Origin of the sequence: Pseudomonas libanensis (genome assembly GCF_001439685.1) — a bacterium.
GTDB lineage: Bacteria > Pseudomonadota > Gammaproteobacteria > Pseudomonadales > Pseudomonadaceae > Aquipseudomonas > Aquipseudomonas libanensis.
The window spans coordinates 114,401-172,071 of sequence record NZ_JYLH01000001.1; the positions used below are offsets into that span (position 1 = coordinate 114,401).

The 57,671-nt window shown below is 61.0% G+C and carries 50 protein-coding genes (2 of these 50 running past the window's edge); 24 read left to right on the top strand and 26 right to left on the bottom strand.

Annotated features, from left to right (window positions below; translation table 11 throughout):
* Positions 1-397: the 5' portion of a GlcG/HbpS family heme-binding protein gene (locus TU73_RS00455; protein WP_057010504.1), read on the bottom strand. It extends 77 nt beyond the left edge of the window; only the first 397 of its 474 coding nucleotides appear in the window; it begins with the start codon at positions 395-397; its stop codon lies off the left edge, out of view.
* A 100-nt stretch (positions 398-497) separates the two neighbouring features.
* Between TU73_RS00455 and TU73_RS00460 the strand changes: the two genes are divergently transcribed.
* Positions 498-863: a response regulator transcription factor gene (locus tag TU73_RS00460; protein WP_057010505.1), complete on the top strand. Its 366-nt coding sequence runs from the start codon at positions 498-500 to the stop codon at positions 861-863.
* A 115-nt stretch (positions 864-978) separates the two neighbouring features.
* On the opposite strand, the gene TU73_RS00465 is transcribed toward TU73_RS00460, so the two are convergent.
* Positions 979-1,983 carry an AraC family transcriptional regulator gene (locus tag TU73_RS00465; protein WP_057010506.1) on the bottom strand — a complete coding sequence of 335 codons (1,005 nt, stop codon included), beginning with the start codon at positions 1,981-1,983 and terminating at the stop codon, positions 979-981.
* Between the two features lie 101 nt (positions 1,984-2,084).
* Between TU73_RS00465 and TU73_RS00470 the strand changes: the two genes are divergently transcribed.
* Positions 2,085-3,155 (top strand): fatty acid desaturase, encoded by a 1,071-nt coding sequence (locus TU73_RS00470; RefSeq protein WP_057010507.1) that lies wholly within the window; start codon positions 2,085-2,087, stop codon positions 3,153-3,155.
* Here TU73_RS00470 and TU73_RS00475 read toward each other — a convergent pair.
* Positions 3,142-3,957 (bottom strand): ABC transporter ATP-binding protein, encoded by an 816-nt coding sequence (locus TU73_RS00475; RefSeq protein ID WP_057010508.1) that lies wholly within the window; start codon positions 3,955-3,957, stop codon positions 3,142-3,144. The two genes, TU73_RS00470 and TU73_RS00475, sit on opposite strands and share 14 nt — an antisense overlap.
* Positions 3,954-5,552: an ABC transporter permease gene (locus TU73_RS00480; RefSeq protein WP_057010509.1), complete on the bottom strand. Its 1,599-nt coding sequence runs from the start codon at positions 5,550-5,552 to the stop codon at positions 3,954-3,956. The genes TU73_RS00475 and TU73_RS00480 overlap by 4 nt, the downstream gene beginning before the upstream one ends.
* 288 nt (positions 5,553-5,840) lie before the next feature.
* On the opposite strand from TU73_RS00480, the gene TU73_RS00485 reads away from it, so the two are divergent.
* Entirely contained in the window at positions 5,841-6,842 is a 1,002-nt protein-coding gene (locus tag TU73_RS00485; protein WP_057010510.1) for an ABC transporter substrate-binding protein, read from the top strand.
* 104 nt (positions 6,843-6,946) lie between these two features.
* Here the strand turns inward: TU73_RS00485 and TU73_RS00490 are convergent, their stop codons facing one another.
* The gene (locus TU73_RS00490) at positions 6,947-7,867 is read right to left on the bottom strand and encodes a LysR family transcriptional regulator (RefSeq protein WP_056847238.1); all 921 of its coding nucleotides are present in this window, start codon (positions 7,865-7,867) and stop codon (positions 6,947-6,949) included.
* A 182-nt stretch (positions 7,868-8,049) separates the two neighbouring features.
* Between TU73_RS00490 and TU73_RS00495 the strand changes: the two genes are divergently transcribed.
* Entirely contained in the window at positions 8,050-8,955 is a 906-nt protein-coding gene (locus TU73_RS00495) for a TauD/TfdA dioxygenase family protein (protein ID WP_057010511.1), read from the top strand.
* Positions 8,956-9,078: 123 nt separating this feature from the next.
* On the opposite strand, the gene TU73_RS00500 is transcribed toward TU73_RS00495, so the two are convergent.
* A complete protein-coding gene (locus tag TU73_RS00500; RefSeq protein WP_057010512.1) occupies positions 9,079-10,686 on the bottom strand; it encodes an alkaline phosphatase family protein in 1,608 nt (535 codons plus the stop codon).
* A gap of 145 nt (positions 10,687-10,831) precedes the next feature.
* On the bottom strand, positions 10,832-11,776 hold the full coding sequence (locus TU73_RS00505) for a LysR family transcriptional regulator (protein ID WP_057010513.1): 945 nt from the start codon (positions 11,774-11,776) through the stop codon (positions 10,832-10,834).
* Positions 11,777-11,931: 155 nt separating this feature from the next.
* Here TU73_RS00505 and TU73_RS00510 point away from each other — a divergent pair, with 155 nt between their 5' ends.
* Positions 11,932-14,247, top strand: coding sequence for a TonB-dependent receptor (locus tag TU73_RS00510; protein ID WP_057010514.1), 2,316 nt, complete (start codon positions 11,932-11,934; stop codon positions 14,245-14,247).
* On the opposite strand, the gene TU73_RS00515 is transcribed toward TU73_RS00510, so the two are convergent.
* Complete coding sequence (locus TU73_RS00515) at positions 14,218-15,417, bottom strand: CynX/NimT family MFS transporter (RefSeq protein WP_057010515.1); 1,200 nt, start codon at positions 15,415-15,417, stop codon at positions 14,218-14,220. The genes TU73_RS00510 and TU73_RS00515 overlap by 30 nt on opposite strands.
* Before the next feature lie 110 nt (positions 15,418-15,527).
* On the opposite strand from TU73_RS00515, the gene TU73_RS00520 reads away from it, so the two are divergent.
* From TU73_RS00520 to TU73_RS00575, 12 genes are all read left to right on the top strand, one after another.
* Complete coding sequence (locus TU73_RS00520) at positions 15,528-16,379, top strand: LysR family transcriptional regulator (protein ID WP_057010855.1); 852 nt, start codon at positions 15,528-15,530, stop codon at positions 16,377-16,379.
* Between the two features lie 235 nt (positions 16,380-16,614).
* Entirely contained in the window at positions 16,615-17,433 is an 819-nt protein-coding gene (locus tag TU73_RS00525) for an energy transducer TonB (protein ID WP_057010516.1), read from the top strand.
* Positions 17,434-17,458: 25 nt separating this feature from the next.
* Positions 17,459-18,181 carry a MotA/TolQ/ExbB proton channel family protein gene (locus TU73_RS00530; protein ID WP_156421185.1) on the top strand — a complete coding sequence of 241 codons (723 nt, stop codon included), beginning with the start codon at positions 17,459-17,461 and terminating at the stop codon, positions 18,179-18,181.
* Positions 18,182-18,583: an ExbD/TolR family protein gene (locus tag TU73_RS00535; RefSeq protein WP_057010518.1), complete on the top strand. Its 402-nt coding sequence runs from the start codon at positions 18,182-18,184 to the stop codon at positions 18,581-18,583.
* Between the two features lie 181 nt (positions 18,584-18,764).
* Complete coding sequence (locus TU73_RS00540; protein ID WP_156421186.1) at positions 18,765-21,701, top strand: glycosyltransferase family 32 protein; 2,937 nt, start codon at positions 18,765-18,767, stop codon at positions 21,699-21,701.
* Positions 21,702-21,938: 237 nt separating this feature from the next.
* Positions 21,939-22,520 (top strand): alpha/beta hydrolase, encoded by a 582-nt coding sequence (locus TU73_RS00545; protein ID WP_057010519.1) that lies wholly within the window; start codon positions 21,939-21,941, stop codon positions 22,518-22,520.
* A 48-nt stretch (positions 22,521-22,568) separates the two neighbouring features.
* Entirely contained in the window at positions 22,569-23,477 is a 909-nt protein-coding gene (locus TU73_RS00550) for a sigma 54-interacting transcriptional regulator (protein ID WP_057010520.1), read from the top strand.
* Between the two features lie 124 nt (positions 23,478-23,601).
* Positions 23,602-24,384 (top strand): MetQ/NlpA family ABC transporter substrate-binding protein, encoded by a 783-nt coding sequence (locus TU73_RS00555; RefSeq protein ID WP_057010521.1) that lies wholly within the window; start codon positions 23,602-23,604, stop codon positions 24,382-24,384.
* 315 nt (positions 24,385-24,699) lie between these two features.
* Positions 24,700-25,365, top strand: a complete 666-nt coding sequence (locus tag TU73_RS00560; RefSeq protein ID WP_057010522.1) for an amino acid ABC transporter permease — start codon at positions 24,700-24,702, stop codon at positions 25,363-25,365.
* Positions 25,346-26,005 carry an amino acid ABC transporter permease gene (locus TU73_RS00565; protein ID WP_057010523.1) on the top strand — a complete coding sequence of 220 codons (660 nt, stop codon included), beginning with the start codon at positions 25,346-25,348 and terminating at the stop codon, positions 26,003-26,005. The genes TU73_RS00560 and TU73_RS00565 overlap by 20 nt, the downstream gene beginning before the upstream one ends.
* Positions 26,002-26,778 carry an amino acid ABC transporter ATP-binding protein gene (locus TU73_RS00570; protein ID WP_057010524.1) on the top strand — a complete coding sequence of 259 codons (777 nt, stop codon included), beginning with the start codon at positions 26,002-26,004 and terminating at the stop codon, positions 26,776-26,778. The genes TU73_RS00565 and TU73_RS00570 overlap by 4 nt, the downstream gene beginning before the upstream one ends.
* On the top strand, positions 26,775-27,623 hold the full coding sequence (locus TU73_RS00575) for a transporter substrate-binding domain-containing protein (RefSeq protein WP_057010525.1): 849 nt from the start codon (positions 26,775-26,777) through the stop codon (positions 27,621-27,623). The genes TU73_RS00570 and TU73_RS00575 overlap by 4 nt, the downstream gene beginning before the upstream one ends.
* A gap of 99 nt (positions 27,624-27,722) precedes the next feature.
* Here TU73_RS00575 and TU73_RS00580 read toward each other — a convergent pair whose 3' ends face one another.
* Complete coding sequence (locus TU73_RS00580) at positions 27,723-28,883, bottom strand: AAA family ATPase (RefSeq protein ID WP_057010526.1); 1,161 nt, start codon at positions 28,881-28,883, stop codon at positions 27,723-27,725.
* A gap of 120 nt (positions 28,884-29,003) precedes the next feature.
* Here TU73_RS00580 and TU73_RS00585 point away from each other — a divergent pair, with 120 nt between their 5' ends.
* From TU73_RS00585 to TU73_RS00600, 4 genes are all read left to right on the top strand, one after another.
* Positions 29,004-30,086 (top strand): efflux RND transporter periplasmic adaptor subunit, encoded by a 1,083-nt coding sequence (locus tag TU73_RS00585; RefSeq protein ID WP_057010527.1) that lies wholly within the window; start codon positions 29,004-29,006, stop codon positions 30,084-30,086.
* Positions 30,083-31,153: an efflux RND transporter periplasmic adaptor subunit gene (locus tag TU73_RS00590; RefSeq protein WP_057010528.1), complete on the top strand. Its 1,071-nt coding sequence runs from the start codon at positions 30,083-30,085 to the stop codon at positions 31,151-31,153. The genes TU73_RS00585 and TU73_RS00590 overlap by 4 nt, the downstream gene beginning before the upstream one ends.
* Complete coding sequence (locus TU73_RS00595) at positions 31,150-34,215, top strand: efflux RND transporter permease subunit (protein WP_057010529.1); 3,066 nt, start codon at positions 31,150-31,152, stop codon at positions 34,213-34,215. The genes TU73_RS00590 and TU73_RS00595 overlap by 4 nt, the downstream gene beginning before the upstream one ends.
* Before the next feature lie 256 nt (positions 34,216-34,471).
* Complete coding sequence (locus TU73_RS00600) at positions 34,472-36,661, top strand: glycoside hydrolase (RefSeq protein WP_057010530.1); 2,190 nt, start codon at positions 34,472-34,474, stop codon at positions 36,659-36,661.
* Between the two features lie 109 nt (positions 36,662-36,770).
* On the opposite strand, the gene TU73_RS00605 is transcribed toward TU73_RS00600, so the two are convergent.
* The 12 genes from TU73_RS00605 to TU73_RS00660 all read right to left on the bottom strand — a co-directional run bounded on the left by TU73_RS00605 (position 36,771) and on the right by TU73_RS00660 (position 48,801).
* Entirely contained in the window at positions 36,771-37,397 is a 627-nt protein-coding gene (locus tag TU73_RS00605) for a class I SAM-dependent methyltransferase (RefSeq protein ID WP_057010531.1), read from the bottom strand.
* Between the two features lie 41 nt (positions 37,398-37,438).
* A complete protein-coding gene (locus TU73_RS00610) occupies positions 37,439-38,083 on the bottom strand; it encodes a methionine ABC transporter permease (protein WP_034117212.1) in 645 nt (214 codons plus the stop codon).
* Positions 38,073-39,188 carry a methionine ABC transporter ATP-binding protein gene (locus tag TU73_RS00615; protein WP_057010532.1) on the bottom strand — a complete coding sequence of 372 codons (1,116 nt, stop codon included), beginning with the start codon at positions 39,186-39,188 and terminating at the stop codon, positions 38,073-38,075. The genes TU73_RS00610 and TU73_RS00615 overlap by 11 nt, the downstream gene beginning before the upstream one ends.
* Positions 39,185-40,000: a MetQ/NlpA family ABC transporter substrate-binding protein gene (locus TU73_RS00620; RefSeq protein WP_057010533.1), complete on the bottom strand. Its 816-nt coding sequence runs from the start codon at positions 39,998-40,000 to the stop codon at positions 39,185-39,187. Before TU73_RS00620 ends, TU73_RS00615 begins: the two co-directional genes overlap by 4 nt.
* A 141-nt stretch (positions 40,001-40,141) precedes the next feature.
* Positions 40,142-41,494, bottom strand: coding sequence for an LLM class flavin-dependent oxidoreductase (locus TU73_RS00625; protein WP_057010534.1), 1,353 nt, complete (start codon positions 41,492-41,494; stop codon positions 40,142-40,144).
* The gene (locus TU73_RS00630) at positions 41,494-42,687 is read right to left on the bottom strand and encodes an SfnB family sulfur acquisition oxidoreductase (RefSeq protein WP_057010535.1); all 1,194 of its coding nucleotides are present in this window, start codon (positions 42,685-42,687) and stop codon (positions 41,494-41,496) included. Before TU73_RS00630 ends, TU73_RS00625 begins: the two co-directional genes overlap by 1 nt.
* Positions 42,688-42,726: 39 nt before the next feature.
* Positions 42,727-43,968, bottom strand: a complete 1,242-nt coding sequence (locus tag TU73_RS00635; RefSeq protein ID WP_057010536.1) for an SfnB family sulfur acquisition oxidoreductase — start codon at positions 43,966-43,968, stop codon at positions 42,727-42,729.
* A 187-nt stretch (positions 43,969-44,155) separates the two neighbouring features.
* On the bottom strand, positions 44,156-44,953 hold the full coding sequence (locus TU73_RS00640) for a hypothetical protein (protein WP_057010537.1): 798 nt from the start codon (positions 44,951-44,953) through the stop codon (positions 44,156-44,158).
* A gap of 370 nt (positions 44,954-45,323) precedes the next feature.
* Positions 45,324-46,070 carry an L-cystine ABC transporter ATP-binding protein TcyN gene (gene tcyN / locus TU73_RS00645; protein ID WP_057010538.1) on the bottom strand — a complete coding sequence of 249 codons (747 nt, stop codon included), beginning with the start codon at positions 46,068-46,070 and terminating at the stop codon, positions 45,324-45,326.
* A 3-nt stretch (positions 46,071-46,073) separates the two neighbouring features.
* Positions 46,074-46,739, bottom strand: a complete 666-nt coding sequence (tcyL, locus tag TU73_RS00650) for a cystine ABC transporter permease (RefSeq protein ID WP_003187646.1) — start codon at positions 46,737-46,739, stop codon at positions 46,074-46,076.
* Positions 46,739-47,533, bottom strand: coding sequence for a cystine ABC transporter substrate-binding protein (gene tcyJ / locus TU73_RS00655; RefSeq protein WP_057010539.1), 795 nt, complete (start codon positions 47,531-47,533; stop codon positions 46,739-46,741). Before tcyJ ends, tcyL begins: the two co-directional genes overlap by 1 nt.
* Before the next feature lie 272 nt (positions 47,534-47,805).
* Positions 47,806-48,801 carry a D-cysteine desulfhydrase gene (locus TU73_RS00660; protein ID WP_057010540.1) on the bottom strand — a complete coding sequence of 332 codons (996 nt, stop codon included), beginning with the start codon at positions 48,799-48,801 and terminating at the stop codon, positions 47,806-47,808.
* A 166-nt stretch (positions 48,802-48,967) separates the two neighbouring features.
* Here TU73_RS00660 and epsC point away from each other — a divergent pair, with 166 nt between their 5' ends.
* The 3 genes from epsC to mgrA all read left to right on the top strand — a co-directional run bounded on the left by epsC (position 48,968) and on the right by mgrA (position 53,433).
* Entirely contained in the window at positions 48,968-49,894 is a 927-nt protein-coding gene (epsC, locus tag TU73_RS00665) for a serine O-acetyltransferase EpsC (protein WP_057010541.1), read from the top strand.
* 399 nt (positions 49,895-50,293) lie between these two features.
* Positions 50,294-52,255, top strand: a complete 1,962-nt coding sequence (gene betT / locus TU73_RS00670) for a choline transporter BetT (RefSeq protein ID WP_164486656.1) — start codon at positions 50,294-50,296, stop codon at positions 52,253-52,255.
* A 140-nt stretch (positions 52,256-52,395) separates the two neighbouring features.
* Complete coding sequence (gene mgrA, locus TU73_RS00675; protein WP_057010542.1) at positions 52,396-53,433, top strand: L-glyceraldehyde 3-phosphate reductase; 1,038 nt, start codon at positions 52,396-52,398, stop codon at positions 53,431-53,433.
* 126 nt (positions 53,434-53,559) lie between these two features.
* On the opposite strand, the gene tauD is transcribed toward mgrA, so the two are convergent.
* The 5 genes from tauD to gshA form a co-directional block, all read right to left on the bottom strand.
* A complete protein-coding gene (tauD, locus tag TU73_RS00680) occupies positions 53,560-54,408 on the bottom strand; it encodes a taurine dioxygenase (protein ID WP_057010543.1) in 849 nt (282 codons plus the stop codon).
* A 3-nt stretch (positions 54,409-54,411) separates the two neighbouring features.
* Positions 54,412-55,248 carry a taurine ABC transporter permease TauC gene (tauC, locus tag TU73_RS00685; RefSeq protein WP_057010544.1) on the bottom strand — a complete coding sequence of 279 codons (837 nt, stop codon included), beginning with the start codon at positions 55,246-55,248 and terminating at the stop codon, positions 54,412-54,414.
* Positions 55,245-56,024 carry a taurine ABC transporter ATP-binding subunit gene (tauB, locus tag TU73_RS00690; protein WP_057010545.1) on the bottom strand — a complete coding sequence of 260 codons (780 nt, stop codon included), beginning with the start codon at positions 56,022-56,024 and terminating at the stop codon, positions 55,245-55,247. Before tauB ends, tauC begins: the two co-directional genes overlap by 4 nt.
* A gap of 17 nt (positions 56,025-56,041) precedes the next feature.
* Complete coding sequence (gene tauA / locus TU73_RS00695; protein ID WP_057010546.1) at positions 56,042-57,019, bottom strand: taurine ABC transporter substrate-binding protein; 978 nt, start codon at positions 57,017-57,019, stop codon at positions 56,042-56,044.
* A 259-nt stretch (positions 57,020-57,278) separates the two neighbouring features.
* Positions 57,279-57,671, bottom strand: partial view of a glutamate--cysteine ligase gene (gshA, locus tag TU73_RS00700; protein WP_057010547.1) — the final stretch only. It continues 1,191 nt past the right edge of the window; 393 of the gene's 1,584 nt are visible here — the last part of the coding sequence; its start codon lies beyond the right edge, outside the window; its stop codon occupies positions 57,279-57,281.

Here is a 57,671-nt window from a genome sequence, read left to right on the forward strand (position 1 = left end):
CGGCGATGCCCAGCGCGCCGACCAGTGCGGCGTCAGCGAACAGCGGTATGCCGCCGCCGAGCAACAGCAACTCGGGCAAGCTGTTAAGGTTGGCAGCCTCGGGGTTGTTGCGTGCACGCTCGGCGAATAGCCGGGTCGGGGTTTTAGTCGACAGCGCGGTGTACGCCTTGCGTTGGCTGGCGAGGCTGTTGTGCGGGCCGACACCATCCTCCCGTAGGGCCACCAGCAAGTTACCGCCCCGGTCCAGTACCGTCAGCGCGGCCGTGCAGTGGGCCAGGCTGGCGTCGGCCAGTTGGCGTGCGGTGCGCAAATCCAGCTCGGCGTGGCGCGGCAGTTGGGGCGTGGCCTGGGCCGCGGTGGCCACGGCGAGGCTGAGGAACAAAGCGGTGCGATACATGCGAAGGGCTCCAGAAGGCAGGCCATCACGGTAGCCAGTGGACGCCGACAAAAGTCGCACAATTGGATGACAGGTTTGTAATCAAACCCAGGGGTAAGACATGCAGGTGTTGTTAGTGGAAGACCAGCCGCAACTGGCCCAGCGCATGGCCCAGGGCCTGAGCGAGGCCGGCTTCTCGGTAGAAGTCGCGGCCAACGGCATGGCGGCGCAGCGGTTTGTGGAAGGCACCGAATACGACCTGGTGATCCTGGACGTGATGCTACCGGGCTTGAACGCCTGGACATTGCAGCAGGCGATCCGGCAAAAGGGCGATACGCCGGTGCTGTACCTGACCACGCCGGGCGGCATCGAGGACCGGTTGCGGGGGTTGGAACTACACGAGGATGATTACTTGCTCAAGCCGTTTGACGCCAAAGTGTTGGTGGCTCGGGTGAGGAAAATATTGCGCCGGGATCGTGGGCGTTGATTGCCTGAGCGAACGCTATCGAGGGCAAGCCCCCTCCCACATTTGACCGCGTTCACAGTTCAGCGTGAGAGGGGGCTTGCCCCCGATGAGGCCATCTCAACCACTGAAAATCCTCCTACCGCAACCCATCCCGAAACTGCCCCGGCGTCATCCCCGTCCAGCGCTTGAACGCCCGGTTGAAACTGCTGGTATCGGCAAACCCCAGCAAATGGCTGATCTCGGCCAACGAACACTGCGGATCCCTGAGGTGCAACAACGCCAGGTTCTCCCGGCACTCATTGAGCAGCGCATCAAACCGACAGCCTTCATCCGCCAAGTGGCGCTGCAAGCTGCGTAAACTCAGGTGCAGGGCCTGGGCAACGCGTTCGGCACTCGGCTCGCCATCGGGCAATTGCGCCTCGATGACGGCGCGCACCTTGCGCTCCCAGGTCAGCGGTTGCAGTTGGGCGAGGGTGCGCTTGAGCACGGTTTCGTTGTGTTCGGCCAATTCCGGATTGGCATCGTCAAGATGACTGTCGAAGTCGTGGGCGGCGAACTCCAGGCGGTCTTTGTCGGCGGCAAAAAACACTGGCGAGCGAAATACCCTGTGCCATGGCTCGGGGTCGACAGGCTGCGGGCGCCGTAGATAAACGGCCAGCGGCGCATAGTCACGCCCCAGGCGGTTGCGGCAAGTGCGCACATAGATCGCCGCGAAGGCGTCGATGGCCTCCGGCGCCGGCGCGGGGCTGCCTTGGGGCTGGAGCAGGCGAAAGTGGTAGACGGCGCCCTGGCGGGTCAGCTCCAGGCTCAGGGCATCACTGACCACCTGGTGATAGCGCACGATGCGCTCGAACACTTCGCGCAAGCTGCCGCTGGCCACCAAGGCATAACCCAGCGCATGAAATGTCGTGGGGCTGACAAAGCGCGACACCCGCAAGCCAATTGCCGGATCACCGCTGGCCTGCACCGCCAGTTGCCACAGGCGCGTGGTCGCCGACAACGGATAGCGTGCGTTGGGGTCGTCCATCCGCTGCGGGTCGAGGCCGGCCGCGGCGCACAGCGCGGCGCTGTCCAGGCCCAGGGCGTCGAGCTGCTTGCGCAGGGCGCGGGTCCAACTGGCGAGGGAAGTGGGTTCGGTCATGGCGATTGGCGCTTGCGGTCAACAGGTTGGCGTCCGGGGCTAGCGTCCTGCCCGATCGCTTAGGGCAGGATGGACACATCAATGTACAAGAGGATGGAAGCATGGACGGTACTTCTGCAAGTCCCCAGCAGATGAACGCACAACAGCGTTGCGCGCATATTCGAGAGGTGGTGCTGGCCGAGGGCGCCCGATTGCGCCAGCGCCACCCCTGGCTGCTGCATCAGGACGCCCTGGGCGCGGGCATCCTGGCGTTTGCCTTGCTCGGCATGCTCGGCTCGGCGGCGCTCTATATCAGTGGTTACCTGGCCTGGTGGGCGTGCCTGCTGCTCAACGCGTTCTTCGCTTCACTGACCCACGAGCTGGAGCACGACCTGATCCACAGCATGTACTTTCGCAAGCAGCGCCTGCCCCACAACCTGATGATGGGCCTGGTGTGGCTGGCGCGGCCCAGCACGATCAACCCGTGGATACGCCGGCATCTGCACCTCAACCATCACAAGGTCTCCGGTACTGAGGCCGATATGGAAGAACGCGCGATTACCAATGGCGAGCCCTGGGGATTTGCGCGCTTGCTGATGGTGGGTGACAACATGATGTCGGCCTTGATCCGCATGCTGCGGGCCAAGACCTGGGCACATAAACTCAGCATCCTCAAGCGCGTGGTGCTGGTGTACGCCCCGCTGGCACTGCTGCATTGGGGCGCTTGGTACGTCTTCCTGGGCTTTCATGCTGCCAACGGCATCGCCAGTCTGATGGGCGCGCCGATCATGTGGTCGGCCGGCACCTTGCATATGATGCAGGTGATCGACATCGCTGCAGTGGTGATCATCGGCCCCAATGTGTTGCGCACGTTCTGCCTGCACTTTGTCAGCTCCAACATGCACTACTACGGCGATGTGGAGCCGGGCAACGTGATTCAGCAGACCCAGGTGCTTAACCCGTGGTGGATGTGGCCGCTGCAGGCGTTCTGCTTCAATTTCGGCAGCACCCATGGCATCCATCACTTTGTAGTGAAGGAGCCGTTCTACATCCGCCAGATGACCGTCAAGGTGGCGCATAAGGTCATGGCCGAGATGGGCGTGCGCTTCAATGATTTCGGCACTTTCGCCCGGGCCAATCGGTTTGAGCGCCAGGAGCAGCCGGACGCCAAACTCGCTTTCAGCAAGCAATGAACGCCAGGGGCAGGTCGCGGATCTGTTCGCGCACAGGTGGCTGGTAGTGGCCGTCGCTGGTCAGCTCATGCAGCAGTTCTTCGCGTAACTGGTGGAATTCGAAACTGCTGCGCTGGCGCGGATGGGGCAGGGCGATCTCTACCACCTGCTTGATGCGCCCCGGCCGGGGCTCCATCACTACCACGCGGTCGGCGAGGAAAATCGCCTCCTCCACATCGTGGGTGACCAGCACCGTGGTGATCTTGGCGCGGGTACGAATGGCCAGGAGTTCGTCCTGCATCTGCTGGCGGGTCAGTGCGTCGAGGGCCCCGAAGGGTTCGTCCAGCAACAGGATGCGCGGGCTGGCCACCAGGCCGCGGGCAATTGCCACTCGTTGGGCCATGCCGCCGGAGAGTTGGTGGGGGTAGGCGCGGGTGAAATCAGTCAGGCCCACCAGCTCGATAAAATCGCTGATGCGTCGGTTACGCTCGGCCTCGTCCAGGGGCTCGTTGACCAGGCCCAGGCCGATGTTTTGCGCCACGGTCAGCCACGGAAACAGGCGATGCTCCTGGAACACGATGCCGCGTTCGCCGCCGATACCGCTGACGGCCTTGCCATCGACCTGGATCTGGCCGCGAAACTGCGTATCGAGCCCCACCAGCAGGCGCAGCAGGGTGGACTTGCCGCAACCGCTGGCGCCGACAATCGCGACAAACTCGCCTTCGGCAATCTCCAGGTTGAATTCACGGATGGCTTCCAGTTCGAAGCCGTCGACGTCAAAACTCTTGCCCACATGGTTGAAGCTGACAATAGGTGCGTTCATGCGTGTCTCCAGCGGGTGGCGCGGGTTTCGATGCGTTGGCCGATCAAGTTGAGGAGGGCGCCGGTGAAGCCGACCAGAAGCATGCCGCCCATGATCAGGTCCATGCGCAGCAGTTGTTGGGCGCCGATCATCAGGCTGCCGATGCCGCCGTTGGACGGCATGAAGTATTCGGCGCCGATGGTGCCCATCCAGGCGTAGATCAGGCTCAGGCGCAGGCCGGCGAAAATGCCCGCCGCTGCGCCCGGCAGTACCAGACGACGCAGGCGTTGCCACAGGTTCAGGCGCAGCACTTGGGCGGCTTCGCGCAGTTGCGGCGACAGGTTGAGCACGCTGCGCTGGGTGGCGATAAACAACGGGAAGAACGCGGCGAGGGCGATAAACACCCACTTGGCCAGTTCACCCAGGCCGAACCAGGCGGTGAGCAGTGGCACCCAGGCGAAAATCGCAATCTGGCGCAGCGCAGCCAGGGTTGGGCCAAGTAGCCGCTCACTGCGCCGCGACAACCCCAGCCACAGGCCCAGGGCAAAGCCCAGGCTGCCGCCGAGCAGCAAGCCGCCCACGGCCCGGCCGAGGCTTTTGCCTAAAGCCGCGCTCAGGCTGCCATCCAGCACCCCGTCCATGGTGGTTTGCAGCACCGCCCAGGGGCTGACCAGGATATTCGGGTCGACCCAGCCCTGTTGCGTCGCCACTTGCCACAATGCCAGCAACAGCAGCGGCAACAGCCAGGGTTGCAGGCGTTGCCAGCCTTCATAGCGCGGCCCGCGCCGGATCTGCGCCGTGGCCGGATGGGGCCAGTGCACCCATTTGCGATCCAGCCAGCCGATGCCGCGATCCATCACCACGCCCAGCACGCCGATGACCACGATGCACACGAAGACGATATCGAGCATGAACAACTGGCGTGCCCATACCATCAGGTAGCCGATGCCTTCGCTGGAGGCCAGCAACTCCACGGCCAATAGCGACGTCCAGCCCGCCGCCAGGGCCAGGCGCACCCCGGCCATGAACGCCGGCAACGCGGCGGGCAGGATCAGGCGGCGAATCAGCAGGTGGGTGGGCAAGCGCAGCACGCGGGCGGCCTCGCGCAGGTTGGGCTGGGCGTCGCGCACGCCCACCAGGGTATGCAGGGTCACGGGCACCACGATGGCCTTGACCAGCACCATCAGTTTCAGGGTTTCGCCAATGCCAAAAAACACCATGAACAGCGGGATCCACGCCAGGGTCGGCACTTGCGACAACGCGCTGAACGTAGGGAATACCAGGCGCTCGGCGCGGGCGCTGAACCCCAGGCTCGCGCCCAATAGCGCACCGGCGCCGATACCGGCCAGGAGGCCCCAGAACAGGCGTTGCAAGCTGATTGCCAGATGGCTCCATAACTCGCCGCCGGCCAGCTCCACGGCGCTGCTCCACACCAGGGCAGGGGTTGGCAGGATCTGCTCGCTCATCCAGTGATTGCGGCTGGCCAGCCACCACAGGGCAAACAGCCCGAGCGGCAGCAGCCAGGGCAACAGGCGTTCGCTCAGTTGCGGCCAGCGCGGCGCGGCGCCTTTGGATGGGGCTGCCAGAGGTAGGCTCAAAAGTGAAATCCGGGCCATGAAAGACCTCCGTTGTTGCCGAATCCGTTATGTGATTTCGATCTTACAAAGTCTTAAGCAAGATGATTGCGAGATAAGAGAAATCATTTAAAGCCTCAGCCCTCCACGCAGCCAATGCATTCGAAGAATATTTTCGATGCTGTTCATGCATAACGCCGTGGAGCCTGCGTATTAGCTCGCATAGTCCTAAAAGCTATTAAATTGTGAATTTATAGTATTTAAAGTTTTGTACGGCCTGTGCCTACTTTCTGCTCCCCAGGCGACCGTCGCCCACCAGGAGCTGTGCTTATGAAATTGCCCTTCAAACATCTGATCAGCCTGTTGGCCGGCACCGCCCTGGCCGGGCTGGTGCAGGCCGCTGACCTCAAGGAAATCCGCATCGCCGTGCCCGACCTCAGCGCCGGCAGCCAGCACAGTGGCGGTGGTATTACGGATGTGTTGCGTGAACAGCAGATCTTTGAAAAAGCCTTTGCCGACCAAGGCATCAAGATCCAGTGGAATTACTTCAAGGGTGCAGGCCCGGTGATCAACGAAGCCTTCGCCAACGGCCAGGTGGACCTCGCCTATCTGGGCGACCTGGCAGCGATCATTGGCCGTTCCAATGGCCTGGATACGCGGCTGCTCAGCGCCACGGCGCGTGGGGTCAAGCACTACCTCGGCGTGGTGCCGGGCTCAGGCATCAAGACTCTGCAAGACCTCAAGGGTAAACGCGTGGCGGTGTTTCGCGGCACGGCCAGCCAGTTGTCGTTCGACAGTGCGCTGGCCAGCCAGGGCCTGAGTGAGAAGGACCTGAAGGTCATCAACCTCGACTTCAATGCCGCTGGCGCCGCCTTGGCCGCCAAGCAAATTGACGCCACCTGGGGCGGTTCGACCCTGACGGCACTGCAGGCCAAAGGCCTGGCAGAAATACCGCTGACCACCAAGGACCTGGGCGATGCCGGCAGTATCCAGGCCGTGCTGGTGGGCAGCGCCAAGTTTGTCGACGAACACCCCGATGCCGTGGCCAAGTTGCTCAAGGCCCAGCAGCAGGCGGTGCAGTGGCTGACCGATGACAACAACAAACAGGCCTATATCGCGCTGGTGTCGGGGTTGGCCAGTTACCCGCCGGTGATCCTGACCAATGATCTGAAAGACCAGAAACTCAGCGAGATTTTCCCCTCGACCCTGGACCCGGTGTTCCTGGGCAAATTGCAGGATGCGGTGGATTTGGCGTCGAAGGAGAAGTTGATTCGCAAGTCGTTTCAGGTGAGTGATTGGGTGGCGCCTGGGTTGGTGGCGGCAGGGCTCTGAGTTTTTCGGTGCTTGGGCTATCGCTATCGCAGGCAAGCCAGCTCCCACACTTGAATGTGTTCACCGCTCAAATGTGGGAGCTGGCTTGCTCGCGATGAGGCCCTTCAAACCGCCACACTTACCTCCTGCCTATCTACCTCCACCAGCGTCTCAATCATCGCCTTCGCCGCCGGCGACAACCGCGACCCGGTGCGACTGACAATCCCGCAACGCGCGCTCATGGTCTCCATGTTCTGCGGCAGGTTGCGCCAGTGCAGCAGCACCAGCGAACCGCTGGCCACATCCTCGGCAAAGGCTTCCTCGGTGCCGACGCCGATGGCGTTGGACTGCAGCACGATCTTCACCAGCGCCGGGAAGTGTTCGGTCTGGATACTCGGGGAGAAATCCATGCGCCCGCTGAGGTTCGCCAGCAGCTTGCGAATGCCTTGGGAGATCAACGGCGAGGCCAGCGGGTAGTCGAACATGTCGTTGGTCGACAGGCTGTCCTTGGCCAGCAACGGGTGCCCGGGGCGGCAGAAAAAGACGCCGCGCTTGGGCGTCAGTGCGCGGGTCTGGAAATTCGGGTCGGCCTCGAACTGACGGATGTCGGCGATAAAGAATTCAATCTCTTCACGGCTCAGGCTGCGGCTGAGGGTTTCCCAGTTGTCCACCTGGAAGCTCGTGCGGATTTTCGGGTGGGCGTTGATAAACCGCGCCACCGCATCCGGCACCAGTTTCACTGCGGGCGCCGGGCCGCAGCCGAAGCGCAGGTCGCCGGCGTCGAGCTTGGTCATGCGCGTTACTTCACTGCTCAGCAGCGCCGCGCCATGCACCAGGCTCAGGGCGTGCTGCAACACCACTTGGCCTTCCGGCGTAGGGCGCAGGTCTTTGTGGCCGCGGTCTACCAGCACGCAACCGAACTCCTGTTCCAGCCCCTGGATGCTGCGGCTGAACGCCGGTTGGGTGATGCCCATGGCGTCCGCCGCACGCACGAAACTGCGGTGTTCGTTGAGGGCGATGAAGTAGCGCAGTTGGCGAAGATCCATATGCTTTCCCGGCATTTTAAAAATAGGTCGAAGGCATTTGCGACCGAGCAAGCTGAGGTTTTAAATGCAAGCTCTTATTCCGTCAACGAAGCATCGATTCATTTGCTAGATCTAAATTGCATATGAATAGAGCGTTGCTGGAAAGCATCTCTACCATCAGCAGGCACATGAGGGTCATCACAATGAGCAACGCCGCATTAGCTGTTCAACCCATCGCCCACGCGCTCGACATTCACCCGGTGGCCGGTCGTATCGGCGCCGAGATCCGTGGCATCAAGCTGTCTGGTGACCTGGATGCCGCCACTGTCGAGGCCATCCAGCAGGCGCTGGTGCAGTACAAAGTGATCTTCTTCCGTGAGCAGACCCACCTCGATGACCAGAGCCAGGAAGCCTTCGCCCACCTGCTCGGCGAGCCGATTGCCCACCCGACGGTACCGGTGCGTGACGGCACGCGCTTTCTGATGGAGTTGGATGGCACCCGTGGCCAGCGCGCCAACTCGTGGCACACCGACGTGACCTTCGTCGACGCCTACCCAAAGGCCTCGATCCTGCGTTCGGTACTGGCGCCAGCGTCCGGTGGCGATACCGTCTGGGCCAATACCGCCGCGGCTTACAACGACCTCAGCGTCGAGCTGCGTGCATTGGCCGACCACCTGTGGGCAGTGCACAGCAACGAATACGACTACGCTGCACGCAAGCCGGATGTGGCGGTGGAGAAGCTGGAGGAATACCGCAAGGTCTTCACTTCCACGGTGTATGAAACTGAGCACCCGGTAGTGCGCGTGCACCCGGTCAGCGGTGAGAAAACCTTGCTGCTGGGGCACTTCGTCAAGCGTCTGAAAGGCTATTCCCAGGCGGAATCGGCGCAGCTGTTCAACCTGCTGCAAGGCCACGTCACCCGCCTGGAAAACACCGTGCGCTGGCGCTGGAATACCGGGGACGTGGCGATCTGGGACAACCGCGCCACCCAGCATTACGCAGTAGACGACTATGGCACCCAGGAGCGCATCGTGCGTCGGGTCACGCTCAAGGGCGATGTGCCGGTGGGTGTGCAGGGGCAGCGCAGCCAGACCACCAAAGGTCTCTAAGCAAACACAGATCCAAATGTGGGAGGGGGCTTGCCCCCGATAGCTGAGTGTCACTCAACCTTTCAGTAGCTGACACACCGCCATCGGGGGCAAGCCCCCTCCCACATTCAGACCTGTGTCGTTCTACCAGACGCCAATCTGCACCACCTTCTCCGCCTGCGGCTCACCATAACGAAACCATTGCCCACGCACTTCGATCTCGCTGTGGCTGATGGTGGTACGCCGCTTCAACCCGCGCAGCCATTCGAACAGATAACCCAAGTGAGTCTCCCGCACCTCGGCATAGGCCGGATCGCTGCCCAGGTCGTGGATCTCCTGCGGGTCGTTTTCCAGGTCGAACAGTTGCGGGCGAAAGCCGTCGTACGCCAGGTATTTCCAACGCTCGCTGCGCACCATGGTCATGCGGCAACGGTCGATGGGCTGCGCCAGGCGTTCCCGGGCCGGGGCCTGGAAGGCGTAGTCGTATTCGGCAATGGCGTAGTGGCGCCAGGTGGGTTGCTCGCCGTGCAACAGCGGGATCAGCGAGCGGCCTTCGAGGCGATGGTCGGCGGCGGGCAGGCCCAGGGCGTCGAGGAAAGTGGGCAGGGCGTCGATGGTTTCTACCAGGCGTGCGTCCACGGTGCCACGGCTGATATCGCCGCTGGCTCGTGGGTCGCGCACGATCAAGGGCACGCCCACGGCGGGCTCCAGCAAAAACTCTTTTTCACCGAGGTAATGATCGCCGAGGAAGTCACCATGGTCGCTGGTAAACACGATCAGCGTGTCGTCCCAGCGGCCAGCGCTTTGCATGAAATCAAACAGCCGCCCGAGTTGATCGTCGATCTGTTTGATCAGGCCCATGTAGGTGGGAATCACCGTGAGGCGCACTTCGTCCCGGGAAAAATTCAGGCTCTCCTGGTGTTGGCGGAATGCCTGGTACACCGGGTGATCGCTGGTTTGCCCAGGTTGAATGGGCGCCTGGATATGCTCGGCACCGTATAGCGCGTGATACGGCGCCGGCGCGATGTAGGGCCAGTGCGGCTTGATATACGACAGGTGCAGGCACCATGGCTGTTCTGCTTGTTCGCTGATGAAGTCGATGGCGCGGTCGGTGGTGTAGACGGTTTCCGAATGTTCCTCGGCCACCCGTGCAGGTTTGCCGGCGTTGCGCATGTGCCAGCCGCTGAGGATCTCACCGTCTTCGCCTTGGGCGGCATTGGCCCATTCATGCCAGGGGTTGCGACCACCGTAGCCTTGCTCGCGCAAGTAGTGGGTGTAGGGCGCGGACTCGCGTTTATCGTCGAACAATGGGCTGTCAGGGTAGATGCCATCGTGGCGTAGGTACGCGTCAAAGCCCACCTCATTCAGCGGCTCGGCCTGGGCGCTGTCGGGGTCGATATGCAGGCGTTGCAACGCCTCCAGGTTCGGCGTGGCGTGGGTCTTGCCCACCAGTGCGGTGCGGATGCCGTGGGGGCGCAGGTAGTCGCCAATTGTCAGTTCTTCAAGCGGCAGCGGTACCGCATTCCACGCCACTTGATGGCTGCTGACATACCGCCCGGTGTACGCCGACATGCGTGACGGGCCGCAGATGGTGCCCTGGGTATAGGCACGGCTGAAACGCACACCGGCGGCGGCCAGGCGGTCGATATTGGGGGTGTGCAAATGGGCGTGGCCGTAGCACGACAGGTAATCACGGCGCAGTTGGTCGCACATGATGTAGAGCACGTTGCGTACAGGTTTGGGGTCGGACATGGGAATTTACCGGACGGAGGACAGGTGGGTTTTTTCGCCGTTCGGAGGGCGCGCTGGCAAGTGCATTTGGGGACTGGGTTCCATGCAGTGAATGCATGGGTGTTGCTACCGGCGCTTTCGCGGGCAAGCCCGCGAAGGCGCCGGTTCAAACAGCGATATTCTCCAGGGTGCAAATGTCTTCATCCAGCTCATCAATCTGCTTGATCTGCTCAATCATCGCCTGCGCCAACGGCGACAATCGATACCCCGCACGGCTGACAATTCCGTAGCGGGTGTAACGCTCCTCCAGGTTTTCATCCAGGCCCTCAATCTTCAGGCACACCAGCTCACCCCGCGCCATGTGCAGCACATCGCTGTTGGCGCTGACGATGCCGATGGCGTCCGAACGCAACACCACGCCCATCAGGCTATAGCCGTTTTCACACTCCACATTGGGTTGATAATCGGGCCGGCCGCTGAGGTCAACGATGACTTTGCGCAGGTTCGGCGGGCGGATGGTCACGGCCAGCGGGTAGCTCATCAGCTCGGCGGCGCTGACGCTGTCGCGCCCGGCCAAGGGGTGGCCGGCGCGGCAGCAAAAATACCAGCGGCGTGGGCGCAGGCGGTGGGTGTGGTAGTCGGGGTTGGCTTCGAAGTGGCGGGTGTCGGCAACGAAAAATTCGAACTCTTCGCTGAGCAGGCGCTTGTCCAGGCTTTGCCAGTCGTCCACTTGGAATTGCACGCGGGCCTTGGGATAGCGCCCGATAAAACTGCCGATGGCGCGGGGGATCAAGCCACCTGCCGGCGCCGGGCCGCAGCCGAAGCGCAGCTCACCGGCTTCCAGGCCGTTGAACTGGTTGATCTCGTTGGCCAGTTGCTGGGCGCCGCTGACCAGCCGCCGCGCATGTTCGAGCAACACCTGGCCTTGCTTGGTGGGCGCCAGGTCCTTGCGACCACGGTCCACCAATTGGCAGCCGGCACTGTGTTCCAGGGCTTGGATGCTGCGGCTGAACGCCGACTGCGACAGGTTCACGGCCATCGCAGCGGCGACAAAACTGCGTTGTTCGGCGAGGGCGATGAAGTGGCGAAGCTGGCGCAGATCGATATGCATTTTTCACATTAAAAATATCCGGGAAATGCATTGGATATGCATTAGGTCGACTCCTTATAAAGGCTATCTCTTATGCAGTAAATGTTCGTTAAAACATAAATAAATAACCTTTAGGAATATCTGCCGATGGATATCTCCGGGTTCTGGAGCCGCTTATGAGTCTGTTCAAGTCCTTGCCCCTGGCTGTGTTGGTGGCCGGTAGCAGCAGTTGGTCGCCGACCCAGGCCGCCGAAACGCCTGCGCCTGCCAGCAAGGGCGACAGCGCCAGTGGCCAGTTGGAAACCGTCACCGTGACCGCCCGGCGGCGCACCGAAAGTGCCCAGGCCGTGCCGACGCCCATGAGTGTGGTCGGCGGCCAGGCACTGGAGACCCAGCGGGTATACCGGATCCAGGATTTGCAGCAACTGGTGCCCAGCGTCAACGTCGCTTATATGCATGCGCGCCAGTCCAGCGTGTCGATCCGCGGCCTGGGCAACAACCCGGCCAGCGATGGCCTGGAAGGCAGCGTGGGGCTGTATATCGACAACGTCTACCTCGGGCGCCCGGGCATGGCGGTGTTCGACCTGATGGACATCGAGCAGCTCGAAGTCCTGCGCGGCCCCCAGGGCACCTTGTTCGGCAAGAACACCACCGCCGGGGTGATCAATATCAGCACCCGTGCACCGAGCTTCACCCCCGAACGCAGCATTGAAACTTCCTTGGGCGAGGACGGTTATTTCCAGACCAAGGGCACGATTTCCGGCCCGCTCAGCGATGACCTGGCGGGGCGTTTCTCGGCCTATCGCACGCGCAGCGACGGCGATATCAAGAACGAACACGACGGCCATGACCTGAACGGCGGCTCCCGCCAGGGCTTTCGCGGGCAATTGCTGTACAAGCCCAACGAGGCGTTCAACCTGCGCTGGATCGGTGATTACAACGAAGAGGACTCGAGCGCCGGCACCCGCGTGCTGTACAGCACCGGGCCGACCATCAATGGCACCAATTTGTACCAATCCCGCGCCAACGCGGCGGGGGCGACCCTGGTGGATGGCACCCATCGCAAGGTCAACCTGGACAACGACCAGCACGTCACCGTGTTTCAGGGCGGTACTTCGCTGGAAGCCAACTGGACGCTGCCGAATGACTTCACCCTGACCTCGGTGAGCGCCTACCGTTGGTGGAATTTCACCCCGCGCAATGATGACGGCCTCAACGTACCGGCGTCGTACAACGCCGGGGTGTCGGTGGAAGATAAGCAGTGGTCCCAGGAGTTTCGCCTGGCATCGCCTACGGGGGGCTTCTTTGATTACGTGCTCGGCGCCTACTACTTCGGCTCCGACCTGGATAATAAATCCTTCGCCTATTACGGGCCAAAGGCCGACACCTGGAATGGCACGCCAACTGGCGCGTTGAACAATGTGAGCAGCGTCGGCAACGGGCATATCCGCACCGACAGTTTTGCGCTGTTCGCCCAAGGCACCTGGCACCTGACCGAACGCCTGGATTTCACCGCCGGCCTGCGTGGCACCTACGAAGAAAAAAGCGCCTGGGTCACGCGCAATGCCCCGGTGGGCGGCGCCGCTGTGACCGGCGGCGCTGCCACGGCGCGGCGTGGGCGTACCGGCGCGTATGACTCCGGTGACCTCAATCAGTACAGCACCACGCCATCGGGATTATTGAGTCTGAGTTACCACTTCAATGACAACCTGCTGGGCTACGCAACGCTGTCCCACGGCGAGAAGTCCGGCGGGGTCAACCTGGCGGTGGGATCTGCGCCGACGGCAGGGGCCGACTCGCTGCTCATCGGCACCGAGCGTGCCAACAATGCCGAGCTGGGTTTCAAGAGCACCTTATGGGACCGCCGCCTGCAGCTCAATGCCAACCTGTTCTGGACCCAGGTCAACGGCTACCAGACCAACGCGTACGATCAGGACAACCGCGTGCAGTACCTGACCAACGCCGGCTCTGTGCGCTCGCGGGGCGTGGAAGTGGAAAGCACCCTGGTGCCGATCAAGGGCCTGACGCTGAACATCAACGGCTCCTTCAATGACGTGAGTTACCTGTCATACAAGGATGCGCCATGCCCGCCGGAAACCAGCCTGCGCCCGGGTGCGCCGGCGTCCTGCGACTTGAGCGGCCATCAGGTGGTGGGTGCGTCAAAGTGGATCGCCAATGCCAACGGCGAGTACAAGTGGAACCTGGCGAACGGCTTCGAACCCTACGTCACCGCCAGCTATGCGTTCCGTTCCAAGGCGGTAGGTACGGTGGAAGACTCCGACTACGGGCAGATCCCGGCCTATGCGGTGGTCAACTTATCAACCGGCCTGCGCGGCAACTATGACCAAGGGCAGTGGGATGTGTCGTTGTGGCTGAAAAACGCGTTCGACAAGACCTACTACACCACGCTGTGGACCGGCGGTAACGGCGGCTATGAAGGTTTGCTGGGCACGCCGCGCACCCTAGGCATGACTGGGCGCTACGACTTCTAGGTCGGTGCGATAGGTGGCCGGGCGGAACACCCGTGTCACCAGCAGCATCGCCACCACCGTCACCGTCAGCACCACCCAGGCGCTGACGAAATTGCCGGTAAGCTCGCGCAGCCAGCCGGTCAGCCACGGTGAAATCGCATTGATCAAAAAGCCCACGCCCTGGACGAACGCTGCCAGTTGCCCGGCTTGGCGCGGGTCGCGATGGTGGTCGAGGGTCAGCAACAGGCTCAAGGCAAAACACGCCCCCAATCCGAAGCCGCACAAGGCCACCCACAGGTGAGGATATTCCTGCGGCGCAATGATCAGGCCCAGGTAGCCAATGGTTTGCGCCAGCAGGCTGATGCTTAGCAATGGGCGGCGGTCGATACCGCGCTGCGCCAGCACCGGCATCAGCAGGGCGGCCGTCACCTGAAAAATCGTCATGAACGCCAGCAATGAACCGCTAGGCAGCACGCCCCAACCCAGTTGCTGATAGTAGGCGGGCAGCCACGCGACCATGCTCATGTAGCCGCAGTTCACCAGGCCGAAGTACAGCGCCAGCAGCCAGGCGCGGCGGTTGCGCAGCCCTTTGAACGCAGGTGCCCGCTGTGGATTTCGCGCCGCGCCCAGCGGTAGCCAGGCCCACAGCAGCAGTGCCCCCAGCGCCGGCAAGAGCCACACACCCAAGCCCGCCTGCCAGTGCTGAAAGTGTGTGGCTACCACCGGGCTGAGCAGCGCCGCCAGCCCGCCGCCGGCCATCAGCGACGCCGAGTACACGCCCATCGCCACCGGCACGCGGTGATGGAATTCGCGCTTGATCATCGCCGGCACCAACGCCTGGATCAGCGCCACGCCTGCACCGCCGAGCAGTGCTGTGACCAGCAGCGCCGAGGCCTGGCCCATCAGCCAGCGCGCCAGGCACGCCAACAGAATCATCAACAAGCCCAAGGCGATGCCGCGCCGTTCGCCCAGGCGCGCCTCCACATGCACGCCCACCAGTGCCACCAGCCCCATGCAGATCACCGGCAGGCTGGTGAGCAAGGCACTGCTCTGAAAACTCAGGCCGGTGGCCTGGCGAATCTCACCGAGCAACGGGCTGATGGAGCTGAGGATGGGGCGCAGGTTCAGGCCGAGCACTACCAGCAGGCCCCAGCCGACGAGTCGTCCAGCGAGTGTCGTGTTCAGCGTCATGGCAGGCAGGGTCCGAGTGGGCAAATGAGGGATGAGTATGGCGAGGCGCCAAGGTATGCTGAAATTAAATATAACCATGCCAACCAGTGGCAAACGCGATGGTGATGAGTGTGTTCGATCCTGTGTTGTTACGCAGCTTTGTCGCCGTGGTGGACTGCGGCAATTTCACTCGCGCCGCCGAGCGCCTGCATTTGACCCAGTCCACCGTCAGCCAGCAGATCCGCCGCCTGGAAGACGCCGTGACTTGCCAGTTACTTGATCGCGACCAGCGCCGTGTGGTGCCGACGGCCGAGGGCGAACGTTTGCTCGCCTATGCACGGCGCATTCTGGCGCGGCATGAAGAAGCCGCCGATGTGCTGATCAACCAGCAAAGCGACGGCGTATTGCGCCTGGGCGTTCCGGAGGACTTTGCCGCCGAGCGCCTGATGCCGCTGCTCTCAGCGTTTGTGGTGGCGTACCCACGGGTGCGTCTGGAAGTCACCAGTGGCCTAGGCCCCGAGTTGCAGCGCCAGTACCGCGGTGGTGAGTTCGACGTCTTGCTGGTCAAGCAGATGGGGGACAGCGACGACTGTGTGGCGTCGTGGCCCGAACCCTTGTATTGGGTCGACAGCCTCAGCATGCCGGCGCTGGGCCGTGACCCGCTGCCGCTGGTGGCTTTCCCGGTGGGCGGCCTGTATCGCAATGACATGCTCCACCATCTGGAGCGGGCTGGTTGGCGTTGGCGCATCGGTTATTCCAGCGCCAGCCTGGCCAGCGTGTGCTCTGCGGTGGCGGCAGGGTTGGGCATCAGCCTGTTGCCGGAACGGGTGTTGCAACCAGGCCATCGCATACTCGGCCCGGAGAGTGGCTTGCCGCCTGTTCATGGCGTGCGATTGGCCCTGTATGGCCGCAGTGGTTTGGGCGCAGCGGGCCAGAGTTTGCTGGGTGAATTGCTGGCTTTGTGCAGTGGAAACCCGCACTGACCCATACCTTTGCTGAATATTTTGTATGCCTTTAAGGCATTGAAAAACAACGGCTTGAAGCCAGGCCACGCTCCACGTGGCTTTGGTGTTTTCGGCTGTTTCATTTATGCATTTTTGTTCTATATATAACTTTAAAAATTACTTTAAGAAATAAACGTCTGGCCCCGATGATTCAGCCCTCGACGGGCCTTTAAGTAGGCCCCGTCGGTTTTTCAAAACCGTAGGGAGTGAATCAATGGGCAATGTCCAGACCGCCGCCAGTGCACCCGAGGCGCAGTGGCGCCAGGCACCGAGTGGTGAGTTGGTCGACCTTGGCCGGCTGCATCGCGCGCCGTTGGGGCAATTGCGGCTGCAGAAGACCCCGAAGCGTTTTTCCAGCCGCCGCGAAGGGATTTTGCTTGGGTTGCTGGTGTTGGCGCTGCATGGCGCAGTGATCTATTGGGTGAGCCAGAAACCCACGCCGGTGCTGCCGATTGTGCCCCCGGAAATTCCACCGATGACCATCGAATTTTCCCAGCCGGCGCCGCCGGTGGTTGAACCGCCTCCGCCTGTACCGCCACCATCGCCTGCGCCAGTGGTCGAGCCGCCGCCGCCGGTGGTGGATGAATTGGCCGCCAAGCCGGCGCCGCCCAAACCCATTGCGAAACCCAAACCCAAGCCTGCGCCTAAACCTGAACCCAAGCCGGTCCCCAAAGCCGTCGAGCAGCCACCTGCACCACCGACGCCAGCACCACCTGCACCGCCCGCACCTGCACCTGCGGCGCCAGCGCCGGTGACGCCTGCTTCGGCCAACGCGGCGTACCTGAAGAACCCAGCGCCGGAGTACCCGTCACTGGCTCAGCGTCGCGGTTGGGAAGGCACGGTGTTGCTGCGGGTGCAGGTGCTGGCCAGTGGTAAGCCGGGTGAGATTCAGGTGCAAAAAAGCAGCGGTCGCCAGCAACTGGATGACGCGGCATTGGCGGCGGTAAAGCGCTGGAGTTTCGTGCCCGCCAAGCAGGGCGATGTAGCCCAGAACGGCTGGGTCAGCGTGCCCATCGATTTCAAGATTCATTAATTATTCAGCGGCGCAGAGGGAAAACATCATGGCATTGGCATCTCCACTTGAATCCATCGAAAGCGCGGTGATCTGGCTGCTGGTGGCCTTTTCGATCGCCACCTGGGGCCTGGCCTTGCTCAAGGGCGTGCAGTTCGGTCGCCTCAAGGCCCAGGATCGCAGGTTTCACACCCGGTTCTGGGCGGCATCGAGCCTTGACTCGGCCGCCGAACTCGCTGAAACCCAGCCAGGCGCCGCCGCTCGTGTGGCCCAGGCCGGTTACGCGGCGATCCAGGTGGGTGACGCCAGCCATGCGACGGACTTGAGTCAGGCGATCAACCATCAGGACCGACTCGAACGCGCCCTGCGCCAGCAGATCGTGCGCGAACGTCGTTCCCTGGAAACCGGCCTGGCCGTAGTCGCCAGCATCGGCAGCACCTCACCGTTTATCGGCCTGTTTGGCACAGTGTGGGGGATCATGGAGGCGCTGAAGGGGATCAGTGCCGCCGGGTCCGCCAGCCTGGAAACGGTGGCAGGGCCGATCGGTGCGGCGTTGGTCGCGACTGGCGTGGGGATCGCCGTCGCGGTGCCTGCGGTGCTGGTCTACAACTATTTCCTGCGTCGCCTGAAGCTGACGGCGGCGGACCTGGATGACTTTGCCCACGACTTCTACAGCCTGGCGCAGAAAAACGCGTTCCGTGTGCTGCTGCACCCGACATTGGCCAAGGCCAGCGCCGGCAGCCCGCAGAAAGTGAAGGAGGCGTCCTGAATGGCCTTCTCCACGCAAGACAGTGATGAGGTGCTGAGCGAGATCAACGTCACGCCGCTGGTGGATGTGATGTTGGTGCTGTTGGTGGTGTTCATCGTCACCGCGCCGTTGTTGACCAACTCGATCCCGATCAACCTCCCCAAGACCCAGGCCGTGGCGCCGGTTGAGCAGAAAGACCCGCTGGTGGTGAGCATCGACGGGGCTGGAAAAGTATTTATCAACAAGGACGCCATCGCGCCGGACCTGCTGGAATTCAACCTGCAGGCGGCCAAGGCCAAGGACCCCGATGTGCGGGTGCAACTACAGGCCGACGATGGGGTGAATTATGGTGAAGTGGCACGCGCGATGGCGTCGATCGAGCGCGCGGGCATTACCAAGTTGTCGGTGATTACCGCACGTTAGTTTCAAAAAGTCTCGACAGTTTTTTGGGCCGCTTTCCTTGGCAGGGTGCGGCCTTTTTTATTTGATGGGTGTTTATGGATGTTGCATAGGAAAAGAATTTACATGTTTTCGGGCGTGCAATTCTTATCGGTATGCTTATGCTGGTCGGCGCATGGAGTGATTCAACTAATGGAGTAAAGGCATGTCTATCCGATTTCCCGTTCAACTGGTAAATACGTTCGTTGAACCGAAAATAGTTATTAAAAAGCCTGAGGAAAAATCCCCGGTAGAGGAAGTCCAAACTTATCAATCCCAACACGTTCGACACCCGGCCGCGTATAAACCGACAAGCCTGGCTGATAGTCAGAAAAGCAACAGTGTGTCGCAAGGTGCTGCATCAGACGGTATGCCCATTGCGTCAAGCAATCAACGTTCGGTATTGAAAGAAAACGCTCACATAGAGACTTATATCAGTAAACACTCCTCCGACTTCATAAGTCCCGAGAAAGAGATCTCGGCTATTTTATCCGCCAAGATAAAACAGCATTGGGGTGTGGATGTTGACCCGGATAAAACCTATTTGGTGACGTTCAAGCACGAGGGCGAAGATGAAAAAGAGGTGGTGGAGAAAATAACCCTGACACAGGCGGCGTTGGAAAACAGGCAGGACGTCACGGTCGAGGATAATGAAGGCTGGTTTGTAAAAATTGCCAAGTACTTTTCTCCGGCGGTTTATATTTACAACAAGGTTGACGGTTGGGTCCAGGAAGCCAACAGTCGACAAGGCATTTATCGCGAACCCAGCGCTCCCGGCGGCGCCCCTTATAATGCGGACACCCGTGTGTCCATACCGGTTGACGACTTCAAGGCGTTAGTCTGGAATACAGACCGGACCCAATTGTATAAGAAGACGCTTGATGGGTTTTGGGACAAGCACACCGACTCCTATGCGGCATTGAGTAAAATCTCCTTTGTCAAAGCCATCAATCTACAGCGGCTGGAAGGGACCCTGGGCCCTGTAGAGACGGCGCTCGCTCAACGTGCGTTGGGGCCGGTTGCGCAAAAGGAATGGTCCGAGCTGACGGTTGACGATTTTGCAACGCCTGCTGTCAAGGACCCGGACCTGGATATCGGGTTGCTGAGCATCAATGGTTTGCAGTCGACCGACTTGATGTGTGTGACCGACCGGAAAACCCAGCTGACGTTGCTTTACATCCCCGGCAACTCTTCGCCGATCCATCGTTTCGACAATCCGGCGCAAATGAAAACGTGGTTGGCCAAACAGGCCGCGGATCCGGTAAAGCGCGAATCACTGTTGACGCACTTTTCCCTCAAGGATCAGGCCAATAAGTCGTTTTCTGATGGTGTGCGCCAATCGTTGGAGGGGATGGGAAACTGGTCCGATGCGCAGACCTCGGGCGGCGCTATCCTTTCCAAACTCAACGGTTGGGTGCCGGATCGCTTCATCACCGTGGATCGGTTGCATGACGACCCTTTTGAAACAGTCAAAATTCGACAAAAGGCCCGGTCCTATTCGGACGCGGAAAATGCGATCGTCAGTGACGGCGACTACACCAAGAACAAAATATTTCAGGGCGTGGAAGAAGCTACCAAAGTCGCCATGTTCATGACGCCGCTGGCCCTGGCCATGCCGGAGGTGGCAATAGGGCTGGATGCGTTCTTCCTGGCTGCCGGGGCTACCCAGGCAGGCATCGGCATCGATGATGCCGTCAAAGGCAAAGCGACGGCTTCTGATCGGATTGTTTTTGGGGTACTGAACGCTGTTCCGCCATTAGCCACCCATGCGGGGCCACCCCTGGCCAAAGCGCTGACTGAGAGGGTGACCAGCGAGGGCGTTGCAGCAGGGGTTGACGTTGTAGCCCAGGCGCCTGCGCAAGCCCCTGAACAAGGGCGCTCAATCTTCAACCCGCCACGGCGAGTCAACGGGCAGATCGGATACCCGATGGGGCCTGTTTCGCCGCCGAGGATCCCTGAAGAGATTACGATTCCCATGGACGATGTCCATCAAATGTTCTCGGAAGACTACATGGTTTTCGTCGGCCCATACGGTACCAAGGTCACGTATGACGTAGAGGCCCGCCTCTGGCGTGGGCTCAACGAGAACGGTGAAGCAAATGACGTGTTTTATTGGCGTAAAGGGCAAGGAAATTGGCTGAGCGGTACTAAAACCGAAGCGATCGAAGGGAGCAAAGGTGCGCCCGTCTCCAGCCTGAGTAAAACCTTGAAATTACCGCAGTTACCTTCGCTGCCGTCCGGTGCGACAGAAGTGCCTAAAGTGATCCATTATTTTTGGGCCGGCAATGAAATGCCAGAGCACTTGCTCGACAATATTATTGAGAACGCTAGAAAAAGCCCTGGTTACAAGTCGGTTGTTCATGTTGACGCGAATGATGCAAGTACATTTCAAAAAATAAAGTCTGCTCTGGACCATAAGGTGGGCGGGCTTGAAGTGCATGACTTGAAAGAAGATGAGGCCTTTCAAGCGCTGAATGCCAGTAAGTACGCAGAGATGTACCAGTATTTTCGTTCAGGGCAAGGCCAGAACTTAGCAGCGTCATCGGACGTGATGCGCGTAGCGTTGATGAAGAAGTACGGCGGCATTTATCTGGATACAGACGACACGCTGGCGTTTAACGTGGGAGACATCACGCTGAAAGCTACACCCAATGATATCTTGATGAACTCACCCGTTACCTATGAGCCGACCGACTTCAAAGGGTTTAATACCAGTAACTTTGCAAGTCATCCTGACAATCCTCTGTTCGATAAGATATTGGAGGAGTCGTATCACCGGTATAAGGCGAACGAATCCTGGCTTGCCAGCCATCGCCCCTTCTTTAAGAATGGGTTGGGCGCCGCGGAACAGCAAGCCTATAAAGAGTACGAAACGAGGATATTCGAGATTACCGGGCCACGAATGTTTGGTGATGTATTAGAGCAGGAAAAATATGGATTTTTCCCGGTTGTTGATGACGTGACTGAACTACTGAATGCTCGCCTTTTGCTCCCCGAGGACTATGCAAAGAAGTTAATACAAGTCCGCGATTTTTATATGCCGATGAACCATAGGTTTGGCGTCACCATCGGCGCAGAGCACTCTATGTATCATTCACGTTGAGTGGGTAGAACCTTGGGCGCCGATAGCAGTGGCTTGGGTGTTCTCCAACTCTCTGACGGGGCTCAGTTGCAGCCACCGCCCCTCTGGCATCTCGGTGTCGGAGGGGCGTGCGATGGTTGGGTCAAAAAAATGGCTAATTCAATATGGTTATTAATAAATTCCTTTTTATTCCTTATTTGATTGTTTTGCGGCCCCTATACTGGTCAGCAACGCTAAACGCTGCAGGAGGGCACACCCATGCACAGCGAGTCGATTCGATATCTGATCGTGCCGGGCTGGCAAGGATCGCCAGAAGATCATTGGCAAACCCATTGGCAGAACAGCTTGCCCAACAGCGCACGGGTCGAGCAGGCCGATTGGCTGACGCCGCGTCGCGAAGATTGGGTAGCCGCACTGGCCGAGGCCATCGCTGCCGACAGCACCCCGGTCATCCTGATCGCCCACAGCCTGGGTTGCATCACCGTGGCCCACTGGGCGACCTCCGCCCCCGTGCATTTTTTGCGGCAGGTACGCGGCGCGTTGCTGGTGGCGCCGGCGGATGTCGAGCGCCCTGCGTGTGCGCCCGCCTTGCGTAACTTCGCGCCGATTCCCACCGATTTATTGCCATTCCCCAGCCAGGTGGTCAGCTCCGACAACGACAGTGCCGTGAGTGCTCGTAGGGCTTTGGAACTGGCGCGTCAGTGGGGCGCCGAAGCCGGCATCCTGTCGGGCGCCGGGCATATCAACGTGAAATCCGGCCACCGGCGCTGGGAGCAAGGCTTTGCCTACCTCTATCGTCTGCAACATCGCCTCGAGCACCACGCTCGGCGCAGCGCCTAATATTTTTTACAACGCCCCACCCTGAGTGGATTGGGGCGGGAGCCTGCCATGAGTCTGCATGAAACCTACGGCCAGCCACTGCTGACCTTCCCCGATGCCGAGAAAAGCCCGCTGAGCATCCGCGCCAAGGCGCTGGTGTTTGTCGACCCACGCTCACGCCAACTGCGTGAAGAGTTGGAAAGCCTGGCGCCGCGCGCTTTACCCGTATTGATTCGCGGTGAAACCGGCAGCGGTAAAGAGTTGCTGGCGCGGCACATCCACCGTGGCAGTGACCGCACCGGCTTGTTTGTCTCGGTCAATTGCGGTGCCATCAGCCCCACTTATGCGGATGCCGAGTTGTTCGGCTATGCCGCCGGCAGTCACAGTGGCGCTGCCAGCAGCCGAGCGGGCTGGTTTGGCTCGGCCAACGGCGGCACTTTGTACCTGGATGAGATTGGCGACTTGCCGCTGCCGATCCAGGTGAAATTGCTCGCGGCCCTGGAAAACCACGAAGTCACCCGCGTCGGGGCTCATCAGCCCAGCCCGGTGGATGTGCGCCTGGTGGCCGCCACCAGCATCGACTTGGCCCAGGCCGTGGCCGTTGGCAAGTTTCACGAGCGCCTGTTTCACTATTTGAGTGAAGGCAGGCTGGACCTGCCGGCGTTGCGCGAGCGGGTGGGAGATATTTTGTCCCTGGCCGAATATTTCCTCGGCATCTACAGCCAGCGCCTGGACCTGCCGGTGCCGCTGATCAGCGATGCCGCCCAAGAGGTATTGGAACAGCACATGTGGCCGGGCAATACCCGCGAGTTGGAAAACGTCATTCACTTTGCCTTGCTGGTGAGCAGCGGTGAGGAAATCTTGCCCGAGCATTTGAACCTGCCGGTAGCGGGTTCACCGCTGGAGCAAGTGCGACGAATTTTGGCCAGCGCCAGCCCGGCCGAGCAGGAATCGGTGCGTAAATTCCTGTATGAGTAAAATGGAATATCAACGTGAATAAAAGATATTGTTCGGGAATAAAAAATCTAGGTATTGTCCTTCTCACGCCGCGATAGCACTTCGCTGGCACCTTACATAAAAACGGTCGTTAGAAGGACATTGCATGAAAAAGGTTCTGTTGTTTACCGCTCTGGCGGCTGCCCTGACTGCCGGCTTTGCCCAGGCCAACGAGAAACTGGTGGTGGCCGCTACGCCGATCCCGCACGCCGAAATCCTCGAGCTGATCAAGCCAACCCTGGCCAAAGAGGGCGTAGACCTGGAAATCAAAGTCTTTACCGACTACGTACAACCCAATACGCAGGTTGCCGAAAAACGCCTGGATGCCAACTATTTCCAGACCCTGCCGTACCTGGAAAACTTCAACAAGGGCAAAGGCACCAACCTGGTCACCGTAGTCGGTGTGCACGTTGAACCCATCGGTGGTTACTCGAAAAAGATCAAGAAAATTGAAGACCTGAAAGACGGCGCCACCGTTGCCATCCCGAACGAAGGCTCCAACAGTGGCCGTGCTCTGCTGCTGCTGCAAAAGAACGGCCTGATTACGCTCAAAGACCCGACCAACGCCTTGTCCACGCCAAAAGACATCAAGGAAAACCCCAAGCACCTGAAATTCAAGGAGCTGGAATCGGCCCTGTTGCCACGGGTGCTCGACCAGGTGGACCTGGACGTAATCAACACCAACTACGCCCTGGAAGCCGGCCTGAACCCGGCCAAGGATGCGTTGATCATTGAAGACGCCAAGTCGCCGTACGTGAACTTCCTGGTGGCGCGCCCGGACAACAAGGACAGCGATGCTATCCAGAAGTTGGCCAAGGCCCTGACCAGCCCGGAAGTCAAAGCCTTCATCGAGAAGAAGTACAACGGCGCGGTAGTGCCGGCGTTCTGATGTAACTCAAACTTCCTTCAAGGTTTGAACGCCGACGGCTACTACAGCGTCGGCGTTTTTTTATCTGAAATACATTCAAAACTGTGGGAGCTGGCTTGCCTGCGATAGCGGTGGGTCAGTATCACCGCTGTATCTGACAGACCGCTATCGCAGGCAAGCCAGCTCCCACAGAGGTAAGTTTTTTGGTCATATGGATATGCTATCTAGGTATTTAAAATTTGATTTTTATACCTTTAAAGTTCGCGCTAGCTGACGTTATCCACGTCGGCACGGACTGCGCTCGCGGCATTACCCATGCGGCGATATGGACTGCACATGACCTTCGATTTCGCTTTTATCCTCAGCACGCTGCCTGCCTTCCTGCAAGCCGTGGGCGTGACGCTGCAAGTCGGCCTGATCGCCATTGCCACGTCCTTGCTGGTAGCGCTGATCAACGCGGCACTGCTGGTGTTTCGCACGCCTTACCTGTCGCGCCTGGTGGCGCTGTATGTGGAGCTGGCGCGTAACACGCCGCTGTTGATCCAACTGTTTTTCGTCTACTTCGCGCTGCCGGCCCTGGGTTTCAATATTTCCGGGTTCTGGGCGGCGATCATCACCATGACCTTTCTGGGTGGTGCCTACCTCACCGAAGTGCTGCGCGCCGGGGTGGAAGCGGTGCCGCTGGCGCAGATCGAGTCGGGCAAATCCATTGGCCTGTCCGATTGGCAGCTGTTGCGCCATGTGATCCTGCCCCAGGCCGGCATTCTCAGTCTGCCGGCGTTGTTCGCCAATTTCATCTTCCTGCTCAAGGAGACCACTGTGGTCTCCGCCGTGGCGGTGCCTGAGATTCTCTACACCACCAAGAGCTATATCGCCCTTTACTACAAGACCTACGAAATGCTCGCCGTGCTGACGCTGATCTGCGTACTGCTGTTTTTGCCGCTGTCGCTGCTGCTCAGCCGCCTGGAAAGGAGGCTCCAGCATGGCCAGTTCGGGTCTTGAGTTGTTGTGGGTGTCGTTGCCGCAACTGGGCAAGGGCGCCGCGCAAACCCTGTTGATTTCGTTGCTGAGCATCGCGTTCAGCACGCTGGGCGGCGTCTTGTATGGCGTGCTGCGCACCTTGGGTAACCGCTTGGTCAACGTGGTGCTGCGGGTTTACCTGGAACTGTTCCGCGCGATTCCGGTGTTGGTGTGGTTGTACCTGCTGTTTTTTGGTCTGCCGATTTTCTTTGGCCTGAGCATCCCGAGCTTCTGGTGTGCGGTGCTGGTGCTGTCGTTGTGGGGTGCCAGCGAGGTGGGCGAAGTGGTACGTGGCGCGCTGTATTCGCTGCCCCGTGGCCAGCGCGAGGCGGGCCTGTCGATTGGCCTGTCCGGCCCACAGTTGTACGGCTATGTACTGCTGCCCCAGGCCCTCAAACGCATGACGCCGCCAACCATCAACGTGTATACGCGCATCATCAAGACCAGCTCCCTGGCGGTGCTGATCGGCGTAGTGGATGTGATTAAGGTCGGCCAACAAATCATCGAGCGCACCTACGAATCGGTACTGATCTACGGCGCTCTGTTCCTGTTTTTCTTCTTTATCTGCTACCCGTTGTCGGCCGCCTCCAAGGTGCTGGAACGGCGCTGGGCCCAAGCATGAGCGCATTGATCGAGTTCCAGGGTTTCAACAAATTCTTCGGCGAGGCGCAGGTGCTCAAGGGCATCGACCTGAGTGTGCAAAGCGGCGAAGTGGTGGTGATCCTCGGCCCCAGCGGCTGTGGCAAAAGCACCTTGCTGCGTTGTCTCAACGGGCTGGAAGCCGCACACAGCGGCAGCCTGCGTTTCGCCGGCAACGAGCTTTTGGACAAACGCACCGACTGGCGCCAGGTACGCCAGGACATCGGCATGGTGTTCCAGAGCTACCACCTGTTTCCGCACATGAGCGTGCTCGACAACATTCTGCTCGGCCCGCTGAAGGTGCAAAAGCGCGATACCCGTGAGGCCCGTGAGCAGGCACAGAAACTGCTGGAACGCGTGGGCCTGGCCGACAAGCGCGACGCCTTCCCGCGCCAGCTCTCCGGCGGCCAGCAGCAGCGCATCGCCATTGTCCGCTCGTTGTGCATGAACCCCCAGGTCATGTTGTTTGACGAAGTCACCGCCGCCCTCGACCCGGAAATGGTCAAGGAAGTGCTGGAAGTCATCCAGGGCCTGGCCCGCGATGGCATGACCTTGCTGATCGTCACCCATGAAATGGCCTTCGCCCGCGCCGTCGCCGACCGCGTGGTGTTCATGGAGGCCGGCCGCATCCTCGAACACAACACCCCCGAGGCATTCTTTACGAACCCGCAAACCGCACGCGCGCAGCAGTTCCTGGAGAAGTTCTCCTTTGTTTCAACACTGCCCAAAAAGATCAAGGAACTGGAGCCGATATGAAAAAATTACTGCTGCCACTGTTTGCCGTCGCCTTGCTGGCCGGCTGCGATAAAAAGGCCGAAGAGCCGGTAAAACCCGCGGCTGTCAGCTACATCGACAAAATCAAAGCGCGGGACAAGCTGATAGTCGGCGTCTTCACTGACAAGCCCCCGTTCGGCTTTGTGGACGAGGCCGGACGCTACGTCGGCTTCGATACCGACATCGGTCGCCAATTTGCCAAGGACCTGCTGGGCGACGAAAACAAGGTGGAATTTGTCGCCGTCGAACCGGCCAGCCGCATTCCTTTCCTGCAAAGTGACAAGGTCGACCTGATCCTCGCCAACATGACCGTGACGCCTGAACGCAAGGAAGCGGTGGACTTCACCAACCCCAACCTGAAAGTCGCGGTACAGGCCCTGGTGCCCAACGACAGCGCAGTCAAAAGCCTGGAAGACCTGGCGACCCGTACCACTATCGTGACTACCGGCACCACCGCCGACATCTGGCTGACCAAGAACCACCCGGACTGGAAGCTGCTCAAATTCGAGAAAAATTCCGAGTCGTTGCAAGCGCTGTCGGCGGGGCGTGGTGATGCCTATGCGCAAGACAACTTGGTGCTGTTCAGCTGGGCCAAGCAGAACCCGGGCTACCGCGTGCTGGAAGAAAAACTCGGCGATGAAGCGCCGATTGCCCCGGCGGTGAAGAAGGGCAATATCGAACTGCGCGACTGGGTGAATGCCGAGTTGGCGAAGTTGGGGGAGGAGAAGTTCCTGCTCAAGCTCTATGACCAATATGTGCGTAAAGAGCTGAGCGATGACACCAAGCCTGAGAGTGTGATTGTTGAAGGCGGGAAGTGGCAGGGCTGAGATAGCTATCGCAGGCAAGCCAGCTCCCACCTTTGAATGTATTCACAAATCAAAATGTGGGAGGGGGCTTGCCCCCGATGAGGCCAGTGCAGGCAACGCCTACTCCGGCCAGTGCCAGGCCGGCCCATCCAGAATCCCTTGCCCCACAATCCGCGTTTCCCCCATCACCTTCTCCAACACAATCGAATTACACCCCTCATCCTGCTGCAAGGCCGCGATCAAGCGGCTGGCATGGGACACCACCCACACCTGGCACTGCTTGGACGCCTCGATTATCAAGCGCGCCAAGGCGGGCAGCAGGTCCGGATGCAAGCTGGTTTCCGGTTCGTTCAGCACCATCATGGTCGGTGGCCGTGGCGTCAGCAGCGCTGCGATCAGCAGCAGGTAGCGCAGGGTGCCGTCCGACAGCTCCGCCGCTGACAATGGCCGCAGCAAACCTTCCTGATAAAACTCGATAGCAAAGCGACCGCCCTGCAATGGCTGGATATTCAAGCGCGCTCCCGGGAACGCATCGCTGACTGCGCGTTGCAGCGCCTCGGGATCGCCGATCTCGCGGATGGTCTGCAACGCGGCCGCCAAATCGCGGCCATCGTGGTGCAACACCGGCGTACGCGTGCCCAGCTGGGGCTGGCGCACTGGCGCGTCCACGTCGCTGCGAAAGTGATCATAGAAGCGCCAGCCACGAATGCTTTCACGCAACAGCAGCACTTCCGGCGAGCCGCGCAGGCTGCCGACCTGATCGAACAGGCTGTGGTAGTTCGGTGTGTGCTGCGCCAGCACATCCCAGGCACGGCCTTCGCGGGCACGCACCATCGGTCCGGAGCGCTGCACCAACAAGCTGGCCGGGCGGTAGACTTGGCCGGCCCAGATGCATTCCTTCTTTACCTCTGGGTCGAGGCTGAAAAACGACTCGGAGGGTTCCGGCAATCCCAGGGAAATGGCGTAGCTGAAATCTTCGGCGGCGAACCCCAGGCGCAGGCGTTTAACGCCCTGGCGCACATTGGATTCGACCGGCACTTCGCCGCTGCGCATGCGCCGGCTGATGGTTTCCGGCCCGGCCCAGAAGGTCGAATCCAGCCCGCCTTCACGGGCCAACGCATTGATCACCCCGCCCTGGGCGGTTTCGGCCAGCAGGCGCAGGGCGCGATACAGGTTGGACTTGCCGCTGCCATTGGGCCCGGTCACCAGGTTCAGCCGGTCCAGCGGCACTACCAATTTGTTGATCGAGCGGTAATTGGCCACCGCGAGGGTTTTGAGCATGTGTATTTAGCCGACATGGGAACCATTGGAGTATGGGATCCTCCATGCAGATAAGGAACCCTGATCTAAGCTCACAGTCGCATACACACTTGCACCTCGCGTCGCGCAAAAGGAGCCTGCATGGGCGGTCGCACTTTGACATTTATTTTCAGCCTTAGCCTCCTGGCGCTGCTGAGCGGCTGTGGCCAAGACAAAGCCGAGCCCAAGCAGCATTCCCGGGTGTTTGTGCAAACCGTACAGTCGGCGGATTTCGCCGCAGCGGTGACACTCACCGGGGATATCCAGGCGCGGGTACAGACCGATCTGTCCTTTCGCGTGGGCGGCAAGATCATCCAGCGCATGGTGGATGTGGGCGACCGCGTAAGCGCCAAGCAAGTGCTGGCCAAGCTCGATCCCAAGGATCTGCAGACCAATGTCGATTCCGCCCAGGCCCAGGTCGTGGCCGAACAGGCACGGGTCAAGCAGACCGCTGCCGCCTTTGTGCGCCAGGAAAAACTCTTGCCCAAGGGCTACACCAGTCGCAGCGAATATGACGCCGCCCAGGCTGCGTTGCGCAGCAGCCAGAGTGCCCTGGCCGCTGCCCAGGCGCAACTGGCCAATGCCCGCGAACAGTTGAGCTACACCGCGTTGGTCGCCGATGCGCCGGGGGTTATCACCGCGCGCCAGGCCGAAGTCGGCCAGGTGGTACAAGCCACGGTTCCGATCTTCAGCCTGGCCCGCGATGGTGAGCGCGATGCAGTGTTCAACGTCTATGAGTCGCTGCTGGTGGAGCCGCCGTCGGATGCGCCGATCACCGTCAGCCTGCTGGATAACCCAAGCATCAAGGCTGTGGGCAAGGTCCGTGAAGTGACCCCTGCCGTGGCCGCCAATACAGGCACCCTGCAAGTGAAGATTGCCCTGCAAAGCCTGCCCAAGGGTATGGAGCTGGGGTCGGTGGTGAGCGCCACGGCCAATGGCCCGGCCAAGGCCAGCATCGAGCTGCCTTGGGCCGCGTTGACCAAAGACCTCAGCGAACCCGCCGTGTGGCTGATTGACGGCGACGGCAAGGCGCAACTGCACAAGGTCACGGTGGCGCGCTACCTCACCGGCAAAGTGATCATTGGCGACGGCCTCAAGGGTGGGGAAAAAGTCGTGGTGGCCGGTGGTCAATTGCTGCACCCCGGCATGCAGGTCGAGATCGCCCAACCGGGAGCCCAGCCATGAAGCGTTTGACGGTTGTACTCGCTGCCAGCCTGGTGCTGATGGCCTGCTCCAAGGAAGAAGCCCCGCCTGAACCTGTGCGCCCGGTGCTGTCCATGGAAGTGAAGGCCGAAGACCAGGAACATCTCGGCCGCTTCGCCGGCACCATCCAGGCCCGCTACGAAAGCAACCTGGGGTTCCGTGTGTCGGGCCGCATCGCGCGCCGCGCTGTGGACGTGGGCACCGAAGTGGAGAAGGGCGCCTTGCTTGCCGTGCTCGACCCCACCGACCAGCAGAACCAATTGCGCGCCGCCCAGGGCGACCTGGCCCGCGTGCAGGCGCAGTTCATCAATGCCCAGGCTAATGCACGCCGCCAACAGGAGCTGTTCAATCGCGGCGTGGGTGCCCAGGCCCAACTGGATGTGGCCCAGACCGACCTGAAAACCACCCAGGCGACCCTTGACCAGGCCCGCGCCTCGGTCAACCAGTCCAAGGACCAACTCAACTACGCCGAGCTGCACACCGACCACGCCGGTATCGTCACCGCCTGGAATGCAGAGGCCGGCCAGGTGGTCAGCGCCGGCCAGCAGGTGGTGACCTTGGCGCGCCCGGACATCAAGGAGGCGGTGATCGACCTGCCCGCCGGCCTGGCCGAGCGCCTGCCGGCGGATGTGGTGTTCCTGGTCGCCGGGCAGTTGGACCCCAGCGTGCACACCACCGCCGTCGTGCGCGAGATCGAACCCCAGGCCCAAAGCGCCACGCGTACTCGCCGCGCCCGCCTGAGCCTGGCCGAAACACCGCCCGCGTTCCGCCTCGGTACGGCGATCAGCGTGACCCTGAGCTCTGCCATCGCTCCACGCATCGAACTGCCCCTGAGCGCCCTGCAGGAAGGTGACGGCAAGACCCGCATCTGGATGCTCGATACCCAGAGCCAGACTGTGCAGCCCCGCGAGGTCAGCGTCCTTAGCCGCAGCGCCAACAGCGTCTTGCTCAACGGCAGCGTCAAACCCGGCGAACGCATTGTCACCGCTGGCGTGAACAGCCTGAAACCCGGGCAGAAAGTCAAAATCGACGAGGACAGCCCGCGATGAAAGGGAGCTTCAACTTATCCGACTGGGCCCTCAAGCATCAGTCCTTCGTCTGGTACCTGATGTTCGTCGCGCTGCTGATGGGCGTGTTTTCGTACATGAACCTGGGCCGTGAGGAAGACCCCTCGTTCACCATCAAGACCATGGTCATCCAGACCCGCTGGCCGGGTGCGACCCAGGAAGAAACGCTCAAGCAAGTCACTGACCGCATCGAGAAAAAACTCGAAGAACTGGACTCCCTCGACTACGTGAAAAGCTACACCCGGCCCGGCGAGTCCACGGTGTTCGTGTTCCTCAAGGACACCACCAGCGCCAATGCCATTCCCGACATCTGGTACCAGGTGCGCAAGAAGATCGATGACATCCGCGGCACCTTCCCCCAGGGCTTGCAGGGGCCGTCGTTCAACGATGAGTTCGGTGATGTATTCGGCTCGGTGTATGCCTTTACCGGTGACGGCCTGTCGATGCGCCAGCTGCGCGACTACGTGGAGCAGGTGCGTGCCGAGATCCGCTCTGTGCCGGGGCTTGGCAAGGTCGAGATGATCGGCCAGCAGGACGAAGTGATCTACCTGAATTTCTCCACGCGCAAACTTGCCGCATTGGGGATCGACCAGCGCCAGGTCGTGCAAAGCCTGCAATCGCAGAACGCCGTGACCCCGGCCGGGGTGATCGAGGCCGGGCCGGAGCGCATATCGGTGCGTACCTCGGGGCAGTTCGCCTCGGAGAAGGACCTGGCTAACGTCAACCTGCGCCTCAATGACCGTTTCTATCGGTTGGCGGACATCGCCGACATCAGCCGTGGCTACGTCGACCCGGCGCGGCCAATGTTCCGCTTCAACGGCAAGCCGGCCATCGGCTTGGCCATTGCGATGCAGAAGGGCGGCAATATCCAGTCGTTCGGCAAAGCCCTGCACGGACGCATGGACGAGCTGACCGCCGACCTGCCGGTGGGCGTTGGTGTGCACAAGGTTTCTGATCAGGCCGAGGTGGTGGAAGAGGCCGTCGGCGGCTTTACCAGCGCGCTGTTCGAGGCGGTGATCATCGTGCTGGTGGTGAGTTTTATCAGCCTGGGCATGCGTGCCGGCCTGGTCGTGGCGTGCTCGATTCCGCTGGTGCTGGCGCTGGTGTTCGTGTTCATGGAATACAGCGGCATCACCATGCAGCGTGTGTCGCTCGGCGCGTTGATCATCGCCCTCGGCCTGTTGGTGGACGATGCGATGATCACCGTCGAGATGATGATCACGCGCCTGGAAAAAGGCGAAACCAAGGAGCAGGCGGCGACCTACGCCTACACCTCCACCGCGTTCCCGATGCTCACCGGTACCCTGGTGACCGTGGCCGGCTTTGTGCCGATTGGCCTCAATGCCAGTTCGGCGGGTGAGTACACCTTTACCCTGTTCGCGGTGATTGCCGTGGCGATGCTGGTGTCGTGGGTGGTGGCGGTGCTGTTTGCCCCGGTGATCGGTGTGCACATCCTCAGCACCAATGTGAAACCGCACAATGCCGAGCCGGGGCGCATCGGCCGCGCCTTCAATGGCGGCATGTTGTGGGCCATGCGCAATCGCTGGTGGGCCATCGGTATCACCGTAGCGCTGTTTGCGGCATCGGTGTTCTCCATGCAATTTGTGCAGAACCAGTTCTTCCCATCGTCGGATCGCCCGGAAATCCTGGTTGATTTGAACCTGCCGCAAAACGCCTCGATCAACGAGACACGCAAGGCTGTCGATCGCCTTGAAGCGATTATCAAGGACGATCCGGATATCACCCGCTGGAGCACCTATATAGGCCAGGGTGCGATTCGTTTCTACCTGCCGTTGGACCAGCAGTTGGAAAACCCGTATTACGCGCAGTTGGTGATTGTCAGCAAGGGCCTGGAAGAACGCGGCGCGTTGATCGCCCGTCTGCAGCAGCGCCTGCGCGATGATTTTGTCGGCATTGGCAGTTTTGTGCAGCCGCTGGAAATGGGCCCGCCGGTGGGGCGGCCGATCCAGTACCGCGTGTCCGGCAAAGACATCGACCAGGTGCGCAAGCATGCTATCGAGCTGGCGACCTTGCTCGACCAGAACACCCACCTGGGCGAGATCATCTACGACTGGAACGAGCCGGGCAAAGTCCTGCGGGTGGATATCGCCCAGGACAAGGCGCGGCAACTGGGGCTGTCGTCGGAAGACGTGGCGCAGTTGATGAACAGTGTGGTCAGCGGTGCGTCAGTGACCCAGGTACACGACGATATCTACCTGATCAACGTGGTTGGCCGCGCCGAAGACGCCGAGCGTGGCACCCCGGAAACCTTGCAGAACCTGCAGATCGTCACGCCCAACGGCACCTCGATTCCGCTGCTGGCATTCGCCACCGTACGTTACGAGCTGGAGCAACCGCTGGTATGGCGCCGCGACCGCAAGCCGACCATTACCATCAAGGCTGCGGTGCGCGATGAGATGCAGCCCACGGACCTGGTCAAGCAACTGGCGCCGACCATCGAGAAATTCGGCGCTGATTTGCCGGTAGGCTACAAAGTCGCCACCGGCGGCACCGTGGAAGAAAGCGGCAAGGCCCAGGGGCCTATCGCCAAGGTGGTGCCGTTGATGCTGTTTCTGATGGCCACCTTCCTGATGATCCAGTTGCACAGCGTGCAGAAGATGTTCCTGGTGGCGAGTGTCGCGCCCCTGGGGTTGATCGGCGTGGTGCTGGCGTTGGTCCCCACGGGCACGCCCATGGGCTTTGTGGCGATCCTGGGCATCCTGGCGCTGATCGGCATCATCATCCGTAACTCGGTGATCCTGGTGACGCAGATCCACGAATATGAGGAGGCCGGCTACACGCCGTGGGATGCCGTGGTGGAAGCCACTGAACACCGGCGCCGGCCGATCCTGCTGACGGCCGCCGCCGCGAGCCTGGGCATGATCCCGATTGCGCGAGAAGTGTTTTGGGGGCCGATGGCCTACGCGATGATTGGCGGGATCATCATTGCGACGTTACTGACGTTGCTGTTTCTGCCGGCGTTGTATGTGGCCTGGTACAAAATCCGCGAGCCGAAACAGGAGCATCAGCCACAACAGGATTAAAGCCGTGGGAGGGGGTTGCCTTAATGTCAGTCAGTTAAGCGCAAACCCTCTGTGGGAGCGGGCTTGCCCGCGAAGGCGGTGCGTCAGTCGCTGCATCTGTGACTGAACTGTCGCTTTCGCAGGCAAGCCAGCTCCCACACTTGGATCTTCATTCTGGTTGAGGCTGTGTGAAGTTTCTGAAAAATCCCCATGTCGTCCTGGCTGGCTGCTGCATGTTGTACCCTCTGGTCCTCATTCCAAACCCAGGTCGGTCCTCATGCAGTGCCTGCGTTTCACCTTGCTGTTTTGCGCGTTGCTCCTTGCACCGCCTGCCTTCGCCGCCACCGTACTGGAAAACGCCTTGTGGCGCGTCGAACTCGACTCCGCCACCCTGGCGCTGCGCGTGACACCGACGGGCCAGGCCTCGGTGCAGGCATCCAGCGGTGTGGCTGCGCATGCCGTTAGCCAATTGCAGAACACGACTGACCAAGCCACTTGGCAATGGGACAACGGCGCCTATCGCCTGACCGCCCGCCTGCAACAGCGCGACCTGGCCCTGACCATCAACGCTCGCGAACCCGGTGAGCTGGCCCTGCTGCGCCAGCCTGCCGAGGCCATGGGGCGAGGGTTGATCTGGCCCTTGGCCGAGGGGCATTACGTGCCTGCCGGCAATGCCATCTGGAAGGCGTTTCTGCTGGAGCGGGGTGAACTCAATACCGCCCAGGACCTGAGCCTGCCGCTGTGGGGTGTGGATCACGGGCGCTTCACGCTCAACTGGCTGCTGACCAACCCCTACAACAATCGCCTTGAATGGCAAGCGGACGGGCAGGGCCTGGCACTGACTGCGTCCCATGAATTCACCACGCTGGCGCCCGACGTGCCGATGACGCTGCGCCTGCACCTGGGCGACGCCGACCCGTTGGCTGGCGCCAAGCGCTACCGCCAGTGGCTGGTGGAGCAGGGCCGCTATGAACCGTTGGCGGACAAGCTGCGGCAAACACCTGAAGCCCAGAAGCTGCTGGGCGCCAGCCATGTGTACCTCTGGGACAACGGCCTGCTGGCTTTGGACGATGTGCGTGATTGGCCAACACTGATCAAACGGCTGCGCAGCCATGAGCTCAAGACACTGATGGACAAAGAGAGCGCACAGCTGCTGGAGCAGCCCACTGCATTGAATCGCTATGAGCAAACCGTGCTGTTGCGCGGCCTCAACGCGGCGATCAACACCAAGGCCCGGCAGGCCTGGCAAGTCGAAGATCCAGACATGACCCGCCTTGCCGCCCGCTACGGTGAGCTGCGCAGTGAACTGGCCGTGGACTTTGCGGGAGCCTTGAGTGACAGCCCGCAAACCTGGGGCAGTAGCGCCATTCAAACCCTGCGCGACGCCGGGCTGCAGCGTCTGCTGCTGACCTTGGGCCAAGGTTGGGAGGGTGGCCTCTGGCATCCCGAAGCGATTCGCGCGGGGGTAGATGCCGGTTTTCTGATGGCGCCTTACGACTCCTATGAAACGGCCCTGTCCGCCACGGAAAACCCCGATTGGACCACCGCCCACCTGGGCGCCAAGGCTTATCGCGACTGCGCGATCATATTGAAAGACGGCACCTCGAAAACGGGTTTCCAGCAGTCCGGCCACTACACGGACCCGCGTTGTGTGCGGCCGTTGCTGGAGGCGCGAGTGAAGGCGGTACAAGCCAAGGCTGGCTTCAACGCCTGGTTTCTCGATGCCTACGCCACCAGCATGCTGTTTGATAGCTACCGCAGCGACGCCAGCATGACCCAGGCGCAAAACGCCGAGGGTAACATCGAGGCCTCCCGCTGGATCAACACCGTGCCTAAGCTGGTCACAGGCTCTGAAGACGGTAACGCGATCACTGCCCAGGGCATCTTGTTTGCCCACGGTATGCAGACCCCGGTGATCGGTTGGGGGGATCGCGAGATGACCCGGGACAAGCAGTCGCCGTACTTCGTCGGCAATTGGTTCCCACCGGAGCAACCGACGGTGTTCTTTAAGTCAGTGCCGTTGAGGGAGCCGTTTCGCGCGGTGTATTTCGAGCCGACGATGCGCTTGCCGTTGTATCAGGCGGTATTCCACGGCTCGGTGATCACCACCCATCATTGGCTGTTCGACAGCCTCAAACTGAGCAATGTGCAGGGGGACAATGAGCTGGCCCAACTGCTCTATAACGTGCCGCCGCTGTATCACCTCAGTGCGGCGACACTCAAGGCGCGGCTGCCGATTATTCAGCGCCAGGACCGCTTTTTCCGACCGTTGCATCAGCGCTTGGCGACCCAGGAAATGACTGGTTTCCGTTGGCTGACGGTGGACAAGCAGCTGCAGCAAACCACCTTCGCAGATGGGGCGCGGCTGGTGGCGAATTTCTCGGCGGTTGAAAAAGAGGGGTATGCCGGGCGCAGTGTCACGGTGCTGTTGGAGGGCCAGGAGCCGGTGGTGTATCAGGTGAAATAACGCCGCCCGTTACGGCGCCATCGCGGGCAAGCCCGGCTCCCACAGGGGAATGCATTCCAAAGGTGGGAGCTGGCTTGCCTGCGATGAGGCAGGTACAGGCGATGCAGCACTAAATCTTACGCCACACACTCGCCAACCAAGGCTGCTGTTCCCGCGGCAACCCTGCCGGCCGGTAGTAATGCTCCAACTCTTCAAACCCGGCTGCAGTCAGCAAGGCCTGCCATGCCTGCAGATCGTGATAAGACCCATACCGTGGCCCATTCCAACCTTCCTGGTTTTCACCCCGAAGGTTGGAGCTGAACAGCACGCCCCCCGGCTTCAACGTGCCATGCAGCTGCTTGAGAACCCGTGGCAGTTCCTGCTTGGGAATATGAAACAGCACCGCGTTGGCAAACACGCCATCGAAGCGCTCGGGTGGCAGGTCCAACTTGAGAAGGTCCTGCTGCAACACCTCACAGCCGCTGTCTTCACGTGCCATCTGCGCGAAACGCTCAGAGCCATCCAGCCCCACGGCGATATGCCCCATGCGGGTGAAAGTCTGCAAATCCCGCCCCGGCCCGCAGCCCAAATCCAGCACGGTAAACGGCGCCGTGCCCTGGATATGCCGCATCAGCGCGTCGATGTTCTGGCTCACATCGTGATCGCGGGTGCCTTCGCGGAAGTCTTCAGCCACTTTATTGTAATGGCCGAGGGTGGTGGCGGTGATCTGGTTGAGGTCGTCGGGGGCAAGTTTCATGGCATGGCGCACGGCTGCGGCTGAGGTTGGTGAACTATACCTCAGCGCTTGTTCAACACCCGCGCCAATCGATCTCCACCCAACTGGATCACCGCCACCAGGACCACCAACAGCACAATCACCGTGAGCATGATCTGCGTGTCAAAGCGCTGGTAGCCATAACGATAGGCAATGTCGCCCAAGCCACCGGCGCCAATTGCCCCGGCCATGGCCGATGAGTTGATCATGGTCACCAGGGTGATGGTGAAGCCGCCGACGATCCCCGGCAGCGCTTCGGGCAACAGCACGTGCCAGATGATGTGCCAGCGTCGGCAACCCATGGCCTGCGCGGCTTCGATAAGACCGTGGTCGACTTCGCGCAGGCTGACTTCGGCGATGCGCGCAAAGAACGGCGTGGCGGCGATGGTCAGCGGCACCACGGCTGCCCACACACCATAGGTGGTGCCGACGATCAGGCGGGTAAAGGGGATCAGCGCCACCATCAGGATCAGGAACGGGATAGAGCGGAACAAGTTCACGAACGCCCCCAGCACGCGGTTAAGGGCCGGCGCCTGATAGATGCCGCCCTTGTCGCTGGTGACCAGGAACACTGCCAGGGGAATCCCTACCAGCAAGGCGATCAGCGATGACACGCCGACCATTAACAGGGTGTCGATGGCGCCCTGCACTAAACGATCAAACCACATAACCCAGCACCTCCACCTGTTGCGCCCAGTTGCTGGCGCGGTTACGCAGCTCTTCGGCGTTGTGCGGCGAGCCATTCACCGCCAGCAGCAATTGCCCCAGGGCATGCCCCTGGATGCGTTCCACACCGCCTTGCAACAAGCGCACGCGCCCGCCGAGGGCGCTGAACAGTGCGGCGAGGTCCGGCTCATCGCTATCGCTGCCGGTGAACTGCAAGCGCAGCACCAGCGCCGCGCCCGCCAAGGATTGTGTGGGTTTCAGGCGGCTTTGCAATTCAGGCGGCAAGCCGTGTTGCAGCGGTGCGAGCAGGGTCTTGCTGACCTCATGCAGGGGGTTGCCGAACACTTGCCACACCGGGCCTTGCTCGACGATACGCCCGTGTTCCAGCACCACTACGCGGTCGCAGATTTCGCGGATCACGGCCATCTCATGGGTGATCAACACGATGGTCAGGCCCAGGCGTTGGTTGATTTCGCGCAGCAGGCCAAGGATCGACTGGGTGGTTTCCGGGTCGAGGGCCGAGGTCGCTTCGTCGCACAGCAGAATCTCGGGGTCGTGCACCAGCGCGCGGGCAATGCCAACGCGCTGTTTCTGCCCGCCGGAAAGCTGCGCCGGATAGGCGGTGTGCTTGGCCTGCAAGCCCACCAGTTCCAACAGCTCGCGCACCTTTTGCTCGCGTTGGGGCTTGGGTACGCCGGCAACCTTGAGCGGCAGCTCGACGTTCTGCCACACGGTCTTGGCCGACATCAGGTTGAAGTGCTGGAAGATCATGCCGATGCGCCGCCGCAGCGCCACCAGGTGGTCTTCGTCGAAGCCGCCGATGTCGACTTGATCAATCAGCACCCGCCCAGTGCTGGGTTGCTCCAGGCGGTTGATGGTGCGGATCAGCGACGACTTGCCGGCGCCGCTGCGGCCGATGATGCCGAACACTTCGCCACGCTGGATCGCCAGGTCGATGCCTTGCAGGGCGTGTACCGTGCCGTCGTAGGTCTTGCCCAGGTTGATAAAACGCACATGGGCGCGGTTGAGGTCCGGGTGCAGTTCAGTCTGCTCGGCGTCCCTGGGCGCATGGCCCAGGTCGCGCAGTTGGGCGTTGGCGGCGGTCATTTTTTATCTTCCCAGCCGACTTGGTAGAGCTTGCCGAGGGATTTATCCAGCGCCGCCCGCACCACTGGCGAGTGCTGGTAGATGTCGACGAACTTGATCACCCGAGGGTCGGTTTTGCTCTTGGGTTGGATGACGAACTGGATCACGTATTCCGGATGGTCGAGGCCGTCAAACAGCAGCGCCGACTCTGCATCGAAGGTCTTTGACAGGCGGATATACGCGGGATAGCCCTGCACCAGGTCGGCATCGTCATAGGCGCGCACCAGTTGTACGGCTTCCACTTGCAGGATTTTGATCTTCTTCGGGTTGCTGACGATATCTTCTTCGGTGGCCTTGTAGCCTACCCCCGGCTTGAGCGTGATCAACCCGGCCTTGGCCAGCAGTTGCAGGCCGCGCCCGCTGTTGATTGGGTCGTTGGCAATCGCCACGCTGGCACCTTCGGGCAGGTCGTTGAAGCTTTTGTACTTTTTCGAATACAGCCCGACGTTGTTAATGATGCCCGGGGCATAGGGCACCAGGTCAAAGCCGGCGGCGGCCTTGGCGTTTTCCAGGAAGGGAATGTGCTGGAAGTAGTTCACGTCGATATCGCCGGCGGCCAGGCTGACGTTGGGCGCGATCCAGTCGGTGAACTCCACCAGCTCGACTTTCAGACCCTGTTTGCCGGCCTCTTCCACGGCCGCTTCCAGGGGGATGGCGAAGGCGGCGGTGGTGCCGACTTTCAGCGGTGGGTCGGCGGCGAATACCGCTGTGCTGAATAAGCCGAAGGCCAGGGCCAGTGCTTTGACTGGGTTGTTTAAGAATGTCTTTTTCATAGTGGTTTCCAGTCAGAAGGTATAGGTGCAAACAATGCGGCCAATGGTGGGAGCTGACTTGCCTGCGATGGCGGTGTTTCAGCCACATTGGCTTTAGCTGGCCCACCGCTATCGCAGGCAAGCCAGCTCCCACAGTTTTGGTCAATGGCGGTAGGTAGAGCCGGTGTGTTGGTTGGGTAAGCGGGCCGTGTCGTGGAAGACTTTTTCCCGCAGCGTGCCCTGCGCATACTCGGTCTTGTACGAGCCACGCCGCTGCAACTCCGGTATCACCATGTCGATGAAATCCACATAGCTCTCCGGCGTGACAATGCGTGTCAGGTTGAAACCATCCAGCCCGGTTTCGCTGATCCAGGATTCCAGTTCATCCGCCACCTGTTCAGGCGAGCCCACCAAGGTGATATAGCGCCCACCCAGGGCGTGCTGGTCGAGCAATTTACGCCGGGTCCAGTCGTTGTTTTGCAGGTTCTTGGTGGCCGACTGGATTGCGTTGCTCTTTACGTACTGGATGGGTTCGTCCAGTTCGTATTGGGAGAAATCAATCGCCGTCGAGGCCGAGAAATGCGCCACGCCGGCTTCCGCGCTGGCGTAGCTGAGGTACTCGGCGTGCTTGCGCCAGGCCAACGCTTCGGTGGCGCCCACGATCACATTGAGGCCCATGAACACCTTGATGTCGTCCGGGTTGCGCCCCGCCTCCACCGCGCTGGCGCGCACCTTGTCCACCTGGATTTTGGTCGAGGCCTTGTTCTGCCCGCTGATAAACACGCACTCGGCATGTCGCCCGGCGAACAACAAGCCACGCTCGGAACTGCCGGCTTGGAACAGCACCGGCGTACGCTGCGGCGACGGCTCGCAGAGGTGATAACCCTCCACCTGATAGAACTCGCCGTGGTGCTCAACCTTATGCACCTTGCCCGGTTGCGCATACACCCGCGCCTGTGGATCGTTGAGCACTGCGTCGTCTTCCCAGCTGCCTTCCCAGAGTTTGTACAGCACCTGCAGGTACTCATCGGCCTGGTCGTAGCGTCGGTCATGCTCGACCTGTTCGGAGAGGCCCATGGCCTTGGCAGCACTGTCGAGATAACCGGTGACGATGTTCCAGCCGACCCGGCCACGGCTCAGGTGATCCAGCGTGGACATGCGCCGGGCGAACAGGTAGGGCGGCTCGTAGGTGAGGTTGGCGGTTAGGCCAAACCCCAGGTTGCGGGTGACGGCGGCCATGGCCGAGACCAGCAGCAACGGGTCATTGACTGGCAGTTGGATCGACTCCTTGAGCGGCACGTCGATGGAGTTCTGGTACACGTCGTAGACACCGACGATGTCAGCGATAAACAGACCATCGAACAACCCGCGTTCGAGGATCTGCGCCAGCTCGGTCCAGTATTCGAGGGTCTTGTACTGGGTCGAGTTGTCCCGTGGGTGAGTCCACAGGCCGTGGTTGATATGCCCGATGCAGTTCATGTTGAAGGCATTGAGCAGAATCTTCTTTTTGCTCATCAGATGGTCCCCCGCAACGGCGGGTTTTCATCGTTGAGGTAGTAGTTGCCCACGGCGTGGTACTTCCAGCGCACCGGGTCGTGCAGGGTATGTACCCGAGCGTTGCGCCAGTGACGGTCCAGGCCATGTTCGGCGAGCGTCGCCTGGCTGCCGGCCAGTTCGAACAAGGTGCTGCCGGCCGCCAGGGAAATCTCGGTGCTCAAGGCGCGTACTTCGGCCACGGCGATGGACGCTGCGGCGACGGTCTGGGCATTGCTGTCAGCCTGGGCGCGATCGAGGAATTCCCCGGAGCGCTCCAGCAAGGCCTCGGCGGCGTGCAGGCGAATGCTCAGGTGGCCGAAGCTTTTGAGGGTCAGCGGGTCTTCGGTGGCCTTGTCGTTGCCGGAATCGATCCACGGGCGGGTCTTGGTGCGCACAAAGTGCAGCGCGTCTTCAAAGGCGGCGCGGGCAATGCCGGTGTCGATGGCCGCGTGAAGGATCTGCGCCAGCGGGCCGACGGTGGTCGGGCGTTCGAAGGCGCTCTGGAACGGGATCACGTCTTGCGCTGCGACCCACACGTTGTCGAACACCACCGAGCCGCTGCCGGTGGTGCGCTGGCCGAAGCCGCTCCAGTCGTCGATCACCGTCAGGCCCGCGCTGTCGCGGGGTACGAAGGCCAGTTGCTGGATGCCATTTTCATCCACCACCGAGGTGGGGATGCGTTGCGCATAGATAGCACCAGTGGCGTAGAACTTGCGCCCGTTGATGCGAAAACCATCGCCGTCGCGGGTGAGGCTGGTAATGCGGTCGTGGGCGGTCTTGGTGCCCAGCTCCGCCAAGGCGTTGCCAAAGCGTCGGCCGGCCAATACCTCGGCGTACAGGCGCTGCTGCTGTTCGGGGCTGCCGTTCACCCGCAGTACTTCGAGGGCATAGAAATGGTTTTGCGGAATCTGGCCCAACGATCCATCGGCCTGGGCGATCAGCGCGATGACCTTGGCCAGGGTCACGTTGGACACACCCGCGCCACCGTAGGCCTTGGGCACGCTGATGCCCCACAGGCCGGAGCGGGAAAACACGTCCAGTTCGGGCAATGGCAGACGCCGTTCACGGTCGCGCAGGGCGCTGTCGCGGCGCAAGTCTTCAGCGAGGTCGCTGGCGACAATAAGGGCGTGTTCATCGCTGGTGATAACCGCGACGTGGTGAGAAAGGGTCATGAGTTTCTCCAGAAGCTCGTGGAAAAGTGTTCTGGTCGGTTAAATCCAGGAGTGACGCGCCGGTAAAGTGCCGTTCAAGCGATAGGCGCCGATAGCGTGGTACTTCCAGCGCACCGGGTCGTGCAGGGTGTGCACCCGGGCGTTGCGCCAGTGACGGTCGAGGTTGAATTCGGCGAGGGTGGCGCGGCTGCCGGCCAGTTCGAAGAGCTTCTCGGTGACCAGCAACGACACTTCGGTGGTCAGCACTTTCGCTTCGGCCACTGCGATTGACGCGCGCGCCGCAGATTGCGCGGTGATCGGCGCGGCGCTGACGTCGTCGAGCACCTGGCCAGCCTTGCGCAGCAGCGCTTCGGCGGCGTGCAGTTCGATCTTCAACTTGCCGATATCGGCGATCACATACAGGTCGTCGCTGGCCCGTTCGACCTTGGCGTCGATCCAGGGGCGCGAACGCTCACGCACGAAGGCGATGGTGTCATCCAGGGCCCCACGGGCGATGCCGGTGTCGATGGCGGCCTGGATCAACTGCGACACGGCACCCTGGATGTTCGGGCTTTCGCCCAGGCGCCAGTTGTCGATGACCAGCTCCGGGTCCACCGGCACCCGGTCGAGCAGCACGGTGCCGCTGGCGGTGGTGCGTTGGCCAAAGCCCGACCAGTCATCGACGATGCGCAGTCCTTCGCTGCCGCGCCTTATGAACGCCATGACTTGCTTGCCGTCATCGTTCAGTGCCTTGATCGCGACCCAGTGGGCAAACAGTGCGCCGGTGGAGTAGAACTTCTGGCCGCTGACCACAAAACCCTCGCCTTCGGCCGTGAGACGCGCCTTGAGCTCCAGGGTATTTTTGGTGCCGCGTTCCGGGCCGCCGTTGCCGATGCGCCAGCCGTCGAGCACGCTCTGGAACAGCTGCTTTTTCTGGCGTTCGGTGGCGGTGTTCTGCAACACATGCAGGATGCCGAAATGGTTCTGCGGAATCTGCCCGAGGGCCGGATCGGCCGCGCTGATGATCGCGAACACTTCGGCCAGGGTCACGAACGATACCTGCGGGCCACCGTATTCGCGGGGAATTGAAATACTGCCCAAGCCGCTGCGGGTGAATTGTTCGACCTGTGCCCACGGCAGCTTGCGTTGCTGGTCGCGCTTGGCGGCCTGCAAGCGTGCAGCCTGGGCCAGCTCATGGGCGGCGCTCAGCGCCTGGGCGTCGTCGCGCAGCACCGTGGCCGGCAACAGCAGGGGGGCTACGTCCAGATCACTCTGGGTGGGTGTTAGAGCCAAGTTAGACATCAGCGCCGCTCCTTGGCTGCACGCAATGCCCTGGCGTTATGCACCGGGGTAATTCTGACCATACCGACCTCGCATTCGATGAAATAAAAACTGAAAAATCAGGAATGTCCGGTGGTCCGGTGCATATACCCTAAGCGTGTTAATTATTTAAATAAACTAACTTTTAGGAATATGCATAGAAGGGCTGTCACCCCGGTTCACAAGGTGAGCCGAAACGACGCGGTTGATAGCCTGGCGCGGGCGAGGCAGGTTGGGTTGGCGTTGCTGGTGTGCAGGCAGCGATGCGCAGCGTGCGGGCCGGTGCCCAGCGTGAATTATTGCCCACGCGATCGAGAATGCAGTACGTGACTTCCAACCGGCAGTCGTCGCCGGCTTCGACAATGATTTGGGACGGCACCCACACCTGCACTGCCAGGCCAACGTTTTTGGCCTGGATTTTCGGCAGGTCCAGGCGTACGTCACCCCAGCGCAGGGTGATGGCATCGCCGCTGCTCATGTTCAAGTAAGGCTCGATCGTCAGCGGAATGCCGCGGCGTACCTGGCAGCTGTTGACGCCATAGCGGCGGATGGTTTCAGGCAGGCCGACGGGGGCGAGGTTCTGGTTTTCATCACCCCTTTCGTGGTTCAGATGAGACGAGGGCAGGCCGCCGGGGTAGTTGGTCTTGACCCGCACCAGGGTCGCGGCCGAGCGCATAGGCCCATGGCCGATCTGCAGGACCTGGTAGTGGACGCGCGCGGGGCCGTCCTGCACAAAGCTCTCCGGTACCCACAGGTGGGTGAACGTGCCGATCTTGCCAGCCGTCACCTTGCGCGAGGCGGCGAAGCAGTTGTTCCAGAACAGTTCGATCAGGTCGCCTTCTTCCATGCCTGGGTAGGGTGAAATATCGACTTGCAAGTGCGTGGAAGCCATAGCGCTGATGCCGCTTCCAATCGCCTGGGGCAATTTGGGGGCAGTGAGCGTGGCCGGGGTTTGGGTGTGTGTCATCAGTAATCTCCTTGATGCAGCCAGCAGCAATCGTTCCGAGCCTCCGGCGCACAGGCGCAGGGCGGTTCGAAAGGAACGATTCAGTCAGTAGCCGGGATAGGATCCAATCCTCAAGGCGCTAGATAAGAGGGTTGGCCGCATAGCGTCAATGGAGGCAAAAGGCTAAACGGCGGGTTTGAAGATATTCAGAAGGGTCTGACGGGGAGGGGGATTTTAAGGTTGTTACGGCGGGGTATTTTAAGCGCTGGAACGGTAACCCGTTGTAGGAGCGAGCTTGCTTGCGAAGAACGTCAACGATAACGCGGTGAATCAGATTGACCGAGTTGCCTGGGCGTTTTTCGCGAGCAAGCTCGCTCCTACAGAGGGTGGGTCAGTGGGCGAGGAATTTGCTCAGAAACTGCCTGGTGCGCTCTTCCTTGGGGTTGGCGAACAACGCCTTGGCTTCGCCCTGTTCGACGATCACGCCCTTGTCGAAAAAAATTACCCGGTTGGCCACATCCCGGGCAAAGCTCATCTCGTGGGTAACGATGACCATGGTGCGATTTTCTTCGGCCAGGCTGCGGATGGTCGCCAGCACTTCGCCCACCAGTTCCGGGTCAAGGGCCGAGGTGGGCTCGTCGAACAGAATCACCTCCGGCTCCATAGCCAGCGCCCGGGCGATCGCCACGCGCTGTTGCTGGCCGCCGGACAACCGCCGTGGATAGGACGCTTCCTTGCCCGCCAGACCGACCTTGGCCAGTAGCTTGCGACCCAGCTCGGTCGCCGCATCGCGCGGCATCTTCTTGACCACGATCGGGCCTTCGATGACGTTTTCCAGTGCGGTGCGGTGGGGGAACAGGTTGAAGTTCTGGAATACGAAACCCACGTGCTGGCGCAGGCGTCGCACCAGGCCCTGTTGCTGGTTGAGCGGCCTGTTACTGTCGATCTCGATATCGCCCACCTTGATACGGCCGCTGGTGGGTTCTTCGAGGAAATTCAGGCAGCGCAGGAAAGTGGTCTTGCCGGAACCGCTGGGACCAATGATGGCGACTACTTCGCCTTCCTTGACCTCAAGGTCGATGCCGTTGAGCACCACCTGGCCGTTGAATTGCTTGGTCAGTTTTTCAACCACGATCATGCTTCAAGACTCCAGGTCATGCCGGTTGACCCGGTCTTCCAGACGGTTTTGCAGATGCGCCAGGATGCTTGCCAGAATCCAGTAGATCAGGGCCGCGGACAGATACATGGTGAAAATTTCGAAGGTACGCGCCGACACCAGTTGGGCCTGGCGGAACAGCTCCGGCACCTGGATGGTGGCGGCCAGCGCGGTGTCCTTGACCAACGAGATAAAGCTGTTGCCCAGGGGCGGCAGGGCTGTACGCATGGCCTGTGGCAGGATGGCCCGGCGCAGGGTCTGCGCCCGGGTCATGCCGATACTGGCAGCGGCTTCCCACTGGCCACGCTCGATGGAGGCGATGGCGGCCCGCAGGATTTCACAGGCGTAGGCGGCCATGTTCAGCGAAAAGCCGATCATGGCCGCCGGGATCGGATCCAGCTCGATGCCCACTTGCGGCAAACCGTAGTAGATCAGGAACAGCTGCACCAGCAAGGGCGTGCCGCGAAAGAACGACACGTAGACCCTGGCCGTCCAGCTGAGCAACTTGAAGCGCGACAGGCGCATCAGCGCCAGGCCGAAGCCCAGCAGCAAGCCGAAAAACATCCCGCCAAGGCTGAGGATTACCGTGTAGTACGCGCCCTTGAGCAGAAAGGGCGCGGAGTCCAGCGCGAGTTGGAAACCTGCTTCCATTATTGAGTGACGTCAGCGTTGAAGTACTTCTCGGACAGCTTCTTCAAGGTGCCGTCGGCGCGCAGTTTGTCGAGGGCCGTGTTCACCGCGTCGAGCAGTTCAGGCTCGCCTTTGCGCAGGGCGATACCGGATTCCTGACGGGAGAAGGCGTCGCCGGCAGCGGCGGTGTCGGGGGCTTTCTTGGCATATTCCAGGGCGGCCAGGCGGTCGATCAGGATAGCGTCGATACGGCCGATGCGCAGGTCCTGGAACTTGGTCGGGTCGTCGTTGTAAGTCTTGATGATGGCTTTAGGTTGGTTGTCCTTGAGCCATTGTTCGTAGTTGGTGCCCAGGCCCACACCCACTTTCTTGCCGGCCAGGTCGTCGGCTTTCTTGATCGAGTCGACGTTCTTTTTCAGCACCAGCGCCTGGATGCCGGACACGGTGTAAGGCTTGGAGAAGTCGTACTTCTTCTTGCGCTCTTCGGAGATGGTCACTTGGTTGACCACGGCGTCCAGGCGCTTGGATTCCAGGGCGGCGAGGATGCCGTCCCATGGCGTCGCTTGCAGCTTGACCTTGACGCCCAACTCCTTGGCCAGGGCTTCGGACAGCTCCACCTCGAACCCGCTGAGCTTGCCGCTTTCATCGACGAAGCTGAAGGGTGGGTAGGTGCCTTCCAGGCCTATCTTGATCTCGCCGGCCTTCTTGATGTTGCCCAACTGCTCGCCGGCAACCGCCTGGCCCAGCCAGCCGGCGCCAAGTGTCAGGCCCAATGTGCCAACCAGCAGCGTGCGACGCAATACAGAAATAGTCATGGAGAGCCCCTGTGTTTTTATGGTGAGCGAAGCAGGTGACGCGGTAGTCGTATCCTGCCCTAAAGCGCGAAGCGCGTCTTCGCCTTTGGCGCGATGATAAGGTGGGTTTTTAAGTCTTGAAAATAATAAAAATACAATTTCATATTCTTTTTGGAAATATGTACGGCTTGTGTGGGAGCTGGCTTGCCTGCGATTGCAGTGTGTCAGTGCCAAGTTTCTGGCTGATCTAACGCAATCGCAGGCAAGCCAGCTCCCACATCGACCGTATTCAGTCAGTTGAATACTGAGTCATAGGCAAACAACGCTGGCGCCCCGCCGGTATGCAGGAAAATGATCGGCCCCTCTTCAAAGCGCTGGCGCCCGATGCCGTCGAGCAAACCGGCCATGGCCTTGCCGGTATACACCGGGTCCAGCAACAGACCTTCCTGGCTGGCCAAAAGTTTGATCGCAGATAGGGTGCCAGCATTCGGCTCGCCATACCGAGGGCCGAAATACTCATCCCACAAGGTCACCTTGAAGGCGTGGGGAATGTCCATGCCGAGCAACTCGGCAGTGCGTTCGGCCAGGCCCTGCACCTTGGGCAATTGCGCTTGCTCGGTACGCGACACCGTGATGCCGATCACCGGCAATTGCGGCAGTGCTTCGCTCAAGGCCAGAGCCAGGCCGCTGTGGGTACCGGCACTGCCGGAGGCGAGCACCACGGCGGCGAATTCAATGCCGCTGTCTTCAATCTGCGCGGCCAACTCCAGCCCGGCACGCACATAGCCCAAGGCGCCGAGGGCATTGGAGCCGCCGATCGGCACCAGGTACGGTTTCTTGCCATTGCTGCGCAGGCGGTCGGCGAGGGCGTTGAGTTGGTCGTCGGCGTTGTCGAGGTTTTCCACCAATTCCACTTTGGCGTCGAACAGGTCCAGGAGCAGGCGGTTACCGTTGCCCAGGTAGTTGAGGTTTTCGGTGCCGATGGGGTTTTCCAGCAGGGCTACGCAACCCAGGCCGAGCTTGGCGGCCAGCGCGGCGGTCTGGCGTACGTGATTGGATTGGATGGCGCCGGCGGTGACCAGGGTATCTGCGCCCTGGGCGATGGCGTCGGCCGCCAGATACTCGAGTTTGCGCAGCTTGTTGCCGCCCATGGCCAGCGGCGTGGTGTCATCGCGTTTGACGTAGATGTCCCTGCCCAGCCAGGCCGACAGCCGCTCGAGCTTTTCCAAAGCGGTAGCACCGCCGAGCAGTTCCAGACGGTTAAAACGGTCAAGCTGTTGTTTGATCATGGCTACGCACGGTGACTGAGTGATGTGGAGGACTATAGGCAGGCACTTTTCATCGGGCAACTGCCAGTTGCTTATGAACAATAGTTCTTAGTCTCATACCATTGGTTCTTAAGAGCCGCCAGATCCATACCGTAAAGTGATGGCCATTTCGTCAGGAGTGAATACCGTGAGTGAGCGTTCCAGTCATTGGCAATTGCAGACCATCGTCAGCCAGCTGCGCGGCGCCCGCGACCAGTGGCGCACGCGCAACGGGCGCTTGAGTGGCGAGCATGGTGGCCGCGAGTTGCCGTCCCGCGAGGCAGTGGCGCAGATCCTTGAAGCCTTGTGCGGCGCACTGTTCCCCATGCGCCTGGGCCCGGTGGACCTGCGCGAGGAAAGCGAAGATTTCTATGTAGGGCACACCCTCGACGTGGCGCTCAATGCCTTGCTCGCCCAGGCGCGCCTGGAGTTGCGCTACGCCGCACGCCAGGGCGGTGAGGATGCTGGTGAAGTCGATGCCCTGGCCATTCGCCTGATCCAGGATTTCGCTCTGGCGCTGCCATCCCTGCGCAGCCTGTTGGACACCGACGTACTCGCCGCCTACCACGGCGACCCGGCCGCCCGCAGTGTGGATGAAGTGCTGCTGTGCTACCCGGGCATCCTGGCGGTTATCCACCATCGCCTGGCTCATCATCTATACCGGGCCGGTTTGCCGCTGCTGGCGCGAATCAGCGCGGAAATCGCCCACTCGGCCACCGGAATCGATATCCACCCCGGTGCGCAGATCGGCCCGAGCTTCTTTATCGACCACGGCACGGGCGTGGTGATTGGCGAGACGGCGATCATCGGCGAGCGGGTGCGCATCTACCAGGCTGTGACACTGGGCGCCAAGCGCTTCCCGGCGGACGAGGATGGGCAGTTGCAGAAAGGCCACCCGCGTCACCCGATCGTTGAGGATGACGTGGTGATTTATGCCGGGGCGACGATCCTGGGGCGGATTACCATCGGCAAGGGTTCGACCATTGGCGGTAATGTGTGGCTGACCCGCAGCGTGCCGGCCGGGGCGAATATCACCCAGGCGAACTTGCAGCATGATGATGGGGCGCAGAAGTAATACCTGAGTAGACACCCATCAGTGTGGGAGCTGGCTTGCCTGCGATAGCGGTGTATCAGTCAACAGATGGGGGGCTGACCCACCGCTATCGCAGGCAAGCCAGCTCCCACATTTCGAATGTATTTCAACGTGGGGTCGCTGAACGATTTGCCTTCTTCATCCGTCATACCAATCCTTGAGCTAGTGTAGAAATCACCTACCATTCGGCCCTGCAATTAGTCCCACACCGCCTATTCATGTTTAACTTGAACGTTCGTTCAAGTTAAACCCGGTGGTTCGCTGCCCGCTCACAACAGGAGGCTTACCTTTGCTGAGTCCGTTATTTACAGCCACATCCCACACCCTAGGGGTGCATCGTTCATGAGTGCATCGTCCACCCCATCCAGCGGCCTGGTGCGCATGAATGCGCCCGTTTTCTACTTTGCCGCGACTTTTATCCTGCTGTTTGGCATTACCGTCATCGCTATCCCGCAACAGGCCGGTGCCTGGCTGCTGGCGGCGCAAAACTGGGCGGCCAATACGGTCGGCTGGTACTACATGCTGGCGATGACCCTGTATCTGGTCTTCGTGGTGGTCACCGCGCTATCGGGCTACGGCAAGATAAAACTCGGTGCCGACCACGACGAGCCCGAATTCAGTTACCTGTCCTGGGCCGGCATGCTGTTCGCCGCCGGGATCAGCATCACGCTCTTCTTCTTCTGCGTCTCGGAGCCGTTGACCCACTTGGTGCAACCGCCCCAAGGCGAAGCGATGAACGCCGATGCGGCCCGCCAGGCCATGCAGGTGCTGTTCCTGCACTGGGGCCTGCACGGCTGGGGCGTGTTCGCGTTTGTCGGCATGGCCTTGGCGTATTTCGCCTACCGGCATAACCTGCCTTTGGCATTGCGTTCGGCGCTGTACCCGCTGATCGGCAAGCGCATCAATGGCCCGATTGGTTACGCAGTGGATGGTTTCGGCATCATCGCCACGGTGTTCGGCCTGGGTGCCGACATGGGCTTTGGCGTGTTGCACCTCAACTCCGGCCTGGACTACCTGTTTGGCATTGCCCATACCCAGTGGATCCAGGTGGGCCTGATCACCCTGATGATGGGCGCGGCGATCATTGTTGCCGTGGCCGGTGTCGACAAAGGTGTGCGGGTGATGTCCGACATCAACATGCTGCTGGCCTGTGCGCTGCTGCTGTTCGTGTTGTTTGCCGGGCCGACCCAGCACTTGCTCAATACCCTGATCCAGAACATCGGTGACTACCTGGGCGCATTGCCCACCAAGAGTTTCGATGTGTATGCCTACGACAAGCCAAGCGACTGGCTGGGCGGCTGGACGGTGTTCTACTGGGCCTGGTGGATCGCATGGTCACCGTTCGTGGGCCTGTTCATCGCCCGTATTTCCCGTGGCCGCACCATCCGTGAATTCGTGTTCGGCGTGTTGTTGATCCCACTGGGCTTCACCCTGGCGTGGATGTCGATCTTCGGTAACAGCGCCATCGACCAGGTGCTCAACCATGGCATGGTCGCACTGGGCCAGTCGGCCATCGATGATCCGTCGATGAGCCTCTACCTGCTGCTGGAAACCTACCCGTGGAGCAAGACCGTCATCGCAGTCACGGTGTTTATCAGTTTTGTGTTCTTCGTGACCTCGGCGGACTCCGGCACCGTGGTGCTCTCCACCCTGTCGTCCAAAGGCGGCAACGCCGATGAAGACGGGCCGAAGTGGCTGCGGGTGTTCTGGGGCGCGATGACCGCGCTGGTCACCAGTGCCTTGCTGTTTGCCGGCAGCATCGATTCGCTCAAATCAGCGGTGGTACTAACCTCGCTGCCGTTCTCGCTGATCCTGCTGCTGATGATGTGGGGGCTGCACAAGGCGTTCTATCTGGAGTCGCAAAAGCAGATCGCCCAGTTGCATTCGCTGGCGCCGATTTCGGCTTCGCGCAAAGGCCGTGGCGGCTGGCGCCAGCGCCTGAGCCAGGCCGTGCACTTCCCGTCGCGCGATGAGGTGTATCGCTTCCTCGAATCGACGGTGCGCCCGGCCATCGAGGAAGTGACGGCGGTGTTTGTCGAGAAGGGCCTGAATGTGGTCACTCAGCCTGACCCTTCCAACGACAGCGTCAGCCTGGAAATCGGGCATGGCGAGGAGCATCCGTTTATCTACCAGGTGCAGATGCGCGGCTACTTCACGCCGTCGTTCGCCCGCGGTGGCATGGGCTCCAAAGAGATCAACAACCGCCGCTATTACCGGGCGGAAGTGCACTTGAGCGAGGGCAGCCAGGACTACGACCTGGTGGGCTACACCAAGGAACAGATCATCAACGACATCCTCGACCAGTACGAGCGGCACCTGCAGTTCCTGCATCTGGTGCGCTGAGTAATATGCGGTAAACCGTTCCTCTCAAGTAGGCCTTTGCTGTAAAAGGAAGAGGCAGACTTAAGCGATTCAGCTGCTTAAAAGGCCTGGGAATACTGATATTCCCAGGCCTTATTTGCCCCAGCTCAAGAGAGGATTCGATGACGTACATTGCTGCCGAAAACCGCTATGAATCTATTCCTTATCGCCGCGTAGGTCGCAGTGGATTGGTGCTGCCAGCATTGTCCCTGGGGCTGTGGCACAACTTTGGCGACAGCACCCCGATCGACACCCAGCGCGCTCTGCTGCGCACGGCGTTCGACCTGGGCATCAACCATTTCGACCTGGCCAACAACTACGGCCCGCCCTATGGCAGCGCCGAGATCAATTTTGGCCGCTTGCTGCGCGAAGACTTCAAGCACTATCGCGACGAATTGATCATCTCCAGCAAGGCCGGCTGGGACATGTGGCCCGGCCCGTACGGCCAGGGCGGTGGTTCGCGCAAATACGTATTGGCGAGCCTGGACCAGAGCCTGCAACGCCTGGGCGTCGATTATGTGGATATCTTCTACTCCCACCGTTTCGACCCCGACACGCCCCTGGAAGAAACCGCCAGCGCCCTCGCCACCGCCGTTCAGCAAGGCAAGGCGTTGTATATCGGCATCTCCTCCTACTCCGGGGTGAAGACCCGCGAAATCGCAGCCTTGCTCAATGAGTGGAAGGTGCCGCTGTTGATTCATCAACCGGCCTACAACCTGCTCAACCGCTGGGTGGAAAAAGACCTCTTGGACACCACCGAAGAGCTCGGTGCCGGGGTGATCGCCTTCACGCCGCTGGCCCAGGGTTTGCTCACTGATAAATACCTTAATGGCGTACCGGCCGATGCGCGGGTCAACCGTCCGGGTGGCGGCTCGTTGCAGGCCCGGCACCTGTCCGAAGCCAACATCGCCCACGTGCGCGCACTGAATGAAATCGCCAAGCGCCGTGGCCAGAGCCTGGCTCAGTTGGCGTTGGCGTGGACATTACGTGACCCACGGGTGACCAGTGCGCTGATCGGCGCAAGCCGGCCGGAGCAGATTATCGAGAACGTCGGGGCGTTGCAGAACCTGAGCTTCAGTGCTGAGGAACTGGCGGAGATTGATCGGTTTGCGCAGGAGGGTGGGATTAACCTGTGGGAAAAACCGTCCACCGCCGAATAAGCTGCCGCACTCGGTAAATGTGGGAGCCGGGCTTGCCCGCGATAGCGGTTTTTCAGCCAATAGTGCAGTGGCTGAACCACCGCTATCGCAGGCAAGCCAGCTCCCACAGTTGATCTGCGCTGGATTCTAGAACGGCACATCCCCAAGAATCGTCGCCCGGTGCATCACCCGCCGCTGCGGCCGGTAGTCGTCCACGGCGTAATGCTGGGTAACGCGGTTATCCCAGAACGCCACGTCATTCTCCTGCCAGCGCCAGCGAATGGTGAATTCCGGGCGGGTGGCGTGGGCGAACAGTAGCTTGAGAATTGCCTCGCTTTCGGCTGGTTCCAGCTCATTGATTCGGGTGGTGAAGCCGTCGCTGACGAACAGCGATTTACGCCCACTTACCGGATGCGTGCGCACGACTGGGTGCGATAGCGGCGGGTTTTTCTTGCGGGTTGCCTCCCAGCGCACGAGGTCCTCGGCGGTGTTGCCAAAGCGCTCCATTGGGAACGACTTGGTGAAATCGTGTGTGGCGGTGAGGCCATCGAGCAAGCCCTTTAACGGCTCGGACAACGCCTCATACGCCGCAATCCCGCTGGCCCACAACGTATCGCCACCGTGCGCCGGCAACACTTTGGCGCTGAGCACCGCGCCCAGGGCAGGCGTAGGCAGGAAGGTCACGTCGGTATGCCACACCGCGTTATCACGCACATCCGTGACGGCGGTGTCGAGGATCAGCACTTCGGGCTGTTCCGGTACGTTGGGGTAGATCGGGTGGATGTGCAGGTCGCCGAAGTGCGCCGCGAACCGCGCTTGCTGCTGCGGGGTGATTGCTTGCTCCCGGAAGAACAGTACCGAGTGGCTGAGCAGCGCCTGCTCAATGGCATCGCGATGTGCCTCGCTCAGCGGCTGGGTGATATCGACGCCACTGATCTGGGCGCCCAGGGCGGTGCTTAATGGGGTAACGGTCAGGCTGCTCAATTGAGTTCTCATCACTTAGTGTGCCTGGCCGTGCCATGGCACTAATTTACGCTGCAGGGCGCGCAGGCCCATTTCCATGGCGAAGGCGATCAGGGCGATGACCAGGATCCCCAGCACCACCACATCGGTGACCAAAAACTGCGCCGCCGACTGCACCATGAAGCCCAGGCCGCTGGTGGCCGCGATCAGCTCGGCGGCGACCAGGGTCGACCAACCCACACCCAGGCCGATGCGCACACCGGTGAGGATATCGGGCAGGGCGCTGGGCAGGATCACATGGCGAATCAACTGTGCACGGGTGGCACCCAACGACTGCGCGGCCCGCAGTTTGGCCGGGTCGACGGTACGCACGCCGGTTGCGGTGGCGATGGCAATCGGGGCGAAGATCGCCAGGTAGATCAGCAGCACCTTGGACAGCTCGCCGATGCCGCACCAGATCACGATCAGCGGCAGGTAGGCCAGGGGCGGAATCGGCCGGTAGAACTCGATCAGCGGATCGAGAATGCCGCGGGCGATACGGTTGGCACCGATGGCAATCCCCACCGGTACGGCGGTCAGCACCGCAAAGCCCAAGCCCAGGCCGATACGGCTGAGGCTCGCGCCCAGGTGCTGCCACAAGGTGGAATCCATGTAGCCGGTGGTTGCCAGCAGCCAGCCTTTTTGCAGCACGGCGGACGGTGGCGGCAGGAATAGAGGTTCGATCAGGCCAGTGGCGGTCACCGCCCACCAGAGGGCGAGCAGGGCGACCAGGGTCAGGATGCTGATCCAACGCGTGCTCAGGCTGCGGCGTACCGGGACAGTGGCATGCGCCACCGGATTGCTGGCCGTGGCGGGAAGTTCGTAGCTGCTCATGCATGCACCTGCCGTTGCGAGAACACTTTACCCAGCACGTGTTCGCGGGTTTCGATAAATCGCGGGTCGGACTTGATCGCCCGGGCCGACTCCCCGGCGGCATAGCGTTGGCCGAAATCCAGCTGCAGGCGTTCGACGATCTGGCCGGGGTTGGGTGCCAGCAGGATCAGGTCCGTGGCGAGGAACACCGCTTCTTCAATGTCATGGGTAATCAGGAATACCGGCTTGGCGGTGCGCCGCCAGACTTGCAGCAGCAGCTCTTGCATCTGTTCGCGGGTGAAGGCATCCAGGGCGCCGAAGGGCTCGTCCATCAGCAATACCCGCGGGTCTGCCGCCAAGGCACGGGCCAGGCCGACGCGTTGCTTCTGGCCGCCGGAGAGTTGCCAGACGCGGCGGCTGTCGAAACCGGCCAGGTCAACCAGGGCGAGCATTTCACGGGCGCGGATTTCGCGCTGCGCCTTGGGCACGCCGGCCAGTTCGAGGCCGAAAGCCACATTGGCGAGCACGTCCTGCCAGGGCAGCAAGGCATCGTCCTGGAACACCACGCCGCGTTCGGCGCTGGGGCCTTTGACCGGCACACCGTCAAGGGTGATGCGCCCGGCAGACGGTTCGACGAAACCGGCAATCAGGTTCAACAACGACGTCTTGCCACTGCCGGACGGGCCCAGGGCAACCAGCAATTGCTGGGGCCCAAGTTCCAGTGAAATATCGGACAGTACCGGTTCCGGGGCGCCTGGGTACTGTGCGCTGATGCGCTCCAGTTGTAGCAAGGCCATCGCTGTGAACTCCTGGGTCAGTTGGTAATGAACTTGGCGCTGACATAAGGGGCGTAGTCGGGCAGCACGGCATCGACCTTGCCCTGTTCCTTGAGGAACGCAGCGGTGTCGGTGACGGCCTTGGTGGTCGGTGCGCCCAGCAGGGTGACCTGGTCAGCGGCCAGCGGGTAGACGTTACCTTGCAGCAGCAACGGGATATCGCTGGCCTTGGCGCCGGAGAGTTTCACCAGTTTGTCGACGTTGCCTGTGTCGGCAAGCCAGGCTTGTGGGTCTTTGCGGTAGGCGGCGTAGGCATCCAGGGTGACCTTGGCGAAGGCGGTGACGATTTCCGGGTGCTTCTCGGCGAAGTCTTTGCGCACAATCCAGGCATCGAAAGTCGGCGCGCCGAACTTGGCCAGCTCGCCGGAGGTGATCAGCACCTTGCCGTTTTCCTTGGCTACGCCCAAGGCGGGATCCCACACGTAGGTGGCGTCGATATCACCGCGCTTCCAGGCGGCGATGATGGCCGGCGGGGCGAGATTGAGGATGGTGACTTTAGCCGGGTCGATGTTCCAGTGTTTGAGCGCAGCCAGCAGGCTGTAGTGGCCGGTGGAAACGAAGGGCACGGCAATCTTTTTGCCGATCAGGTCCTGTGGGCTATTGATCCCCGAACCGTTACGCACCACCAGCGCTTCGGCGCCGCCGATCTGGGTGGCGACCAGGAAGGTTTGCACCGGCACCTTACGGGTTATCGCGGCGGTCAGCGGGCTGGAACCCAGGTAGCCGATCTGGACGTCACCGGAAGCGATGGCGGCGATGATGTCGGCACCGTTGTCGAATTTGCGCCAGTCGATCTTGGCACGGGTGGCTTTTTCATAGGCGCCGTCGGCTTGGGCGACTTTGGCCGGGTCGACGGTGGTCTGGTACGCAATGGTCACATCCGCCGCCTGGGCAAACAGGCTGGCACCGGCCAGGGACAACGCGGCCAACAGGCGCAGAGGGGTCGGCAGTTTCAAGGGGAAGCTCCTCATTCAGGCGGCCGAGGGTCGGCGTGTGAGGAGACTAAATGATCTAAGAACTCGAAAATAAATAACCTTTTCGAATTAGCTTATGAGGGGAAATGGCGAAGCCCGTTTTCAGACTGGCAAAATAATGTGGGAGCTGGCTTGCCTGCGATAGCGGTGTATCAGTCAACAGGTGGGTTGCTGACCCACCGATATCGCAGGCAAGCCAGCTCCCACACAAGCCAGCTCCCACAGGGGAGCGAGCCTGAGGTTAGTTGCTGATGGCGAGGATGCTTGCCTGGTACGACCCGACAAACACATCGAAATCGCCCACTTCGTTCTGCTCCAGCTCCGCCTGTTGCGCCAGTGACGCACGGGCCAGTTCTTCAAAGCGCGCTTGTTCCTCAGCCGCCAAAGGTTCTTTGCGGAAGTATTCGGCATGTACTTCGCTTTGATGCAGGGAGAATTGCGCAAAACTCTCCTTGCGCTCGGCCATCGCCGCCAGCACCTGGGCCGATGGCGTCAGGGACGAATCCTTGACCTTGGCCAACTGGGCGTCCAGCGCCTCGCTGTGTTCGGTGATGCCATGGCTCTCATCGAGCAGGGCGGCCAGGGGGGCAATCTTCTCCAGCAACTCGGCAGCCCACGCCTTCATGTCCACCGC

Excerpts from the sequence above, each read along its gene's own strand:
- TU73_RS00460 (WP_057010505.1), top strand. The coding sequence starts at position 498 with ATGCAGGTGTTGTTAGTGGAAGACCAGCCGCAACTGGCCCAGCGCATG.
- TU73_RS00465 (WP_057010506.1), bottom strand. The coding sequence starts at position 1,983 with ATGACCGAACCCACTTCCCTCGCCAGTTGGACCCGCGCCCTGCGCAAG.
- TU73_RS00470 (WP_057010507.1), top strand. The coding sequence starts at position 2,085 with ATGGACGGTACTTCTGCAAGTCCCCAGCAGATGAACGCACAACAGCGT.
- TU73_RS00475 (WP_057010508.1), bottom strand. The coding sequence starts at position 3,957 with ATGAACGCACCTATTGTCAGCTTCAACCATGTGGGCAAGAGTTTTGAC.
- TU73_RS00480 (WP_057010509.1), bottom strand. The coding sequence starts at position 5,552 with ATGGCCCGGATTTCACTTTTGAGCCTACCTCTGGCAGCCCCATCCAAA.
- TU73_RS00485 (WP_057010510.1), top strand. The coding sequence starts at position 5,841 with ATGAAATTGCCCTTCAAACATCTGATCAGCCTGTTGGCCGGCACCGCC.
- TU73_RS00490 (WP_056847238.1), bottom strand. The coding sequence starts at position 7,867 with ATGGATCTTCGCCAACTGCGCTACTTCATCGCCCTCAACGAACACCGC.
- TU73_RS00495 (WP_057010511.1), top strand. The coding sequence starts at position 8,050 with ATGAGCAACGCCGCATTAGCTGTTCAACCCATCGCCCACGCGCTCGAC.
- TU73_RS00500 (WP_057010512.1), bottom strand. The coding sequence starts at position 10,686 with ATGTCCGACCCCAAACCTGTACGCAACGTGCTCTACATCATGTGCGAC.
- TU73_RS00505 (WP_057010513.1), bottom strand. The coding sequence starts at position 11,776 with ATGCATATCGATCTGCGCCAGCTTCGCCACTTCATCGCCCTCGCCGAA.
- TU73_RS00510 (WP_057010514.1), top strand. The coding sequence starts at position 11,932 with ATGAGTCTGTTCAAGTCCTTGCCCCTGGCTGTGTTGGTGGCCGGTAGC.
- TU73_RS00515 (WP_057010515.1), bottom strand. The coding sequence starts at position 15,417 with ATGACGCTGAACACGACACTCGCTGGACGACTCGTCGGCTGGGGCCTG.
- TU73_RS00525 (WP_057010516.1), top strand. The coding sequence starts at position 16,615 with ATGGGCAATGTCCAGACCGCCGCCAGTGCACCCGAGGCGCAGTGGCGC.
- TU73_RS00535 (WP_057010518.1), top strand. The coding sequence starts at position 18,182 with ATGGCCTTCTCCACGCAAGACAGTGATGAGGTGCTGAGCGAGATCAAC.
- TU73_RS00540 (WP_156421186.1), top strand. The coding sequence starts at position 18,765 with ATGTCTATCCGATTTCCCGTTCAACTGGTAAATACGTTCGTTGAACCG.
- TU73_RS00545 (WP_057010519.1), top strand. The coding sequence starts at position 21,939 with ATGCACAGCGAGTCGATTCGATATCTGATCGTGCCGGGCTGGCAAGGA.
- TU73_RS00550 (WP_057010520.1), top strand. The coding sequence starts at position 22,569 with ATGAGTCTGCATGAAACCTACGGCCAGCCACTGCTGACCTTCCCCGAT.
- TU73_RS00555 (WP_057010521.1), top strand. The coding sequence starts at position 23,602 with ATGAAAAAGGTTCTGTTGTTTACCGCTCTGGCGGCTGCCCTGACTGCC.
- TU73_RS00560 (WP_057010522.1), top strand. The coding sequence starts at position 24,700 with ATGACCTTCGATTTCGCTTTTATCCTCAGCACGCTGCCTGCCTTCCTG.
- TU73_RS00565 (WP_057010523.1), top strand. The coding sequence starts at position 25,346 with ATGGCCAGTTCGGGTCTTGAGTTGTTGTGGGTGTCGTTGCCGCAACTG.
- TU73_RS00570 (WP_057010524.1), top strand. The coding sequence starts at position 26,002 with ATGAGCGCATTGATCGAGTTCCAGGGTTTCAACAAATTCTTCGGCGAG.
- TU73_RS00575 (WP_057010525.1), top strand. The coding sequence starts at position 26,775 with ATGAAAAAATTACTGCTGCCACTGTTTGCCGTCGCCTTGCTGGCCGGC.
- TU73_RS00580 (WP_057010526.1), bottom strand. The coding sequence starts at position 28,883 with ATGCTCAAAACCCTCGCGGTGGCCAATTACCGCTCGATCAACAAATTG.
- TU73_RS00585 (WP_057010527.1), top strand. The coding sequence starts at position 29,004 with ATGGGCGGTCGCACTTTGACATTTATTTTCAGCCTTAGCCTCCTGGCG.
- TU73_RS00590 (WP_057010528.1), top strand. The coding sequence starts at position 30,083 with ATGAAGCGTTTGACGGTTGTACTCGCTGCCAGCCTGGTGCTGATGGCC.
- TU73_RS00595 (WP_057010529.1), top strand. The coding sequence starts at position 31,150 with ATGAAAGGGAGCTTCAACTTATCCGACTGGGCCCTCAAGCATCAGTCC.
- TU73_RS00600 (WP_057010530.1), top strand. The coding sequence starts at position 34,472 with ATGCAGTGCCTGCGTTTCACCTTGCTGTTTTGCGCGTTGCTCCTTGCA.
- TU73_RS00605 (WP_057010531.1), bottom strand. The coding sequence starts at position 37,397 with ATGAAACTTGCCCCCGACGACCTCAACCAGATCACCGCCACCACCCTC.
- TU73_RS00610 (WP_034117212.1), bottom strand. The coding sequence starts at position 38,083 with ATGTGGTTTGATCGTTTAGTGCAGGGCGCCATCGACACCCTGTTAATG.
- TU73_RS00615 (WP_057010532.1), bottom strand. The coding sequence starts at position 39,188 with ATGACCGCCGCCAACGCCCAACTGCGCGACCTGGGCCATGCGCCCAGG.
- TU73_RS00620 (WP_057010533.1), bottom strand. The coding sequence starts at position 40,000 with ATGAAAAAGACATTCTTAAACAACCCAGTCAAAGCACTGGCCCTGGCC.
- TU73_RS00625 (WP_057010534.1), bottom strand. The coding sequence starts at position 41,494 with ATGAGCAAAAAGAAGATTCTGCTCAATGCCTTCAACATGAACTGCATC.
- TU73_RS00630 (WP_057010535.1), bottom strand. The coding sequence starts at position 42,687 with ATGACCCTTTCTCACCACGTCGCGGTTATCACCAGCGATGAACACGCC.
- TU73_RS00635 (WP_057010536.1), bottom strand. The coding sequence starts at position 43,968 with ATGTCTAACTTGGCTCTAACACCCACCCAGAGTGATCTGGACGTAGCC.
- TU73_RS00640 (WP_057010537.1), bottom strand. The coding sequence starts at position 44,953 with ATGACACACACCCAAACCCCGGCCACGCTCACTGCCCCCAAATTGCCC.
- tcyN (WP_057010538.1), bottom strand. The coding sequence starts at position 46,070 with ATGATCGTGGTTGAAAAACTGACCAAGCAATTCAACGGCCAGGTGGTG.
- tcyL (WP_003187646.1), bottom strand. The coding sequence starts at position 46,739 with ATGGAAGCAGGTTTCCAACTCGCGCTGGACTCCGCGCCCTTTCTGCTC.
- tcyJ (WP_057010539.1), bottom strand. The coding sequence starts at position 47,533 with ATGACTATTTCTGTATTGCGTCGCACGCTGCTGGTTGGCACATTGGGC.
- TU73_RS00660 (WP_057010540.1), bottom strand. The coding sequence starts at position 48,801 with ATGATCAAACAACAGCTTGACCGTTTTAACCGTCTGGAACTGCTCGGC.
- betT (WP_164486656.1), top strand. The coding sequence starts at position 50,294 with ATGAATGCGCCCGTTTTCTACTTTGCCGCGACTTTTATCCTGCTGTTT.
- mgrA (WP_057010542.1), top strand. The coding sequence starts at position 52,396 with ATGACGTACATTGCTGCCGAAAACCGCTATGAATCTATTCCTTATCGC.
- tauD (WP_057010543.1), bottom strand. The coding sequence starts at position 54,408 with ATGAGAACTCAATTGAGCAGCCTGACCGTTACCCCATTAAGCACCGCC.
- tauC (WP_057010544.1), bottom strand. The coding sequence starts at position 55,248 with ATGAGCAGCTACGAACTTCCCGCCACGGCCAGCAATCCGGTGGCGCAT.
- tauB (WP_057010545.1), bottom strand. The coding sequence starts at position 56,024 with ATGGCCTTGCTACAACTGGAGCGCATCAGCGCACAGTACCCAGGCGCC.